This is a genomic window from Porticoccus sp. W117 (assembly GCF_030341905.1).
Lineage (GTDB): Bacteria > Pseudomonadota > Gammaproteobacteria > Pseudomonadales > Porticoccaceae > SCSIO-12696.
Map to the genome: position 1 here is coordinate 1 of NZ_JATAAF010000016.1, position 56,914 is coordinate 56,914.

The 56,914-nt window shown below is 53.1% G+C and carries 55 protein-coding genes and 7 tRNA genes (1 of these 62 cut by a window edge); 39 read left to right on the forward strand and 23 right to left on the reverse strand.

Going from position 1 to position 56,914, the window contains the following annotated elements; translation table 11 throughout:
• Positions 1-188: 188 nt before the first annotated feature.
• From QSV34_RS11155 to QSV34_RS11165, 3 genes are all read right to left on the reverse strand, one after another.
• Complete coding sequence (locus QSV34_RS11155; protein WP_289154744.1) at positions 189-347, reverse strand: PA1571 family protein; 159 nt, start codon at positions 345-347, stop codon at positions 189-191.
• 155 nt (positions 348-502) lie between these two features.
• Positions 503-1,717: a pyridoxal phosphate-dependent aminotransferase gene (locus QSV34_RS11160; protein ID WP_289154745.1), complete on the reverse strand. Its 1,215-nt coding sequence runs from the start codon at positions 1,715-1,717 to the stop codon at positions 503-505.
• Positions 1,718-1,759: 42 nt separating this feature from the next.
• Positions 1,760-1,933: a PA1571 family protein gene (locus QSV34_RS11165; protein ID WP_289154747.1), complete on the reverse strand. Its 174-nt coding sequence runs from the start codon at positions 1,931-1,933 to the stop codon at positions 1,760-1,762.
• A 151-nt stretch (positions 1,934-2,084) separates the two neighbouring features.
• Between QSV34_RS11165 and QSV34_RS11170 the strand changes: the two genes are divergently transcribed.
• From QSV34_RS11170 to QSV34_RS11210, 9 genes are all read left to right on the forward strand, one after another.
• Positions 2,085-2,837, forward strand: a complete 753-nt coding sequence (locus QSV34_RS11170; protein ID WP_289154749.1) for a DUF1499 domain-containing protein — start codon at positions 2,085-2,087, stop codon at positions 2,835-2,837.
• 396 nt (positions 2,838-3,233) lie between these two features.
• A tRNA-Glu gene (locus tag QSV34_RS11175) sits at positions 3,234-3,309 on the forward strand.
• A 1-nt stretch (position 3,310) separates the two neighbouring features.
• Positions 3,311-3,386: transfer RNA gene (locus QSV34_RS11180), tRNA-Gly, on the forward strand.
• Between the two features lie 71 nt (positions 3,387-3,457).
• Positions 3,458-3,533, forward strand: a tRNA-Glu gene (locus QSV34_RS11185).
• 1 nt (position 3,534) lies between these two features.
• Positions 3,535-3,610: transfer RNA gene (locus QSV34_RS11190), tRNA-Gly, on the forward strand.
• Positions 3,611-3,854: 244 nt separating this feature from the next.
• The gene (locus tag QSV34_RS11195; protein ID WP_289154750.1) at positions 3,855-4,808 is read left to right on the forward strand and encodes an ABC transporter ATP-binding protein; all 954 of its coding nucleotides are present in this window, start codon (positions 3,855-3,857) and stop codon (positions 4,806-4,808) included.
• Entirely contained in the window at positions 4,805-5,578 is a 774-nt protein-coding gene (locus QSV34_RS11200) for an ABC transporter permease (protein ID WP_289154752.1), read from the forward strand. The genes QSV34_RS11195 and QSV34_RS11200 overlap by 4 nt, the downstream gene beginning before the upstream one ends.
• A gap of 1 nt (position 5,579) precedes the next feature.
• Positions 5,580-6,392, forward strand: a complete 813-nt coding sequence (gene queF / locus QSV34_RS11205; RefSeq protein ID WP_289154754.1) for an NADPH-dependent 7-cyano-7-deazaguanine reductase QueF — start codon at positions 5,580-5,582, stop codon at positions 6,390-6,392.
• A 112-nt stretch (positions 6,393-6,504) separates the two neighbouring features.
• Positions 6,505-6,903 (forward strand): hypothetical protein, encoded by a 399-nt coding sequence (locus tag QSV34_RS11210; protein WP_289154756.1) that lies wholly within the window; start codon positions 6,505-6,507, stop codon positions 6,901-6,903.
• Between the two features lie 4 nt (positions 6,904-6,907).
• Here the strand turns inward: QSV34_RS11210 and QSV34_RS11215 are convergent, their stop codons facing one another.
• Both QSV34_RS11215 and QSV34_RS11220 read right to left on the reverse strand, forming a co-directional pair.
• Complete coding sequence (locus tag QSV34_RS11215) at positions 6,908-8,278, reverse strand: adenylate/guanylate cyclase domain-containing protein (protein ID WP_289154758.1); 1,371 nt, start codon at positions 8,276-8,278, stop codon at positions 6,908-6,910.
• An 83-nt stretch (positions 8,279-8,361) separates the two neighbouring features.
• Complete coding sequence (locus QSV34_RS11220; protein WP_289154760.1) at positions 8,362-9,138, reverse strand: methyltransferase domain-containing protein; 777 nt, start codon at positions 9,136-9,138, stop codon at positions 8,362-8,364.
• Between the two features lie 84 nt (positions 9,139-9,222).
• Here QSV34_RS11220 and QSV34_RS11225 point away from each other — a divergent pair.
• From QSV34_RS11225 to QSV34_RS11235, 3 genes are all read left to right on the forward strand, one after another.
• A tRNA-Arg gene (locus QSV34_RS11225) sits at positions 9,223-9,299 on the forward strand.
• A 23-nt stretch (positions 9,300-9,322) separates the two neighbouring features.
• Positions 9,323-9,877 carry a nitroreductase family protein gene (locus QSV34_RS11230; protein ID WP_289154761.1) on the forward strand — a complete coding sequence of 185 codons (555 nt, stop codon included), beginning with the start codon at positions 9,323-9,325 and terminating at the stop codon, positions 9,875-9,877.
• A 44-nt stretch (positions 9,878-9,921) separates the two neighbouring features.
• A tRNA-Ser gene (locus QSV34_RS11235) sits at positions 9,922-10,009 on the forward strand.
• A gap of 233 nt (positions 10,010-10,242) precedes the next feature.
• On the opposite strand, the gene argE is transcribed toward QSV34_RS11235, so the two are convergent.
• On the reverse strand, positions 10,243-11,382 hold the full coding sequence (gene argE, locus QSV34_RS11240; protein ID WP_289154762.1) for an acetylornithine deacetylase: 1,140 nt from the start codon (positions 11,380-11,382) through the stop codon (positions 10,243-10,245).
• 364 nt (positions 11,383-11,746) lie between these two features.
• Between argE and argC the strand changes: the two genes are divergently transcribed.
• The 5 genes from argC to argA all read left to right on the forward strand — a co-directional run bounded on the left by argC (position 11,747) and on the right by argA (position 18,298).
• A complete protein-coding gene (argC, locus tag QSV34_RS11245) occupies positions 11,747-12,772 on the forward strand; it encodes an N-acetyl-gamma-glutamyl-phosphate reductase (protein ID WP_289154763.1) in 1,026 nt (341 codons plus the stop codon).
• A complete protein-coding gene (gene argB, locus QSV34_RS11250; RefSeq protein WP_289154764.1) occupies positions 12,769-13,569 on the forward strand; it encodes an acetylglutamate kinase in 801 nt (266 codons plus the stop codon). Before argC ends, argB begins: the two co-directional genes overlap by 4 nt.
• Before the next feature lie 109 nt (positions 13,570-13,678).
• Positions 13,679-14,896 (forward strand): argininosuccinate synthase, encoded by a 1,218-nt coding sequence (locus QSV34_RS11255; protein ID WP_289154766.1) that lies wholly within the window; start codon positions 13,679-13,681, stop codon positions 14,894-14,896.
• 114 nt (positions 14,897-15,010) lie between these two features.
• Entirely contained in the window at positions 15,011-16,951 is a 1,941-nt protein-coding gene (gene argH, locus QSV34_RS11260) for an argininosuccinate lyase (RefSeq protein WP_289154768.1), read from the forward strand.
• A gap of 27 nt (positions 16,952-16,978) precedes the next feature.
• Positions 16,979-18,298 (forward strand): amino-acid N-acetyltransferase, encoded by a 1,320-nt coding sequence (argA, locus tag QSV34_RS11265; RefSeq protein WP_289154770.1) that lies wholly within the window; start codon positions 16,979-16,981, stop codon positions 18,296-18,298.
• A 114-nt stretch (positions 18,299-18,412) separates the two neighbouring features.
• Here argA and QSV34_RS11270 read toward each other — a convergent pair whose 3' ends face one another.
• The 4 genes from QSV34_RS11270 to mnmA all read right to left on the reverse strand — a co-directional run bounded on the left by QSV34_RS11270 (position 18,413) and on the right by mnmA (position 22,895).
• The gene (locus QSV34_RS11270; RefSeq protein WP_289154772.1) at positions 18,413-19,549 is read right to left on the reverse strand and encodes a cupin domain-containing protein; all 1,137 of its coding nucleotides are present in this window, start codon (positions 19,547-19,549) and stop codon (positions 18,413-18,415) included.
• A gap of 112 nt (positions 19,550-19,661) precedes the next feature.
• Positions 19,662-21,029 (reverse strand): adenylosuccinate lyase, encoded by a 1,368-nt coding sequence (gene purB / locus QSV34_RS11275; protein WP_289154774.1) that lies wholly within the window; start codon positions 21,027-21,029, stop codon positions 19,662-19,664.
• Between the two features lie 113 nt (positions 21,030-21,142).
• Complete coding sequence (hflD, locus tag QSV34_RS11280) at positions 21,143-21,769, reverse strand: high frequency lysogenization protein HflD (RefSeq protein ID WP_289154776.1); 627 nt, start codon at positions 21,767-21,769, stop codon at positions 21,143-21,145.
• Positions 21,770-21,773: 4 nt separating this feature from the next.
• Positions 21,774-22,895: a tRNA 2-thiouridine(34) synthase MnmA gene (gene mnmA, locus QSV34_RS11285; protein WP_289154778.1), complete on the reverse strand. Its 1,122-nt coding sequence runs from the start codon at positions 22,893-22,895 to the stop codon at positions 21,774-21,776.
• A gap of 186 nt (positions 22,896-23,081) precedes the next feature.
• On the opposite strand from mnmA, the gene QSV34_RS11290 reads away from it, so the two are divergent.
• The 4 genes from QSV34_RS11290 to QSV34_RS11305 are packed head-to-tail and all read left to right on the forward strand — an operon-like array spanning position 23,082 to position 26,496.
• On the forward strand, positions 23,082-24,428 hold the full coding sequence (locus QSV34_RS11290; protein ID WP_289154780.1) for a DUF2868 domain-containing protein: 1,347 nt from the start codon (positions 23,082-23,084) through the stop codon (positions 24,426-24,428).
• Positions 24,425-25,813 (forward strand): DUF3482 domain-containing protein, encoded by a 1,389-nt coding sequence (locus QSV34_RS11295; RefSeq protein ID WP_289154782.1) that lies wholly within the window; start codon positions 24,425-24,427, stop codon positions 25,811-25,813. Before QSV34_RS11290 ends, QSV34_RS11295 begins: the two co-directional genes overlap by 4 nt.
• 60 nt (positions 25,814-25,873) lie before the next feature.
• Positions 25,874-26,104 (forward strand): type II toxin-antitoxin system Phd/YefM family antitoxin, encoded by a 231-nt coding sequence (locus QSV34_RS11300; protein ID WP_289154784.1) that lies wholly within the window; start codon positions 25,874-25,876, stop codon positions 26,102-26,104.
• Positions 26,101-26,496 (forward strand): type II toxin-antitoxin system VapC family toxin, encoded by a 396-nt coding sequence (locus tag QSV34_RS11305; protein WP_289154786.1) that lies wholly within the window; start codon positions 26,101-26,103, stop codon positions 26,494-26,496. Before QSV34_RS11300 ends, QSV34_RS11305 begins: the two co-directional genes overlap by 4 nt.
• Before the next feature lie 60 nt (positions 26,497-26,556).
• Here the strand turns inward: QSV34_RS11305 and QSV34_RS11310 are convergent, their stop codons facing one another.
• The 3 genes from QSV34_RS11310 to QSV34_RS11320 all read right to left on the reverse strand — a co-directional run bounded on the left by QSV34_RS11310 (position 26,557) and on the right by QSV34_RS11320 (position 28,066).
• A complete protein-coding gene (locus tag QSV34_RS11310; protein WP_289154788.1) occupies positions 26,557-26,904 on the reverse strand; it encodes a hypothetical protein in 348 nt (115 codons plus the stop codon).
• A gap of 114 nt (positions 26,905-27,018) precedes the next feature.
• Positions 27,019-27,495, reverse strand: coding sequence for an NUDIX hydrolase (locus tag QSV34_RS11315; RefSeq protein WP_289154790.1), 477 nt, complete (start codon positions 27,493-27,495; stop codon positions 27,019-27,021).
• Positions 27,425-28,066, reverse strand: a complete 642-nt coding sequence (locus QSV34_RS11320) for a pseudouridine synthase (protein ID WP_289154792.1) — start codon at positions 28,064-28,066, stop codon at positions 27,425-27,427. The genes QSV34_RS11315 and QSV34_RS11320 overlap by 71 nt, the downstream gene beginning before the upstream one ends.
• A gap of 74 nt (positions 28,067-28,140) precedes the next feature.
• On the opposite strand from QSV34_RS11320, the gene QSV34_RS11325 reads away from it, so the two are divergent.
• The gene (locus QSV34_RS11325) at positions 28,141-29,013 is read left to right on the forward strand and encodes a hypothetical protein (protein WP_289154794.1); all 873 of its coding nucleotides are present in this window, start codon (positions 28,141-28,143) and stop codon (positions 29,011-29,013) included.
• Positions 29,014-29,020: 7 nt separating this feature from the next.
• Here QSV34_RS11325 and QSV34_RS11330 read toward each other — a convergent pair whose 3' ends face one another.
• Together QSV34_RS11330 and cspD are read right to left on the reverse strand one after the other, a co-directional pair.
• On the reverse strand, positions 29,021-31,240 hold the full coding sequence (locus QSV34_RS11330) for an NADP-dependent isocitrate dehydrogenase (RefSeq protein ID WP_289154796.1): 2,220 nt from the start codon (positions 31,238-31,240) through the stop codon (positions 29,021-29,023).
• A gap of 169 nt (positions 31,241-31,409) precedes the next feature.
• The gene (gene cspD, locus QSV34_RS11335) at positions 31,410-31,667 is read right to left on the reverse strand and encodes a cold shock domain-containing protein CspD (protein WP_289154798.1); all 258 of its coding nucleotides are present in this window, start codon (positions 31,665-31,667) and stop codon (positions 31,410-31,412) included.
• A 254-nt stretch (positions 31,668-31,921) separates the two neighbouring features.
• On the opposite strand from cspD, the gene clpS reads away from it, so the two are divergent.
• Both clpS and clpA read left to right on the forward strand, forming a co-directional pair.
• Entirely contained in the window at positions 31,922-32,287 is a 366-nt protein-coding gene (gene clpS, locus QSV34_RS11340) for an ATP-dependent Clp protease adapter ClpS (protein ID WP_289154800.1), read from the forward strand.
• Positions 32,288-32,356: 69 nt separating this feature from the next.
• Positions 32,357-34,642 (forward strand): ATP-dependent Clp protease ATP-binding subunit ClpA, encoded by a 2,286-nt coding sequence (gene clpA / locus QSV34_RS11345; RefSeq protein WP_289154801.1) that lies wholly within the window; start codon positions 32,357-32,359, stop codon positions 34,640-34,642.
• A 77-nt stretch (positions 34,643-34,719) separates the two neighbouring features.
• On the opposite strand, the gene infA is transcribed toward clpA, so the two are convergent.
• The 4 genes from infA to trxB form a co-directional block, all read right to left on the reverse strand.
• A complete protein-coding gene (gene infA, locus QSV34_RS11350; RefSeq protein WP_289154803.1) occupies positions 34,720-34,938 on the reverse strand; it encodes a translation initiation factor IF-1 in 219 nt (72 codons plus the stop codon).
• 66 nt (positions 34,939-35,004) lie between these two features.
• Positions 35,005-35,763 (reverse strand): arginyltransferase, encoded by a 759-nt coding sequence (locus tag QSV34_RS11355; RefSeq protein ID WP_289154805.1) that lies wholly within the window; start codon positions 35,761-35,763, stop codon positions 35,005-35,007.
• A gap of 41 nt (positions 35,764-35,804) precedes the next feature.
• Positions 35,805-36,482, reverse strand: coding sequence for a leucyl/phenylalanyl-tRNA--protein transferase (aat, locus tag QSV34_RS11360; RefSeq protein WP_289154807.1), 678 nt, complete (start codon positions 36,480-36,482; stop codon positions 35,805-35,807).
• Between the two features lie 42 nt (positions 36,483-36,524).
• Positions 36,525-37,469 carry a thioredoxin-disulfide reductase gene (gene trxB, locus QSV34_RS11365; RefSeq protein WP_289154809.1) on the reverse strand — a complete coding sequence of 315 codons (945 nt, stop codon included), beginning with the start codon at positions 37,467-37,469 and terminating at the stop codon, positions 36,525-36,527.
• A gap of 262 nt (positions 37,470-37,731) precedes the next feature.
• Between trxB and QSV34_RS11370 the strand changes: the two genes are divergently transcribed.
• From QSV34_RS11370 to gorA, 7 genes are all read left to right on the forward strand, one after another.
• Entirely contained in the window at positions 37,732-40,098 is a 2,367-nt protein-coding gene (locus tag QSV34_RS11370) for a DNA translocase FtsK (RefSeq protein WP_502929014.1), read from the forward strand.
• Positions 40,099-40,120: 22 nt separating this feature from the next.
• Positions 40,121-40,738, forward strand: coding sequence for an outer membrane lipoprotein periplasmic chaperone LolA (gene lolA / locus QSV34_RS11375; RefSeq protein ID WP_289154811.1), 618 nt, complete (start codon positions 40,121-40,123; stop codon positions 40,736-40,738).
• A 102-nt stretch (positions 40,739-40,840) separates the two neighbouring features.
• On the forward strand, positions 40,841-42,199 hold the full coding sequence (locus tag QSV34_RS11380; RefSeq protein WP_289154813.1) for a replication-associated recombination protein A: 1,359 nt from the start codon (positions 40,841-40,843) through the stop codon (positions 42,197-42,199).
• 1 nt (position 42,200) lies between these two features.
• Complete coding sequence (crcB, locus tag QSV34_RS11385) at positions 42,201-42,572, forward strand: fluoride efflux transporter CrcB (protein ID WP_289154815.1); 372 nt, start codon at positions 42,201-42,203, stop codon at positions 42,570-42,572.
• Between the two features lie 22 nt (positions 42,573-42,594).
• The gene (gene serS, locus QSV34_RS11390) at positions 42,595-43,878 is read left to right on the forward strand and encodes a serine--tRNA ligase (RefSeq protein ID WP_289154817.1); all 1,284 of its coding nucleotides are present in this window, start codon (positions 42,595-42,597) and stop codon (positions 43,876-43,878) included.
• Positions 43,879-43,895: 17 nt separating this feature from the next.
• The gene (gene tsaA / locus QSV34_RS11395) at positions 43,896-44,630 is read left to right on the forward strand and encodes a tRNA (N6-threonylcarbamoyladenosine(37)-N6)-methyltransferase TrmO (RefSeq protein WP_289154819.1); all 735 of its coding nucleotides are present in this window, start codon (positions 43,896-43,898) and stop codon (positions 44,628-44,630) included.
• A complete protein-coding gene (gene gorA, locus QSV34_RS11400) occupies positions 44,623-45,987 on the forward strand; it encodes a glutathione-disulfide reductase (RefSeq protein ID WP_289154821.1) in 1,365 nt (454 codons plus the stop codon). Before tsaA ends, gorA begins: the two co-directional genes overlap by 8 nt.
• A gap of 256 nt (positions 45,988-46,243) precedes the next feature.
• Here the strand turns inward: gorA and galE are convergent, their stop codons facing one another.
• On the reverse strand, positions 46,244-47,257 hold the full coding sequence (gene galE / locus QSV34_RS11405; protein ID WP_289154823.1) for a UDP-glucose 4-epimerase GalE: 1,014 nt from the start codon (positions 47,255-47,257) through the stop codon (positions 46,244-46,246).
• A 241-nt stretch (positions 47,258-47,498) separates the two neighbouring features.
• Between galE and QSV34_RS11410 the strand changes: the two genes are divergently transcribed.
• The 7 genes from QSV34_RS11410 (at position 47,499) to QSV34_RS11440 (ending at position 54,257) form a co-directional block, all read left to right on the forward strand.
• Positions 47,499-49,622, forward strand: a complete 2,124-nt coding sequence (locus tag QSV34_RS11410) for a carboxy terminal-processing peptidase (protein WP_289154825.1) — start codon at positions 47,499-47,501, stop codon at positions 49,620-49,622.
• A gap of 27 nt (positions 49,623-49,649) precedes the next feature.
• Positions 49,650-50,483 carry an exodeoxyribonuclease III gene (gene xthA, locus QSV34_RS11415; RefSeq protein WP_289154826.1) on the forward strand — a complete coding sequence of 278 codons (834 nt, stop codon included), beginning with the start codon at positions 49,650-49,652 and terminating at the stop codon, positions 50,481-50,483.
• A gap of 86 nt (positions 50,484-50,569) precedes the next feature.
• Positions 50,570-51,172 (forward strand): hypothetical protein, encoded by a 603-nt coding sequence (locus QSV34_RS11420; protein ID WP_289154828.1) that lies wholly within the window; start codon positions 50,570-50,572, stop codon positions 51,170-51,172.
• Position 51,173: 1 nt separating this feature from the next.
• Complete coding sequence (locus QSV34_RS11425) at positions 51,174-51,791, forward strand: RNA polymerase sigma factor (RefSeq protein WP_289154830.1); 618 nt, start codon at positions 51,174-51,176, stop codon at positions 51,789-51,791.
• A gap of 52 nt (positions 51,792-51,843) precedes the next feature.
• Complete coding sequence (locus tag QSV34_RS11430; RefSeq protein ID WP_289154832.1) at positions 51,844-52,191, forward strand: hypothetical protein; 348 nt, start codon at positions 51,844-51,846, stop codon at positions 52,189-52,191.
• Positions 52,192-52,196: 5 nt separating this feature from the next.
• The gene (locus QSV34_RS11435; protein ID WP_289154834.1) at positions 52,197-52,454 is read left to right on the forward strand and encodes a DUF3106 domain-containing protein; all 258 of its coding nucleotides are present in this window, start codon (positions 52,197-52,199) and stop codon (positions 52,452-52,454) included.
• Positions 52,455-52,631: 177 nt separating this feature from the next.
• Complete coding sequence (locus QSV34_RS11440; RefSeq protein WP_289154848.1) at positions 52,632-54,257, forward strand: electron transfer flavoprotein-ubiquinone oxidoreductase; 1,626 nt, start codon at positions 52,632-52,634, stop codon at positions 54,255-54,257.
• A gap of 15 nt (positions 54,258-54,272) precedes the next feature.
• On the opposite strand, the gene QSV34_RS11445 is transcribed toward QSV34_RS11440, so the two are convergent.
• The gene (locus QSV34_RS11445) at positions 54,273-54,830 is read right to left on the reverse strand and encodes a DUF1285 domain-containing protein (RefSeq protein ID WP_289154836.1); all 558 of its coding nucleotides are present in this window, start codon (positions 54,828-54,830) and stop codon (positions 54,273-54,275) included.
• An 8-nt stretch (positions 54,831-54,838) separates the two neighbouring features.
• Positions 54,839-55,498, reverse strand: a complete 660-nt coding sequence (locus tag QSV34_RS11450; RefSeq protein ID WP_289154838.1) for a TetR/AcrR family transcriptional regulator — start codon at positions 55,496-55,498, stop codon at positions 54,839-54,841.
• Between the two features lie 491 nt (positions 55,499-55,989).
• Here QSV34_RS11450 and QSV34_RS11455 point away from each other — a divergent pair.
• A tRNA-Pro gene (locus QSV34_RS11455) sits at positions 55,990-56,066 on the forward strand.
• Between the two features lie 48 nt (positions 56,067-56,114).
• On the opposite strand, the gene QSV34_RS11460 is transcribed toward QSV34_RS11455, so the two are convergent.
• Positions 56,115-56,914 carry the 3' portion of an alanine/glycine:cation symporter family protein gene (locus QSV34_RS11460; RefSeq protein ID WP_289154840.1) on the reverse strand. The gene runs 556 nt beyond the window's last position, so the window shows 800 of its 1,356 coding nt (coding positions 557-1,356); its start codon lies off the right edge, out of view; its stop codon occupies positions 56,115-56,117.

The window sequence follows — 56,914 nt, forward strand, 5'->3', positions numbered from 1 at the left end:
TCAACCTGGTCAACAACGGACAATTTAAAGGCTAACGAATAATCACGCTGAGTGCGCTTAGCTGTTGATTTCATATCACTTTCCAATTTGGTGATTGAAAAGTGTCAACGTTATTCAGGACGGGACACAGAGCACAAAAAAAGCCGCAGTTTTAGTAAAAACTGCGGCTTTCGCGTAAACCAGTGGTATCAGTCGTTGGCTGCACCCTGGTCGTCCACTACCAGCTCATGGCAGGCGCCCTGAACCATCTCTTCGGTGATTGGCACTTCACGGCCGTTTTGATCGAGGATGGCGGCGCCATTAAAGTTGGTGGCGGCTTCGCTGTTCTGATTTTGCAGGTTGGTCACGTTACTACTCCCCTTAGGTTTCCCTATCTTTGTCTTGCCTGCTGCCTGCGGCAGTCTATTTGGCATCTATTACAGTTTTGTGGATGCTCTTGATCGTTCTTCTTGTACTTTCGTGCTTTGTATTATTAGTTATGGCCCGACATGTCTCTGTCGGTTCAGGTGCGGTATTGACGCAGGTGTGCAGCCAGTTTGTCAATGGCAACCTCCAGATCTTTGACGTCCGGCAGGAAAACAATGCGGAAGTGGTCTGGTTTTGGCCAATTAAATCCGGTGCCATGCACCAGCAGAATGTGCTCCTGCTTCAGCAAGTTGAGGGCAAATTCCTCATCGTTAGTGATGTTGTAAACCGCCGGATCGATACGAGGGAACAGATACAGTGCTCCCATGGGCTTGACGCAACTGATGCCGGGTATGTCGTTGAGTTTGCGCCAGGCCAGTTCTTTCTGCTCATAAAGGCGGCCGCCAGGAACCACCAGATCCTCAATGCTCTGATAACCGCCAAGGGCGGTCTGGATGCCGTGTTGGGCGGGCATATTGGCGCAAAGGCGCATGGAGGCGAGCATTTCTATGCCGCGAAAATAGTCTTGCGCCAGGTGCTTGGCACCACTGAGAATCAGCCAACCTGCACGAAAGCCCGCCAGCCGGTGGGTTTTCGACAGGCCGTTAAAGGTGATGCAGGGGGTTTCTGTTACCAGCGACCCAAGGGGGATGTGTACGGCATCGTCGTAAATAATCTGGTCGTATATTTCATCAGCAAAAACAATCAGCTCCTGCTGCTTGGCAACCTCAACCAGCTCTCGCAAAACAGTTTCTGAATACACAGCCCCTGTGGGGTTGTTGGGGTTGATAACGACGATGCCTCTGGTGCGATCAGACGATTTACTGTGAATATCGTCAATATCCGGTTGCCAGCCATTTTCCTCATCGCACAGGTAATGCACCGCCTTGCCGCCCGCCAGGGTGATAGCTGCAGTCCACAGGGGGTAATCCGGTGCTGGCACCAGTATTTCGTCACCGTCATTCAGCAGCGCCTGCATGGCCATCACAATCATTTCGCTGACGCCATTGCCAATGACGATATCGTCTACGGTGACGTTATCGATGCCGGTCAGCTGGCAGCGTTGCATCACCGCCTTGCGGGCGCTGTACAGGCCTTTGGCATGGCCGTAGCCCTGAGCGTCGGGCAGGTTGACGATCACGTCCTGAAGGATCTCTTCCGGTGCCAGCAGGTCGAATGTCGCCGGGTTGCCGATATTGAGCTTCAGGATACGGTTGCCTTCCTCTTCCAGGCGATTGGCGTGGTCGAGAATGGGGCCGCGGATGTCATAGCAGACATTATCCAACTTGTTGGATTTGGTGATCGCTTTCATGATTAGGGGCAGGGCTTAAGTTACTGTCAATGTTGACGATATTTAGGAAGATTTGCCGGCGTCATCTTTGGCGTACTCTTGAGTAGGGTCTAGCTTGTCGCAGGCGGATTGCACCATCTCCTCGGTGATGAGTTGCTCTTTGCCACTTTCATCAACAATGGCGGCTCCGTGGAAATCCGCCTCAGGTGGTGTAGATTGTTTGTCTTTCTGTGTCATAACAAGGTGTTGTAATTTACTGGCAGAACGGCAACATAGCACGCATCGGGCTGTGGCCAAAGCAAAAATGGCAGCCAATAATCATGAATGGATTTGATATGTACCCCAAAAGTATAGAAATGGATGTAAATAACACCCAGGGTGCTTGCCCATGAGAACGCTACTTACGGCCTTGCTGGTGGGTGGCACCATATTGGTGATAGGTGGGATTGCCTGCTGCCGCTACGGTTTTACCTCCATGTTTACCGGTTTAGTGGCCACTGGCTGCGGTGTACTGTTTATCTCCCTGGCGGCGGTTCTGTCGGTGTTGACCATGTTGATGCTGTTTAAAATTCAGGCAGGGCTATTACTCTATTTCTTGTTGGGCTGTTCACCCGCCATTGCTGCGTTGGTGGTAATGGGGCCAGCCAGTTTCAAATTGCCGCTGATTCACGACATCACCACAGATACTGCCAACCCGCCGGAATTTGAGTTTGCCCGTATCGGTCGCCAGCGCCAGGACAACAGCTTGAACTACGCGGGCGCTGAAGTGGCTCGGCAGCAACAGCAGGCCTACCCGGATATCGCCCCACACACCATCGCCATACCACCTTTGGACTTGCTGCCCAAGGTTGAACAGGTGGCGGATGCCTTGGGCTGGAAGCTGATCGGCTCCGATGAACTGACCCTGCGAGTTGAAGCCCAGGATCGCTCGGCGTTGTTTGGCTTTGTGGATGATGTGGTGATTCGCTTGTCTGAGGTCGGGCAGGGCAGCCGTGTGGATGTGCGCTCAGTATCACGCCTTGGGCGCGGTGATTTTGGCGCCAATGCCGCGCGCATTCGGCGTTTTTATCGGGCACTTTGCAGTGCTCCAGAGCTGTCCTGCAGCCCGTTGCAAGGTACTGAAATTTCTCAGGGAAATTAGGGATCGTTAATAGTTATTTGGTCATTTCTGCTGGAGTTCATTTTTCGCTCCAGCACCAAAAGTAGGCGCTCTAGGCGAGGCAGAGGGAGTGCTGTGTAGTTATTCTACATAAGCGACCGATAACGCCGCTGGAGCAAAAAATGGGCCCAGCCCTTCGGGTTGATCCTGAAAAGGCGTCATTCTGCGTTATTCGTCGCTTATTTAGAGCAACTAAACCACACTCCTCATGCCTTGCCTGACGACTTTTCAGGGGCAACAGAAACGACCAAATAACTGTTAACGATCCCTGGCCAAAGCGCCCAGAAAAGTGTTGACAGTATTTCGTCGGATTCATAGAATGCGCGCCTCTTTGTTGATGACTGGCCAATTGGCTGCGTGATCAAACAAGTGTTCCGCGTCCCGTTCGTCTAGAGGCCTAGGACACCGCCCTTTCACGGCGGTAACAGGGGTTCGACTCCCCTACGGGATGCCACGCGGGAATAGCTCAGTTGGTAGAGCGCAACCTTGCCAAGGTTGAGGTCGCCGGTTCGAACCCGGTTTCCCGCTCCAACTTTCTTTTACTGAGAGAGTTGGTATGAACACTTACAAGGAGCGTATTGGCTGGCAACCGATACAACCGTGTCCCGTTCGTCTAGAGGCCTAGGACACCGCCCTTTCACGGCGGTAACAGGGGTTCGACTCCCCTACGGGATGCCACGCGGGAATAGCTCAGTTGGTAGAGCGCAACCTTGCCAAGGTTGAGGTCGCCGGTTCGAACCCGGTTTCCCGCTCCAAACAATAGAAGGCGCAGGTCATTGATCTGCGCCTTTTTTGTTGATCGCATATACTGCGCCATCTTAATCACCTGTCATCCTGAGCGGCGTAGCAGACGTGAGACAAATTGGCAGGAAAGCCAATTTGGGTGCCATGGGCAGCCATCGGCTGCGCACCAAGGAAGGTGCGCATCAATCTCACAAGCCGGATAGTACGAGATCCTCGCGGTCGCTTCGCTCCCTCAGGATGACGATATGGAAAGCTATGACCCCAGCACTAAAAATAACCAGTCTCAGCAAAACCTACGACAATGGTTTTGAAGCCCTGAAAGGCATCAGCCTGGAAGTTCAGCCCGGCGATTTCTTCGCACTGCTTGGCCCTAACGGGGCGGGCAAATCCACCTCCATTGGCATTATTTGTTCTCTGGTGCGCAAAAGCGGTGGCAGTGTTGAAATTTTCGGCCGCAACATCGATACCGACTTTTCCATCGCCAAGCAGGATTTGGGCGTAGTGCCTCAGGAATTCAACTTCAACCAGTTTGAAAAGGTTCAGGATATCCTGATTACTCAGGCGGGCTATTTTGGCCTGCCCAGAGAAGTGGCTGCCGAGCGCGCAGAAAAATATCTGCGTCTGCTGGGCCTGTGGGAAAAACGCGACAGCGTATCACGCATGCTCTCTGGTGGCATGAAGCGCCGCTTAATGATCGCTCGCGCCATGGTGCACGAACCCAAACTGTTGATTCTGGATGAGCCCACAGCAGGCGTTGATATTGAGTTGCGCCGCTCCATGTGGGAGTTTTTACGCCAGATAAACGCCGAAGGCACCACCATTATTCTCACCACTCACTACCTGGAAGAGGCGGAAAGCCTGTGCCGCAATATCGCCATCATCGATCGCGGCGAAATTGTCCAGAACACCAGCATTCGCCAACTGCTCACCCAACTTAATAAAGAAGTCTTCCTGTTGGATGTGGCCGATGAGCTGCAAGAGTGCCCACAGATTGACGGCTTTCCCACTCGCCTGGTAGTGGAAGAGGGCGGCAACAGCCTGGAAGTGGAAGTGGTGAAAGGGCAGTCTCTCAATGATGTATTTGCCGCTTTGGACAAACAGGGCATCGCTATTCAGAGCATGCGCAACAAGGCCAATCGCCTGGAAGAAATGTTTGTTTCCATGACCAACAACGACACAGAAAACGGCACAGAAGGGGGCGACTCATGACCGCTGCGCAAAAGTGGATTGCCTTTCGCACTATTCTGACCAGGGAAATCCGTCGCTTTACCCGCATCTGGCTGCAAACCCTGCTGCCTCCGGCGATCACCATTTCGTTGTATTTTATTATTTTCGGCACCCTGATCGGCCCACGCATTGGCGAAATGGCTGGCTTTAGCTACATGGAATTTGTGGTGCCGGGGCTGATTATGATGTCGGTGATCACCAACTCGTACTCCAATGTAGTGTCGTCATTTTTCAGCACCAAATACCAGCGCAGTGTGGAAGAAATGCTGGTATCGCCGGTACCCAACTACATCATTCTGTTGGGGTTCTCTCTGGGCGGTGTGGTTCGCGGGCTAATGGTAGGTACCATCGTGACTCTGCTGTCGCTGTTTTTTACCGACCTGAAAGTGACCCACCTGGGGGTAACCATCGGTATTGTGCTCTGCACATCGGTGATGTTTTCCCTGGCCGGGTTTATCAACGCGGTTTTTGCCCGCAACTTTGATGACATCTCAATCATCCCCACCTTTGTGCTGACACCACTCACTTACCTGGGCGGAGTGTTTTACTCCATCAGCCTGTTGCCGGAATTCTGGCAGGGCGTCTCCATGGCCAACCCGGTACTGTATATGGTGAACGCCTTTCGCTATGGCTTGTTGGGCGTGTCGGATATCAATGTTACCTGGGCCTTCGCCATGGTGATATTGTTTGCCGTGGCGCTGTTTGCCATCGCTTTGCATCAACTGGAAAAAGGCTCGCGGCTGAGGAGCTAAAATGAAAGACCTTCACTTGGGAAAGCACAGCGAATACCCGGATCAATACGATGCTGGTTTGCTGATACCTATCCCCCGCAAACTGGGCCGCGAAGCGTTAAAGTTAAGCGGCGAGTTACCGTTTGTGGGTGCCGACCTGTGGACTGGCTACGAGCTTTCCTGGCTCGATGCACAGGGTAAACCCCAAGTGGCGATAGCGGAATTTACCGTGCCCGCCAACAGTGAAGCGCTGATCGAATCCAAATCATTCAAGCTGTATTTAAACTCCTACAATCAGACTGCCTTTGAACGTTGGAGCGATGTCAGCCAACGCCTGGAAGACGACCTCAGCCAATGCGCCGGCGGCCCGGTATTGGTGCAACTGTACACGTTGGCGAATTATCAAAAGCAAGGCATTCAGGAGCTGCCGGGGGAATGCATTGATACGCTGGATGTAGCCATCGACTGCTACCACCCAGACCCCGCATTACTGGACGTAACCGACGGTGGCGAGGTCAGTGAAACCTTGCACAGCCACCTGCTAAAAACCAACTGCCCGGTAACTGGCCAACCAGATTGGGCCAGCGTAATGGTTCGCTATCGGGGCAGGCAGATTTCCAGAGAGGGGCTACTGAAATACATTGTGTCCTTCCGCCAGCATCAGGACTTTCACGAGCAGTGTGTGGAGCGGATGTTTAACGATATTCTCAATCGCTGCGGCCCGGAAGAACTGGATGTTTATGCGCGCTATACCCGCAGAGGTGGATTGGATATTAATCCCTGGCGGAGTACATCGACGGCGATGCCTGGGAGTTTTCGGTTGGTGAGGCAGTAATTTAACGACTCTCCGTCATCGCGAGCGCAGCGCGGCGATCTCGTGATAAAAGTGCTAAATTCGGGATGTTGCTTCGTCGCCTTTAGAATACTGTTAGGGAGATTAGTGAAGCGTGCGCAATTTACCAACCTTTTTAATCGGACTGTTTGTTAGTGTTTTTGTATTCTGGCTTTTAGCTGACTTCAATTCTGGCAACAGTGATTACACCATCGTAATCGTAGATAACAGTGGCTGCGAATCACCCAGATATATGGTGACCATTAAGAATCAATCAGTTGTTGTTGAGGGAGATCAGATTAGTTATGACAGCCTTGTTGCTCCAAATGGAGCGAAGGCTCAAATAACTGTACCTTCGTTACTTGATACTGAAGGAGTATCTATTTATAAAATAATGGCAAGCTATGCAAATTGTAATGCCATTACATCCAAAGAAAGGAGCGTAAAGCCAGGCTGGATTCTTTACGAATTTATTGACAAAAATAAAATAAAACATGAAATTCGTTCAAAATAATTACCTACAACCCCTCATTCTCCAATCGATCAATCGCCTCTTTTAGCGACTTCATAATCCGGCTTTTCTCATAGTTATTGATCTTGTCCGTATCCATATACATGGAAAAACCGTCGGCGGCGTGTTCGAAGTAGGCTTGGTCTTTGCCCAGGTTTTTGCGGGTATCGATGGCGGAGTACACTTTCACCGGCTGCTGATAGCCTTTGACGGTAATTTCCCCTTTGTCCTGGCACATCACGGTATCTTTCACCAAGGCATAGGTGGCGTGGGATACCAGAATCTCTCCCGGTTGTGCGGAAGATTCCAAACGGCTGGCGAGGTTCACTTCGGTACCCAACAGGGTGTAGTCCAGGCGGTTTTCGGTGCCGAAGTTGCCCACGGTGCAAAAGCCGGTATTGATGCCCATGCGAATTTCCATCGGCTTCTGTACCCCCTGGTTGGCCCAGCGCAGCTGCAGTTCGCGCATGTGTTTTTTCATGGCGATAGCCATGGACACGCAAGCCAGGCAGTCGTCTTTAGCTCCACGGGTGCTGGGGTCGCCAAAGAATACCATCATGCCATCGCCCATAAACTTGTCGATGGTGCCACCGAATTTGAGGGCGATGTCCGACATCTCCGTCAGGTAGTTATTCAGCAGTCCGGTTAGCGCTTCCGGCTCCATTTCTTCCGCCAGCTCACTGAAACCGCGTATGTCGGAAAAGAACACCGTCAATTTTTTGCGCTGGGTTTCCAGGCGCACTTCCTTGCCAGAGAGGATTTCTTTTCGCAGGGCAGGGGAGAGATATTTCGACAACTTGTAGGAACGCAGCTTGTTCTGCAGCAGTTCCTGCTCCACTTTTTTCAGGTGGCGCATCAGCTGGCGGGATTCAGTATGGCTGTAGGTGCCGTAGATGCACAGGTAAGCGCCCAAAGTCAGCAGGCTGGCAATGCCAGTGGTCAGGGTGATGTCCGGAGAGAAATTGGCCGGTTGCACAATCAGCAGCAGGGCAGCGCCAATCAGCAGCGAGATAAAACTTTCCAGCATTCGCACGGCGCCGCCAAGAATGGCGCTGTTGTGCAAAGTCAGCAGGGCGAACAGGGCGCCGGGCAGCAGAGAGAAGTCACTGTAGGAGATAAAAGCCCCCACAAGTATGGCGTCTACATACCCCAGCAGGTGGGAGCATTGGGCGCGCTTGTCTTCCTTTACGGCGCCGGTGATAAAGTGAGCCACCAATATGTACAACAGCACACCAACCGCCGCCAGGCTGAACGCCACGCCGGTAAACAGTTTCGGTAACAGCAAAAAGTGGCATACGGCGGACAAACCGATCAGCACCCGAAAGATGCCCTGATGGTGGTTACTGCCGGAAAATTTACTGCTGTCGGTGTCTGTCATTATTGGTATGCCATAGCAGTGTTGTGGTTATCGGCGTTATTACATCGCCTGGTGGAAAAAAAGTCCATGTTTTATCGACACTTTCATCGCTGAGGCCGACACAAAAGGTGAATATAGCGACCAAGGCCAGCGAAGGGTTCGCAATTAGAGTGGCGCAGCTCCATGCGGCGCACTTCCTCCGGCAGCAAATTACCACCGCTAGGCTGACGAACATAGTCGTGGAATACCCTGATCCCGCTTTTATAAACCACCATTAACCCCTGTTTCTGCAACCAGCCAGTGACTTCCGCCAAAGATAGAGGATTGGACGGCGTCAGGCTGTTGGGGTCGCCCGCAAAATCCTTGCTGATGGCCTTGTTGAAATTGCCGCGCATCAGGTTGTGATAAACCAGCCCGTCGCGGTTGTAGAAAGTCAGCGACAACCAGCCTTCCTCCGTCATTAGCGACCGCAAATAGGGTATGGCTTCTGCGGGCTGCGCCAGCCATTCCAGAACCGCATGGCAAATCACCAGATCGAAAGTCTTGCCAGGAAGCTGCTGGGTAAGCTGTTGCAGAGGGGATTGTAACCACTGGGTGTTATTGCTCAGCTCAGCGGATTTGGCGCTTTCCTTTGCCAAGGTGAGCATTTCAGTGGAAATATCGTTGATTGTGACATTGTGCCCTCGCTGTGCCAGCTTAATGGCCAACTGAGCAAGGCCAGCGCCGGCATCGATTACATTCGCCTGTGAGGGTAAGTGTGGAAGCACCTGTTCTGACAGGTCTCGCCAGAGCACATCCAGGCGAATTTGGCCTTTCAGGCCGCCGTAGATTTTGCGGACAAAGTGGTCGGCGATGCCGTTGAAGTTGCGGTCTTTATTCATCAACTAAATTGTCTCTTTTATATATTCAGCACCTATTACAACCTTGTAGTTTTGGCCCGCGTGGCTAGAATACAGCACTTCCAAGCCCCGATGGCACAGCTGGATAGCGCGGCCCCCTCCTAAGGGGCAGGTCAGAGGTTCGAATCCTCTTCGGGGCGCCATTTTCACAACTACAAAATTCCCAATGAACGCACTAGAAACCCTGAAAAATCGCGTCTCCACACCCCGCTTATCCGCACCCGCTCCCTCAGGCGAAATACTGACAAACATCAAACAGGCCGCCATGCGTGCCGCCGATCATCGCATGCTGCGACCATGGCGTTTTCTGGTGATTGAGGGTGGCAGCAGAAATAAATTGGGGCGGTTGTTTGCAGAAGCCAAAGCAGCCGATAGCGGCCCAATTTCTGCGGAAGAAGCCACCAATTGGGCCAACAAGACACACCGTGCCCCTATGATTATTGTCGCTATTGCCAGCTGCAAAGAGGACGAAAAAGTACCAGAGATCGAACAAATCATTTCCGCCGGTTGCTGCGTACAGAACATGCTTAATGCCGCTTTTGTCCAAGGTGTTGGTGCGGTATGGCGCACTGGCGATTTTGCCTACCATGCAACCGTACGCAAAGGTCTGGGAATTGACGACCACGAAAAAATCGTCGGCTACCTTTACCTGGGCACTCCCCAAGGCCGCCAGAAGCCAGTTCCGGAAATCGATACTGAGCAATTCTTCAGCAACTGGTAGCGTTGATTTTAAAACCGCCCTTGTGTAAAGTGCGCGACCTTCACGGTGAGGTGTCCGAGTGGCCGAAGGAGCACGCCTGGAAAGTGTGTATACGGAAACGTATCGAGGGTTCGAATCCCTCCCTCACCGCCACCCATAAAAAAACCCAAGTCCAGTGGCTTGGGTTTTTTTATGGGTGGCGGTGAGGGAAATGTGGACAAACCCTCTGGTTCGACAAAATTGCAGGACCACAATTTTGGGCGCCACAGCGAAGCGAAGGCGGTCTGTAAGACCGAGGGTCATGGATGACCCGAGTCACAAATTTGCAGGATAGAAAATTTGGGCGCCTCTGGCGGCCGAAGGCCGAGCGCCAAGGATGTGGCGAGTCAATCCCCACAACACCCCACAATCAACTGCCGCAACTTCTCTGTTGTTGGCTTTATCTCACTCATATCCAGATATTCATCCGGTTGGTGAGCCTGAGCGATAGATCCTGGCCCCATAACAATGGTTTCGCAGCCCAGTTCGCTGATAAACGGGGCTTCGGTGCAGTAGTTCACCGCTACTGCCGGTTGCCCGGAGACTTTTTCTGCGAGTTTGACCAGGCTGCTATCAGGACTGCCGGAGAACGCCGGGATGGCTTCGTGCATGTGTGTTAATTCAATCGCTCCGGGGTGACGCTCTTCAAGTGGTTTTAGAGCATCGTTTAATAGGTCATAAACGCTGGCTACAGACATACCCGGCATTGGGCGCACGTCAATTTGCAGCTCGCAACAAGCACATATACGGTTGGGGTTGTCGCCGCCGTGAATATGGCCCAGGTTGATGGTGGGGTATGGCACATCAAAAGAGGGCTGCTGATAGCGTTCTTTCATCTGTTGTTGTGTTTGCAACAGGTTGGTCATTACCTCGTTCATGATTTCCAGCGCGTTGAGCCCGTAATCCGGATTAGAGCTATGGCCACTGCGCCCGGTGACGGTGATGCTCTCTGAAAAGTGCCCTTTATGGCAATACACCGCCTGCATGGAGGTAGGCTCGCCGATAATGGCGTAATCCGGGCGGATGGTTTTCTGCGCCGCCAGCTGGCGGGCGCCGGCCATGGTGGTTTCTTCGTCGGCGGTGGCCAGTATGCGCAGAGGCTGCTGCAGCTTGCTCAAGTCCATGCCGTCAATGGCATCCAGCACAAAGGCGAAAAAGCCCTTCATATCGATGCTGCCCAGGCCGTAGAGCTTGTTGTCTGACTCTGTCAGCTTGAATGGGTCGAAATTCCAACGGCTCTCGTCGAAAGGCACGGTATCGGTATGCCCAGCCAGCAGCAGTCCACCATCGCCGCTGCCGTAACTGGCCACCAGGTTGAACTTGCCGGGAACGGATTCCAGCTCGGTGATTTCCACGGCAAAGCCGCGGTCACTGAGCCAGCCTTCCAGGTGTTGAATCACTTCCCGGTTGGAGTGGTCCCAGTGAGGGTTGCCACTGGATATACTGGGTGTGGCAATCAGGGTTTTGTAGTGTTCTAAAAATGACATAGCTGCGTATGGTTTGGTCTTCGGTATGTCATCGCGAGCGAAGCGTGGCGATCCAGTGTCTTTGAGTCGCTGGATTGCCGCGTCGCCTTGCGGCTCCTCGCAATGACGCTGCCCAAACTATTGCATAAAAGCCACTAAAACGGTATCTTGCCGCCTCTTTTCGCTAATTGCGTTTTCGTCATGATATTTTGCATGCTCAACGGCATCAATAAAGCACCACTCCTTCCGGCTATTCGACGACGTTAAGCCGCCTTTTGTCACGCTTGCTGCTTGCATATCAAGTACAATGCCCGTGGCCTTTCCTGCTGCACCATGCAGCACCCCGATAGCAATCTAAAAACTTGTATTCGCTAATGAGGCGACTGTGAAAAAATTAGCCCTGATTGGTGCCAGTGGTTACGCTGGCCTGGAATTTTGCCGTTGGGTCAGCCAACACCCCAAGCTGGAAATTGTGTCTCTGATGGTGTCCCCCCAGAGTGTTTACCTGGGTCAAACGCCGGGTCAGTTCTGCCCTGAACTGGTACATCTGCCACTGCCTGCCCTGGAAGCCAGTACTGATGAAAATATTGCACGTCTGGCCAGCGAGGTGGATGGCGTGGTGTTGGCTACCGAACATGAAGTCAGCGCCAATGTAATTGGCAAGATCGTCGATACCGGCGTTGCCATTTTTGACCTCTCCGGCGGTTATCGCCTGAAAGAGCCGGCGCTCTACGACCGCTATTACGGTTTTACTCACCCGCGTCCGGACTTGCTGCAAACAGCGGCTTACGGCCTGGCGGAGTGGAATAGCGCGGCGATTGCCGATGCCCAACTGGTGGCTGTTCCCGGCTGTTATCCCACTGCCGCCCAACTGGCCCTGAAGCCATTGTTAGCCTACTGCCAACAAACTGGTAACTCTGTTGTACAAGCGCCAGTAATCAACGCCACAAGCGGCGTCAGTGGCGCCGGCCGCAAAGCCAAGCCGGGCTCCCATTTCTGTGAGGTGAGTCTGCATCCCTACGGTATTTTCAGTCACCGTCACACCCCGGAAATTGCCCAGGGCGTGGAGCGTGACGTGGTCTTTACGCCGCACTTGGGAGCGTTTAAGCGGGGCATTCTGGAAACCATTAACGTTGCTCTGGAACAACCTGTGGATGAGGGCGCCTTGCGCAACCACTTTGCCGACACCTACAAGGATGCGCCACTGGTGAGAATGTCTCACCAGTCAGTGCCTTCCATCCAGGCGGTAGAGAAAACCCCGTTCTGTGATATTGGCGTCTACACTCAGGGCAACCAGGTGATTTTGGTGTCCGCCATCGACAACCTGGTGAAAGGCGCCGCCGGGCAAGCGCTGCAGTGCGTCAACATTCGCTTTGGCTGGCCGCAGCAAATGGGCATGGTGCCATCGTGAGCAAGCCCCTTGTTGTTAAACCCCCTGTTATTAAACCCCTGGTTATCAAAGTCGGCGGTGCGCTGCTGAACGACAAGGCTGCACAGCAGGCGTTATTCGCCCAGCTTGCGCAATTGTCTCGGCCTTGGGTATTGCTCCATGGCGGTGGTGCTCTGGTGGATCAATGGCTATCCAAATTGGGTTTTAATGTGGAGCGCCGTCGCGGTTTGCGGGTGAGCCCTGCCGAGCAGATGCCGTTTATTACCGGCGCCCTGGCTGGCTGTGCCAATACCGAACTGGTTTCCGGCGCGGTGGCCGCGAGCATTCCGGCAATTGGCCTCAGTATGGTGGACGCTGGTTGCTCAGCGTCGCTGCTGGCGGACGACCTGGGCCAGGTTGGTGAAGTCACGCATACCAACCCCGAGCCCTTGCAAAAATTATTGGCAGCAGACTTCCGCCCTCTGGTGTGCAGCATTGCCTGTGGTGCTGATGGCGCGCTGTTGAATATCAACGCAGACGATGCAGCAGTGGCCATTGCCAAGGCCATTGGCGGCGACCTGTTGTTGCTCAGCGATGTGCCTGCAGTACTGGATGGCAATCGACAGCCAATCCCCAAGTTGGACGAAGGGCAAATCGAGAGTTTGATCACCGAAGGAGTCATTGTCGACGGCATGGCAGTAAAAGTGCGTGCTGCACTGGCGGCAGCGAAAGCGGCAGGTGGAAAAGTATTGATAGCCTCCTGGCAACAGCCAGAGGCCATTGTTCAGTGGTGCGCCGGGGAATCTGTGGGCACCGAGATTAGCGAGTCGTCATCCTGAGGAGCCGAAGGCGACGTGAGGATCTCACGGCCATCGACTTGTGAGATCCTCACGGTCGCTTACGCTCCCTCAGGATGACGAAAAAGTTTGAATTTATTGAGGTAAGAAAATGACTAACATCAGCAAAAAAAGTATCAAAAAAGTTGTATTGGCATACTCCGGCGGTCTGGACACTTCCGCCATCATTCCCTGGCTGAAAGAGAACTACGGCTGTGAAGTGGTGGCCTTTGCTGCCAACGTAGGGCAGGGGGATGAAGAACTGGAAGGCCTGGAAGAAAAGGCCATCGCCTCCGGCGCCAGCAGTTGCTATATCGTCGACCTGAAAGACGAGTTTGTTGCCAACTACGTGTACCCCACCTTTAAAACCGGCGCTATCTACGAAAGCGACTACCTGCTAGGCACCAGTATTGCCCGCCCGATTATCGCCAAGGCGCAAGTAGAAGTGGCTCGCAAAGTGGGAGCCGATGCGCTGTCTCATGGTTGTACCGGCAAGGGTAACGACCAGGTGCGTTTTGAATCCTGCTTTGCCGCTCTGGCGCCAGACCTGCATGTGATCGCCCCCTGGCGGGAGTGGGATCTGACTTCCCGGGAAAGCCTGCTGGACTATCTGGAAGAGCGCAATATCCCCTGCAGCGCCTCGCTCACCAAAATCTACAGCCGCGACGCCAACGCCCTGCATATTTCCCACGAAGGTGGCGAGTTGGAAGACCCGTGGAACGCCCCCAGCGATGGCGTTTGGACCATGACGGTTTCCCCAGAACAGGCGCCGGATGAAGCGGAAATGGTTACTCTGGATATCGAAAAGGGTGAAATCACCGCCGTAGACGGCGTTGCCATGTCGCCGTTTCAGGTGCTGGAAAGCCTCAACGAGAAGGGTGCGCGACACGGCATTGGCCGCATCGATATCGTCGAAAACCGCCTGGTGGGCATGAAATCCCGCGGCTGTTACGAAACCCCAGGGGGCACTCTGTTGGTGAGCGCCTTGCGTGCTATCGACGAGTTGGTGCTGGACAAAACCTGCCGCAGCTGGAAAACCACCGTAGCCGAACAGTTTGCCCACCTGGTTTACGACGGCCGCTGGTTTACCCCGCTGAAAGACTCCCTGTACGCCGCCGCTGAAGCGCTCAATGAAGACGCTGCCGGCACCGTAGTGCTGAAGCTGTACAAAGGCCAGGTGACGGCAATTCAGAAGAAGTCCCCCAACAGCCTGTACCGGGAATCTTTTGCCACCTTTGGCGAGGACGACGTGTACGACCAGTCCCACGCGGAAGGCTTTATTCGCTTGTTTTCACTGTCCAGCCGCATTAAGGCAATGGGCGGGGAATAATGTCATCGCGAGCGTGGCGTGGCGATCCAGTGTCTTTGAAGTCGCTGGATTGCCGCAGTCGCTTCGCTCCTTCGCAATGACGGATAGGTTTAAACGAAACACCGGAGAAACACCATGTCACTATGGGGCGGCCGCTTTAAAGAAAAGGCCAGTGTGCAGTTCAAAAAATTCAACGACTCCCTGCCGGTGGATTACCGCATGGCGGTGCAGGACATTGTCGGCTCCATTGCATGGGCCGGGGCCATTCATAAAGTGGGTGTACTCAGCGACGACGAGTTGGTGAATTTGCAAAATGCACTCAATGAGCTGAAAGCCTCTGTGGAGCAAAACCCCAACCAGATACTGGAGTCCGACGCCGAGGATATTCACAGTTGGGTGGAAACCCAGCTGATTGAAAAAACCGGTGACCTGGGTAAAAAACTCCACACCGGCCGCAGCCGCAACGACCAGGTGGCCACCGATTTGAAACTGTGGTGCAAGGAAACCGGCGGCGACTTGCTGTTTGCGCTGGTGAATCTGCAACAAGCGATGATGAATCTGGCGGAGCGGGAGAAGGGCACAGTTTTGCCTGGCTACACCCACCTGCAGCGCGCCCAGCCAGTGACTTTTGGCCACTGGTGCCTGGCCTATGTGGAGATGTTTAACCGGGATATTGGCCGTCTGAAAGACGCGCTCTATCGCCTGGATGTATCGCCTCTGGGTTCCGGTGCCTTAGCGGGCACGGCATACCCAATCGACCGCAAAACCCTGGCTCACAATTTGGGTTTCCGAGCCGCCACCATGAACAGTCTGGATGCGGTATCTGATCGCGATCACGTTATCGAGCTGCTGGCCTCTGCCAGCATCTCCATGATGCACCTGTCCCGTTTTGCCGAGGATCTGATTTTCTACAACTCTGGCGAAGCGGGGTTTGTGGAAATGAGCGATCTGGTGAGCTCCGGTTCATCATTGATGCCGCAGAAGAAAAACCCCGATGCCTGCGAACTGATTCGCGGCAAAACCGGCCGTGTGGTGGGCTCCCTGGCGGGCATGCTGACCACCATGAAAGCGCTGTCACTGGCCTATAACAAAGACATGCAGGAAGACAAAGAAGGGTTGTTCGACGCTCTGGATACCTGGTTGGAGTGCATGGAAATGGCAGTGCTGGTGGCCGACGGTCTGAAAGTAAACCGCTCCCGCACCCTGGCGGCTGCCCAGCAGGGCTACGCCAACGCCACCGAATTGGCGGACTATCTGGTGAGCAAAGACATTCCTTTCCGCGAAGCCCACCATATTGTCGGCGAAGTGGTACTGGCAGCCATCGAAAAAGGTTGCCCGCTGGAAGATTTAACCCTGACCCAGCTGCAGACCTTCAGTGGCAAAATCGGTCAGGACGTCTACCAGCACCTGTCCATCGAGTCCACTCTGGACAAGCGCGAAGCATTGGGTGGTACATCCCGCTCTCAGGTTGAACAAGCCATTGCCAACATCCAGTCCGGCAATGAGGAAATCCTCAACGAGCAGGTGGCTGGGGCGCCGGGCAAACATCAGGTGAATGTTGCCTTGCAGCAAGTGAAGCAACGCCTGGACGCCCAGCGTGCTGCCGTTATGTCCGTGCGCCGGGCGCGAATGTCGGATGTGGAGAAAATCCACCAGCTGGTGGACTACTGGGCCAACGAAGGTGAAATTTTGCCTCGTACCCAGGAAAATATTATTCACGATGTGCAGAACTTTGTGGTGGCGGAAATCGGCGGCGAAGTGGTTGGCTGTGCGTCGTTGTATATTTACCAAAAAGGGCTGGCCGAAATTCGTTCGGTGGTTGTAGACAAGGAATTCCACCGTCAGGGGCAGGGCAAAGCGCTGGTGCAGTATTTGCTGGAATTTGCCAATCAGATGGAACTGAAGACCGTGATTGTGCTGACTTATATTCCCGATTACTTTTCAGCACTGGGCTTTGGACTGATTGATAAGAGCTCGCTGGCGGATAACATTATTGAAGACAGCGACCAGAGTGCCAATAAAAACCCGAACGAAGAAGTGGCCATGGAGTACATTGTTGACCGGCTGGAAAAATAAATGGCTGAACGCTAATTGGTGGGAAGTATGGACAATCAAAACTCCGATCAGGACCGGGTAAAGTGGTTTAGAAACGCCGCGCCTTACATCAACGCACACCGGGGGAAAACCTTTGTGTTGATGTTTGATGGCGAGGCGGTTCAGCATGCCAACTTTGCCAACGTCATCCACGATATTGCCTTGCTGCGCAGCCTGGGCGTCAAGCTGGTGCTGGTTCACGGCGCCCGGCAGCAAATCAGTGAACGATTGTCCCAGCTCGGTATCGACCAACATATCGAAAACGACATCCGGGTGACCGACGCCGACACCCTGGCGGTGGTAAAAGACGCCACTGGCTCGCTGCGTATTCATATCGAAGCGCTGCTGACTATGGGGCTGGCCAATTCCCCTATGCAAGGTTCAAAAATTCGCGTCAGTGCCGGCAACTTTGTGATCGCCAAACCCATGGGTGTGCGCGATGGTGTCGACTACAAATACACTGGCCTGATCCGTCGCATTGATACCAAAGGCATCAAAAAGCAGTTGGAATACGGTTCCACAGTGTTGTTGTCACCCGTTGGCTACTCCACCACCGGGGAGGTGTTTAACCTCTCTCTGGAAGATGTCGCGACCCAAACAGCAATCTCGCTGGGGGCAGACAAACTGATCGCCCTGACCAAAGGCGAAGGCCTGCTGGATGAATCTGGCGGGCTGGTAAAAAGTTGCAGTTTGAGAACTGTTAAAAAGCTGCAGGAAAACAACCCCGACTATATTCAGCGACTGCTTTTGCAGGCCATTGCCAAGTGCGCCGAAAATGGCGTGGAGCGCTGTCATTGTGTTTCCTACCAAAGCGACAGCGCTTTGCTACAGGAGCTGTTTACCCGCGACGGTGCTGGCACCCTGATTGCCAAAGATCACCGGGAGCAACTGATGTCTGCCACCATTGACGACGTTGGCGGCATTATGGAACTGATTGCGCCTCTGGAGGAGGAGGGCACTCTGGTGAAGCGCTCACGGGAGCTACTGGAAGTAGAAATCGACCGCTTCTGCGTTATCAAGAAAGAAGACGCCATCATCGCTTGTGGCGCCATGTACCCTTATCCGGAAGCCAATACCGGGGAAGTTGCCTGCCTGGTGATTCACCCGGATTATCGCGGCGGTGGTCGCGGTGAGCGCTTGATCGAAGCGCTGGAAGATAAGGCCAGAGAACAGCAGCTGGATTCGATTTTTGTGTTGACTACCGTCAGCAGCCACTGGTTTCTGGATCAGGGTTTTGTCGAGCAGCCCATTGAAAAGCTGCCTCAGGGCAAGCAGGCGATGTATAACTTTCAGCGCAACTCGAAGGTGTTTGTGAAACAGATTGCCTGACCAACCCGGTCATTGCGAGGAGCCGTCAGGCGACGCGGCAATCTCCATAGTCCCTGTGCCAACTGGACGAGATTGCCGCGGCCTACGGCCTCGCAATGACGAAGGGGCAAAGGGTCAATCCAAATACAACGCCCCATACTCCACCAACTGCTCAAGCACATTCCTGCCACCTTTATCTGCAAGGTGGTTTTGCAGTTGCTGCCAATCCAGTGCATCACCGCCACACAACAACTCCGCCAAAGACAGGCTTGTGGCTACCGCTTCTCCATCCACAAACAGCTGTGCGCTGTCGGCGCCAGTTTGAGAATAGGCAAACCGCGATGCCGGGTGGCGTTGTAGAAGGGCGCCAGAGTATAGCTGTTCGGCCCAATCCGCATCGGCACCCTGGCTGATATCCAACTCCGGGTATTTGCGCGCAGTCATATAGCGCCCCAGCCAGTTGCGCAGCAAACCTTCATCCAGCAACGCTTTCTGCAAGGTGGCTTTTAAACCTTCGATGGCAGCCGGAGATATCTCGCCGCTATTGGCTAGCGGTTCGCCGGGGTCGGTATAGCGCTGATGGTCTTTGTGGTGGGAGATGGCGTCGGTGGCCAGGTCATCAATAATTTCGCCCACACTGGGCGCGCGAAAACCAACCGAATAGGTAAGGCAGTCGTTGAGGGCGACGCCGTTGTGGCTGTATTGAGGGGGCAAGTAGAGCATATCGCCAGGTTCCAGCACCCACTCATGCTCTACTTTAAAATTTTTCAAAATGCGCAGTTTGGTATTGGCCACACGAGGGCTGTCGTCATCCGCTTTAGGCCCCACTTGCCAACGGCGCTGGCCATGGCCTTGAATCAAAAACACATCGTAAAAATCGAAGTGTGGACCGACGCTGCCACCTTGTGGTGCGTAACTCACCATCAAGTCATCCAGCCGCCAGCTGGGCAGGAATTTGAATTGTTCCAGAAACTCCTGAGCTTCCGGCACCCATTGATCGACGGCCTGTACCAGCAGTGTCCAATGAGTTTCTGGCAGCTGTGAAAAAGCGCTTTCTTCAAAAGGACCGTTGAGCAATTGCCATGGCCCTTCAGAGCCATTTTCCAGAACGATGCGGGACTCCACATCTTCCTCAAGAGCAAGGCCTGCCAACTCATCCGGCGTCAGTGGCGATTCAAAATCGGGAAACGCATTGCGCACCAGCAGCGGTTTTTGCTGCCAGTAGTCGCGCAAAAAAGTTTCGATGGAAATGGTGCCGAGGTGGGTGAGCATTGAGTATCCAGTGACCCGTCATCCTGAGCGTAGCGAAGGATCTCTTGGGTAAATTTGGCTTTGAGATTCTTCGCTGCGCTCAGAATGACAGGCTGTTCTGTAGAGAGCGGAGTTAAATATTCTGCGCCTGCGCCACCGCATTACCAATATAACTGGCCGGGGTCATGGCTCGCAGTTCGGCTTTAGCATCTTCTGGCAGCTCCAGTGACTCGATAAATTGCGCCATGGATTCTTTATTCATGGCGTTACCACGGGTAAAGGCTTTCAGCTTTTCGTAGGGTTCTTCAATGGCATAACGGCGCATTACGGTTTGAATCGGCTCCGCCAGCACTTCCCAGGCGTTATCCAGATCTTCTGCCAGGCGATCTTCGTTCAGCTGCAACTTGCTCAAGCCTTTGGCGGTGGCCGCATAGGCAATCATTGAATAGCCAAAGCCAACGCCCATATTGCGCAATACCGTGGAGTCGGTGAGGTCACGCTGCCAGCGGGAAATGGGCAGTTTGGCTGCCAGGTGATTAAACACCGCGTTGGCGATACCCAGGTTGCCCTCGGAATTTTCAAAGTCGATGGGATTCACTTTGTGAGGCATGGTGGACGAACCCACTTCACCAGCAATCACTTTCTGCTTGAAGTAACCCAGGGAAATATAACCCCACACATCCCGATCGAAGTCGATCAAAATAGTGTTAAAGCGGGCGATGACGTCGAACAGTTCGGCGATGTAGTCGTGGGGTTCGATCTGTGTGGTGTAGGGGTTCCAGGTCAGACCCAGGCTTTCGATAAAGTCCTGGGCATTCAGTGCCCAGTCGACCTGAGGGTAGGCAGACAAGTGAGCATTGTAGTTGCCCACCGCGCCGTTGATTTTGCCCAGTAATTCAACGCTTTTGATCTGCTCAATTTGGCGGAACAGGCGCGCTGCTACGTTGGCGAATTCCTTGCCCACGGTAGTGGGGGAGGCGGTTTGGCCGTGGGTACGCGACAACATGGGCACCGCGGCGTATTCGTGGGCCATATCGGCGATGGTGTCGGCAATCTGCTGCACCATCGGCACCAGCACCTGGTCGCGACCGGCGCGCAGCATCAGGGCGTGGGACAGGTTGTTGATGTCTTCCGAGGTACAGGCAAAGTGAACAAACTCGGTCACTGCGTTCAGTTCGGCGTTATCGGCAATGCGCTCTTTGATAAAGTATTCCACTGCTTTGACATCGTGGTTGGTGGTGCTTTCGATGTCTTTGATACGAGCGGCATCTGCTTCACCAAAATTATCGACGATGCTGTTGAGCAGGGCGTTGGCGTCATCGGAGAACGGCTGGACTTCTGCAACTTCCGGGTGGTTGGCCAGTTGTTGTAACCAGCGAATCTCTACCTCTACGCGGGCTTTGATCAGGCCAAATTCACTGAAAACAATGCGCAGTGCGGCGGTTTTGGAAGCGTAACGGCCGTCGATGGGGGTTACGGCAGAGAGAGTCGAGAGATCCATGGTATTCAGTCTCGTGGAGTGGTGTTGTGGAAAGGCGCGAATAATACCCGAAACAAGGCTTGAAAGCACTGGCGAACAGCCGCCAATGCTCACAAATAAAACCTATAAATAACTTAAAGTTTTGACTGTATCTTGTTGATAATTTTAATTATATCTTTGCGATATAAAATCAAGTGCCAACGAGAACCGCCCAACTGTTTCCACAAAACCGCACTGCGAACACCTGCCAACAGCAAAGCGCGAATGCGGCTGGCGATATCGTTTTGTTGCAGGTGGTTGGCGTAGCCGTTTACCTGAATGCGGTATCGCAAGGTGCTCAGGGTATTCTGGTACAGGTCAGCCAGACTGGCGATAACATTTTCGTGGGTTTCCGAAAAGTGTTGCGCCTGGTTCTTGGCCCGTTCAATGCCGCTGCTGATGGTTTGCAGCATGGTGCGGTCACGCATCAAACGCCCCTGCAGATGAGCTACACCCACCGCATAACGCAGGGCATCGGAGGCATTGCCATTGCGCTGCAAAGTGAGTTGCGCGTGCAGGGTTTCAATACCCAGCCGCAACTGCCCGGCACCGCCGTACACCGCTTCGGTATTTTCCGGGTTCTGTTCAAAAATGGAGTGAATGCAGGTAGCAAAATCATCGCTGGTTGCGCGGCCATGGCGGGCCAGCTGCTCCACCAAATGGCAAGCCTGGAACAACCCGGCCAGGGCAATCACCTGTTCTACATTGGGTTTGCTAAACATGGTTTTATACGTTGTCCCTAAACTCGCTCTCTTGTATCACCTCTCTTGTGTCAATAATGCCACCGCCCAGGCAGCGCTCGCCGCGATACAGCACTAAAGATTGCCCAGGTGTAACGGCCCGTTGAGGCTCATCAAACAATACCTGGCAGCCATTTTCAGTAAGGGTGACAGTGCAATCCTGGTCCGGTTGCCGGTAGCGGGTTTTCGCCTGGCAGCGAAATTGCTGTTCAGCGGGCTCGCCATTGATCCAGTTGAGTTGGCTGGCATGCAGGCTGTTGTGGAACAGCAGCGGGTGGTCACTGCCTTGTACGGCGATCAGCACATTGCGTTCAAGGTCTTTTTCGGCAACGTACCAGGGGGCTTCAGTGCCATCTTTGGTGCCGCCAATCCCCAAGCCCTGACGCTGGCCCATGGTGTGATACATCAGGCCGCTGTGCTGGCCGATGACCTTGCCATCCGGGTCTTCGATATTGCCGGGCTGGGCGGGCAGGTACTGCTCCAGAAAATCCTTGAAGCGGCGCTCGCCGATAAAGCAAATGCCAGTGCTGTCTTTCTTGTTGTGGGTGATCAGGTTGTGCTGCTCGGCCAGGGCGCGAACCTCCGGCTTGTCCAGCTCGCCCACGGGGAACAGGGTTTTGGCAAAAGCGTCTTCACCCACCGCGTACAGGAAGTAACTCTGGTCCTTGTTGTTATCCAGACCTTTCAGCAATTGGGTGTGGCCGTCGCGATCCGCGCGGCGCACGTAGTGGCCAGTAGCAATCAGGTCGGCGCCGAGAATCTGGGCGTATTCCAGAAATACTTTGAACTTGATTTCCCGGTTACAGAGGATGTCCGGGTTAGGGGTGCGCCCCGCTTTGTACTCTGCCAGAAAGTACTCAAACACATTGTCCCAGTACTCCGCGGCAAAATTTACCGTGTGCAACGGCATGCCCAGCCGGTCGCACACCGCCTGAGCGTCAGCCAGGTCCGCTTTGGCCGTACAGTATTCGCTGCCGTCGTCCTCATCCCAGTTTTTCATAAACAAACCCTCCACCTCATAACCTTGCTGTTGCAGCAGCAGGGCAGAGACAGAGGAATCGACACCGCCGGACATGCCGACAATGACTTTGGTGTTTGATAAGGACATAGTGAACAGCGGTTGTGACAAAGGCGGCGATTCTAACAGGGAGTAGAGATTGGGGCGAGTTTAGACTTTGCTCTTGTAGGTCGGGCTTTAGCCCGACGACGGTTGTATTTAAATAATCGGTGTGTCGACCTACAAGCAACCACACCAGCATACATCCTGTTACCATGGCGGCAAAAGCAATAAGGATTGAGCACTCTCTTGCCCGACTATCGTTTGCCTGAGAAACGTTTGCCCGACAACCGTTCCCGGATTCCTTACTTTTCTGGCCTTCCACTGTCTCGGCGGGTACTTGTGTGGCTGTTGTTTCGCCACAGTCTGGATGACTCACAATGGCAAGCCAGAGTCTGCCAACAGTTTCACAACCAAAACCCTGAGCCCGATGCGGCGCTGCAATGGTGGCTGCAACAACAACCGGGTTATGAATTGACAGCAACTCGCTTGCCGATGCTACTGCTTGCTGCCGTTATGGGCGCTCTGGTTGTTGTGGGTGCCTGCAGTTATTCCGGCGCTGCGCCAATCAATTTGTGGTTACTGCTGGGCCTGTTTGCCTTTTTACCTTTGTTGATGACCGTTCTCGCCTGCTGGGGATGGCGCAACGCCCGGCAGTCATCCGGGACACTACCGGTTATGGCTCACTTGATGTTTCGCCCGCTGCTATCACACACCAGTGGATGGAGTGCCAGTTTGATCAAACCCTTCCTGTTATGGCGTATGCAGTGGCTTGCGGTGGCTTTCCAGTTGGGGGTTGTTGTCGGCTTTCTGCTTTTAGCGCTGTTTCAGGATCTGGCCTTTGCCTGGTCATCCACGCTGGTGGAGCGGGGTGGCTGGATGGATGACTTTCTGGTGTTGTTAAGCACCCCCTGGAACTGGTTTCTGCCAGCGCCCAGTGAGGCGCTGCTCACCCACAGCCATTTTTACCGAGGCAGCGAGGGCTTTGATGCTGAGCTGTTACGCCAATGGTGGTCTTATATCGCCATGGCCATGATTACCTATGGCTTGTTACCACGTGTGTTTTTGGCGTTATGGATGAGGCAGACATTGACGAAACAGGTAAACAGAGAAATGCACAACAGTGGCGACCTCGAGCGTTTTTGGCGAGCACTGAAAACCTCAGCTGACGCGCCGAATGCTACTCTGGAATTGGAGAGAAAGCCGCTACTGACAGCGGCAGAATGGAGCGACAGTCACATACAGCTAGCCTGGCAATGGCAGCCGGAGAGCAGCACTGTTGAGGCGGTACTGGGGCTGCAAAACTGGCAACAGGAAAAACAATGGCTGCAAGAGCAGGCTGCCCACTGGGAACAACCCGTGACACTGTTGGTGACCAGTAAACAAGTGCCAACTGCTGAACTGGCGGATGTGGCGGACGCGATACGAGCAACCAACTCAAATCTGGCGATAGAGCTTTGGCTGCTTTCTGACGGCCAGGAAATATCGGAAGGTGCACGTAAATCCTGGCAGTTATTTGCGCGTAATCACGGGCTGGCTTTCGCTGAAAAGGAAAGTGCTGAAAGAGAAGGGGGCGAGCCATGAACAACTGCCCACGATTTGCGGTTGTCGGCCACCCAAACAAGGGCAAGTCGAGCATTGTTGCTACCATGGTGCACAGCAGTGATATCGCTATCTCTGAACTTTCTGGCACCACGGTTTCCACAGAATCCTATTCTTACACCCTGGATGGTGAGCCCCTTTATACCCTGTTTGATACCCCCGGATTTCAGCGTCCGCGGCAATTGCTTGAATGGCTACAAAACCAGAATACCGATGCATCCAATCGCTTGCTAGCCGTTGAAAATTTTCTCAATGAGCATAATCAGGTAAAGGAAGGCGACCGCTTTTGTGATGAAGTGGAATTGCTAAAGCCCATTATTCATGACGGCGCAGGCATTATTTATGTGGTGGACGGCTCGGTACCTTACTCGCCGGAGTACGAGGCGGAAATGTCGGTTTTGCAGTGGACCGGCCAACCCCGTATGGCGCTGATAAATCCCATCGGCGGTGAACAGTTTGTAGAACAATGGCGTCAGGCATTGGGGCAGTATTTTAGTCTCGTCAAGGTATTTAACCCGGTGAGCGATGGCGCCGATAAACAGCTGGCTATTTTGCGCGCCTTTGCAGAGTTAAATGACAACTGGCGTCAGCAACTGCTGGATGCTGTGAGCGCCATCGAAGTGCGCAATCGCAAGACCAAAGAGCAAGCGGCCGAACTGATTGCCGAAGCGCTGGCTCATATGCTGGCGGAAAAAGTCAGTAAACCACTTCCCGCGGACGGCTTGCAAAAAGCCACTGAAACCTGGGTCAGCAAAGAATACAAATCGCGCCTGCAACGCAAAGAACGCCAACTGCGAGAGTCCATCCTGGCGTTGTACCAGCACTACGGATTAGATATACAAGAAGCGGATTTACAGCTGGATTATCCAGACTTGTTCGATCGGGACTATTGGTACTTGTTTGGCATGAGCCGCAAAAAACTGGTGGCCTTGGCGAGTGCATCCGGCGCTGCGGCAGGCGCACTGGTCGACGCTGGTGTCGGCGGTTCATCATTGATGGCTGGGGCTATGATCGGCGGCCTCGGTGCGGGTATTACCTCTCTGTACTTCAGCCATAAACCAGATCAGCTTTCCATTAAGGGGCTGCCGCTGGCAGGCAAACAGCTTACTGCGGGACCGGTAAAAAACTTGTCTTTTGCGTTTGTGTTGTTGGGCAGGGCAGTACGTTACCAGCGGGCTGTCGCTGCACGGGCACACGGTGATCGCCGGCCGTTGCTATTGGCTGAGGAAAAAAGGGATAGCTGGCTTGAGGCGCTGGATCATAGCCAGCAGGTGAAATTAACCGGTTTATTGAAAAATGGGCATAAGGGATTAGGGGAGAAACATCGCCAGTTTTTGCAGGGGCTAATAAGCAGGATATTGCTTTAATCGCTGCTTTCAGGCAGGATTGTACAAATGATTTGTACATTACTTTTTGAGGCGATCAAAATGCAAACTGTAAATATCAGCGATTTCAGAGCTAACCTTCTGAAATACTTGGAAATAGCCAACTCCGGCAAGCACATTTCAGTCACTTCCAATGGCAAGTTACTGGCAACCATTACGCCTCCAGAAAATCAAAAAGAACAGGCAAAAAAACAACTGCAAGCCATTGCGGAAAAAGCCGCTGTTTACGACGTAACTACACCTACAGATTGTGAGTGGGATGCATCGTCGTGATTCTACTGGATACCTGCGCAATTATTTGGGATGCACTGGAACCAAAAAATCTTTCTCGTAAAGCGGCAGAGGCAATTGACAACGCGGACAAACATCATGCCCTGATAGTTTCCGACATTTCCATTTGGGAAATTTCGATGCTCATCAAAAAAGGCAGGTTAGAGATCGAAACTACAGCTGCCAATTTTTTGAATTTATTTCTTCAATCTCGAAATATATCCGTTCGATCCATTTCGCCTGAAATTGCCGAGCTATCGGTTAACTTAGGTACAGAAATAAATAATGATCCAGCCGACAGGATTATCGCTGCCACTTCAATTATTCATAATGCTCGTTTGGTGACAGCAGATAACAACTTAAGAAATAGCGAAATAGTAGATACTGTATGGTAGATGCTCACAGCAGAAACTAAAAAGCGCTTTCTTGCAAGTAGAGCACTTTGAAGTTAACTATTATTTGGCACCGAGCTTTTTGGATATAACATATACTTCCACACCACTCATAGAACACTCTTCATGTGAAGCATTATTATTAGTAATCACTGTAATAGTCTTGCCATTTTTTTCGAAGAACGTCACTTCGTGAATTTGGGTGAATAGGCCCGGTTCAATTTCTTGTGAAGAAAGCCTCTTAACCGAGGTGAGCGAAAAATCGATATCATCGTTTTTTGCTAGCCCTTCGTTCTTTAAATGCACAAACGCCATAGCAGCTGGCCATCGGTCCTTTCCAGCACAGTCCGGGTGGTTTGTTTCAGCTATCGCAAAGACAGAAAATAGTATTAGAAAAATAAATCGAATCATGACCAAACTCTTGCAGTTTCATATTTGGGCTACAGGCGCCATCAAACTTGCTACGCCTTATGGTGCCACCGCACAGAACAAAGTAGACAAAACGTTAAAGTTTTCCGAACCACTCTATTCTGACAAAGTCGCCAACGATAACGAATAAACCCGATTATCACGATAATTCTCCAATGCCTGCAATACCAACGGACTGCGCATCAACTCCCGCCTTTCCAGCAGTTCTTCATAACTCAACCAAACCGCCTCTTCAATATCCGCATCCAGCACATAATCTGGATCAAAACGCTTTGCTTTGCCCGCAAAACAAACCCGGTAGTAAGTAACTCCATTGCCGGGAGCCTTGTAGGTGGTTATGCCCATAAAACCAGTCAGTTCAACATGCCAGCCGGTTTCTTCCAGGGTTTCTCGCCTAGCGGCGGCGGTTAATTCTTCGCCGGGCTCCACATGCCCCGCAGGCTGGTTGTAGACCAGCTTGCCGTTGTCGTATTCGCTGACGCACAGGTATGTGCCGTCTTTCTCAACGACGGTGGCGACGGTTAGATGAATTTGGTCTGGGGCGTTTTGATCGAGTATTGTCTGTCCGGCCATGACGGCGTTCCTGTGGAGCAGTAGAAGGCAAGTGTACCTGTTCTGTACGGCTTTGCCCCGGCTGTAAATCGTCCAGTGACCAACTGCCAATGGCCATCCGCACCAATCTCAAAGTCGGGAAACCCACTGCCGCCGTCATGCGGCGAACCTGACGATTACGACCTTCAGTAATGATCAACTCTATCCAACTGGTGGGGATATTCTGGCGAAAGCGCACCGGCGGGTTGCGGGGCCACAGCGGCGGCTCGTCAATGCGCTTGGCTTTGGCGGGTTTGGTCGGGCCATCCTTTAACTCAATACCAGCGCGCAAGGCCTGCAATGCTTCTGCGGAGATATTTCCTTCCACTTGCACCCAGTAGGTTTTTGGCAATTTGTATTTTGGGTGGGCAATGCGGGCCTGCAGGTCGCCGTTATCGGTCAGTAACACCAAGCCTTCGGAATCGTGATCCAGACGGCCTGCGGGGTAGATACCGGGCGTGTCGATAAAGTTAGCGAGGGTAGGGCGCTGATCAATGGCTTTGAATTGGCAGAGAACGCCATAGGGCTTGTTGAGAAAATGAAGTGTCGACATTGTAAATTTTGCAAAGCCCTAATAGGTAGTTATGCTTGGCCAGACGGCGGTAATCGGATAACAAGGAGTTGCCAGTGCGAATAACTATTATAGCTTTACTGACTTTTGCCGTAAGCCTGATGGCAGAGACACTTGATGCAGAAATTCTTATCGAAGAAGAAACGAAAGTCGAGGGGCCAGGCTCGGACGAGCCAATGATAATAAAATCGCGGATCTATGTGAGCGCTGACAAGGTTATGGTGGATCGGCGCATTAATGCGCTCGAGCCTGAATACGCCATGAGCTACGATCATCAGCTCGACACCCTCACCGTGATCAATCATCGTAAAAAAATATTCGACCGGATAAGCCGAAAAGAAATGATCTCCAGACTGGAAAGCTTGATGATGATTTTTTCTCAGGCTTTACTTTCTATGCCCCCAGAAGACAGAAAAAGAGCCATGGAATACGCTGGTTTAAACCCTCAAGACACAAAACCTGAAAAATTTGTTTCTACGGGAGAATTCGATTATAGAAACGGATACCAATGTGCTCGGTACGATTTCCTTTACGGCGATGTAAAGGTCCGCGAATACTGTGTAACTGGCTGGGAGTATATTGACCCATCAGGTCAGGCCCAAAGCGTGATGGAAGGGTTGGGGCGTTTTATTACGGATATGAAGCGGCCAGCGGAATTCAACGTTATGAAGTACAGCGAGTTTGAGCTGCGTTCATACATACGCTGGCCTTTTGCAGCACTGAAAGAGCTGGATGGTTTTCCCATTGCGAGAAAAACTATCGGAGGGAAGGCCTCGAACATCAGTGAGGTCGTTTTAATTTCAAGCGTGCAACTGAACGAAGATTTTTTTCAACCGCCCAGTGGCTACCAGCAGAAAGAAATTTTTTTGGCCGATAAAGCTAAAGAAAAAAGTGCCGGAGCCAGTCGACCTGACTCCAGCAGTAAATGACCTTCGCTTAAACCAATGCGGCCAGCGCGGCGTTAAAGGTTGCGCTGGGGCGCATGGCTTCGGCAGCCAATTGCGGATTGGGCTGGTAATAACCACCGATATTCATGGCGGGGCCTTGAGCGTCGTTCAGCTCGCCTACGATGGTGGCTTCGCCGTCACTCAGTGCTTTTGCCAGAGGGGCAAACAGGGCTTGTAACTCTTGATCATCGCTCTGTGCGGCGAGCGCTTCGGCCCAGTACAAGGTCAGGTAGAAGTGACTGCCGCGGTTGTCCAGTTCACCCACTTTACGGGACGGTGACTTGTTGGTATCCAGGAACTTGCCGTTGGCCACATTGAGGGCAGCGGCCAAGACGTTGGCTTTTTTATTGCCGGTTTTAAACGCTAGGTCTTCCAAGGAAACCGCAAGGGCCAGGAATTCCCCCAGAGAATCCCAACGCAGGTGATTCTCTTTCTCGAACTGCTGCACGTGCTTGGGGGCAGAGCCGCCAGCACCTGTTTCAAACAGGCCGCCACCGGCCAACAGAGGCACAATGGAGAGCATTTTGGCGCTGGTGCCCAGTTCCAGAATAGGGAATAGGTCGGTGAGGTAGTCACGCAGCACGTTGCCGGTTACCGAGATGGTGTCTTTGCCGTCTTTAATGCGTTGCAGAGCGTGGCGAGTGGCATCCACTGGCGACAAAATCTGGATGTCCAGACCATCGGTATCGTGCTCTGGCAAGTAGGCGTTAACTTTCTCGATCAAGCTGCGGTCGTGAGCACGTTCGCTGCTGAGCCAGAAAATGGCCGGGTTGCCGGTAGCGCGAGCGCGATTAACCGCCAGTTTTACCCAGTCTTTGATGGGGGCGTCTTTGGTTTGGCACATGCGCCAGATATCGCCGGCTTCCACGTCGTGAGACATCAGCACTTGTCCGGCGGCATCCACCACGCGGATAACGCCATTGTCAGCGGCTTTAAAGGTTTTGTCGTGAGAGCCGTATTCTTCCGCTTTCTGCGCCATCAGGCCCACGTTGGACACATTGCCCATGGTGGTGACATCAAAGGCGCCGTTTTCTTTACAAAACTGAATAGTCTCCTGGTAAACACCGGCGTAGCAGCGATCGGGAATTACTGCTTTGGCGTCGCGCAGCTGGCCGTCCGGCCCCCACATCTGCCCAGAGGAGCGAATCATGGCGGGCATGGAGGCATCGATAATTACATCGCTAGGTACGTGCAGGTTGGTAATGCCGCGGTCGGAATCCACCATCGCCATGGCCGGGCGCTCGGCGTACAGCGCCTGAATATCTGCTTCCACGGCAGCTTTTTGATCGGCGGGAAGGTCAGCGATTTTGGCGTACACATCACCCAAACCGTTGCTGGGGTCAACGCCAATTTCCTCAAACAGAGCGGCGTATTTTTCAAACACTTCTTTGTAGAACACGGTGACGCACTCGCCAAACATAATGGGGTCGGAAACCTTCATCATGGTGGCTTTCAGGTGCAGGGAGAACAGCACGTCGTCAGCTTTGGCGGCGTCGATTTCGGTTGCGAAGAACTCACGCAGGGCTTTGCTGCTCATACGAGCGGAATCGATCACTTCGCCAGCTTGCAGGCTGGTTTTCTCTTTGAGTACGGTTACCGCACCATTTGCGGCGACAAATTCAATTTTTACATCGCCGGCTTGCGCCATGGTGACGGATTGTTCGCTGGAGTAAAAATCACCATCGCTCATGTGGGCGACATGAGATTTTGAATCGCTGCTCCAGGCACCCATGGAGTGGGGGTTCTTCTTGGCATAGTCTTTTACCGGTGCGGCCACGCGACGGTCGGAGTTACCTTCCCGCAATACCGGGTTTACTGCGCTGCCCAATACTTTGGCGTAACGATCACGAATCGCCTGCTCGGCGTCGTTTTGCGGTTCTTCCGGGAAATCTGGCAGGTCATAGCCATGTTGTTGCAGCTCTTTGATAGCAGCCACTAACTGAGGAATGGAAGCACTGATATTGGGCAACTTGATGATGTTGGCATCGGGGGTTTTTGCCAGTTCGCCCAGCTCGCTCAGGGCGTCGGCTTGGCGTTGCTGCTCACTGAGGTTTTCAGGGAAGTTGGCAATAATGCGCCCCGCCAGAGAAATGTCACGAGTTTCAACGGTAATATCGGCAGACTTGGCGAACGCCTGAACAATGGGCAACAGGGAGTAAGTTGCCAGGGCAGGGGCTTCATCGGTTTGGGTGTAGATAATTCTGGACATGCTCTGTAACTTCCTATGAGTAGCGGCCTATGATGGTAGTAACTTTTCGGGCGCGAAGTATACCAGCCCCCGGCACTATGGAATAGCAAGACAAAAGTCATGGGAGCACTAAGGCAGCTGGCTATGAGTAAAGCCCGGATTACACAAATTAAGGAAAAGCCTGGTGACTTTAGAACTGTTGCAGTTCTGCCTCAGGTTGTAGGGCAGGGGTAGGGTTATCGCCGTCAGCAGAGCGGATGTTGGCTGCGTGTAAGCCTTTGCTGCCTTCTGTGACATCAAAGCTGACTCGCTGCCCGGCCTTGAGCGTTTTATAGCCTTCCATGTCTATGGCGGAGTAATGGGCGAAAATGTCGCCTTCCCCTTCTTCCGGCAGAATAAAGCCGTAACCTTTTGCGTTATTAAACCACTTGACGGTTCCCACGGGCATGGCAGAAGTCCCCCCTTCGGACCTGCAGATCGGGTGGCGAATGGCCTGTTTTGCGGACTATTAATACCACCCGTTTGTATAAAAAATATACAGCCCCATTTTTTATAGGGATTTAACCCCCAAGTCAAGGTGGAAAAAAGCGTGAAATTCGCTTCAAAAGTGATGATTTAGAGTTAAACTACCGTTAATAGTTGTAAATATTTTGTATATCGGCGATCGCTGTACAAATGACCCAAAGTGACCCACATTCTGCAATGAACGAGATTGTTAAAGCATCCGGTGATGACGACTTTCACACCGGCAATAATAGCCATGCGGTTGTTGAGCAGGTGCGGCCAAGGCTGCGTAAACCGCCCATGTACCGGGTCGTTATGCTCAATGATGACTTCACCCCAATGGAGTTTGTGGTTGAGGTGCTGGAAAGTTACTTCGCGATGAATCGCGAACAAGCCACGCGGGTTATGCTGCGTGTGCACACGGAAGGAAAAGCAGTTTGCGGTCTTTACACCCGTGATATTGCGGAAACTAAAGCCAATCAAGTGAATCAATATGCTAGAGAGTGTGATCATCCGCTGTTGTGTGAGGTGGAGCCCTCAGAGGGGGATGATGACCGCGACTAGGACTATTGATGGTAATTGGTACAACGGCACGTTTGATGTTGTACCCCTGTTTACTGAGGAGGCCTTGCCATGTTGAGTCGAGACCTGGAAGTAACGTTAAATCTGGCGTTTAAAGGCGCCAGCTCAAGACGGCATGAGTTTATGACCGTCGAACACCTATTGCTGGCCCTGCTGGACAACGAGTCGGCGGCGACCGTACTCAAAGCCTGCGGTGCTGAACTCAATGATCTGCGTCGCGACCTGGATGAGTTTATCGAATCCACCACCCCCCTGATTCCCGTCGCCGACGCTGAGCGCGACACCCAACCCACACTTGGTTTCCAGCGCGTATTGCAGCGGGCCGTATTCCACGTACAGTCTTCCGGCAAAAAAGAGGTGAAGGGCGAAAACGTTCTGGTCGCCATCTTCAGTGAGCAGGAAAGTCAGGCGGTCTACTTCCTGAGACTGCAAAACATCGCCCGGGTGGATGTGGTCAACTACATTTCCCACGGCATTTCCAAAGTAGCAGAACAACCAGAACAGCACGACAACGAACCCCAGGAAGGCGACGAACCCAGCGAAACTGAAGCTCCGGGCAAAAGTCTTCTGGAACAGTTTGCCACCAACCTCAATCGTGAGGCAGAGCAGGGAAAAATCGACCCATTAGTGGGACGCGAGTTTGAAGTAGAGCGGGTGTGCCAGATCCTGGCGCGACGCCGCAAGAATAACCCACTGCTGGTCGGTGAGTCCGGTGTCGGCAAAACCGCCATCGCTGAAGGCCTGGCCAAGCATATTGTCGAAGGTAATGTGCCAGAGGTGCTGGAAGAAAGCACAGTCTACTCTCTGGATTTGGGCGCACTGCTGGCAGGCACCAAATACCGGGGCGATTTTGAAAAACGCTTTAAAGGTGTATTGGCCGAGCTGGACAAGTTGCCGCACTCAGTACTTTTTATCGATGAGATTCACACTATTATTGGCGCCGGTGCCGCCTCCGGTGGTGTCATGGATGCCTCCAATCTGCTCAAGCCGTTGTTGGGCTCTGGCAAGATTCGCTGCATAGGCTCCACCACCTTTCAGGAATACCGCGGCATATTTGAAAAAGACCGTGCCCTGGCGCGCCGCTTCCAGAAGATTGATGTGCCGGAACCCAGTGTTGAAGAAACTTTCGACATTCTCAAAGGGTTAAAGGAACGCTTTGAGGAGCACCACAACCTGCGCTTTACCCAAGGCGCGTTGCGAACCGCCGCAGAGCTGTCCGCCCGCCACATTACCGACCGCTTCCTGCCAGACAAAGCCATTGACGTGATTGACGAGGCCGGCGCCTACCAGCGTCTGCAACCGCTCAACAAGCGCAAGAAAGTGGTGGGGGTTGTGGATGTAGAGCGCATCGTCGCCAAGATCGCCCGCATTCCCGCCAAGAGCGTTACTGCGAGCGACAAAGAGCGCCTGCGCAGCCTGTCGGAACAACTTAAGTTGGTTGTATTTGGTCAAGACCAAGCGATCGATGCGCTGTCTACCTCTATCAAGCTGGCCCGTGCCGGTTTGCGCGATGGCGACAAGCCCATTGGCTCCTTCCTGTTTGCTGGCCCCACCGGCGTCGGTAAAACCGAAGTCAGTAAACAACTGGCTGAGGTGATGGGTATCGAGCTGATCCGCTTTGATATGTCGGAATATATGGAACGCCACACAGTTTCCCGACTGATCGGTGCACCTCCCGGTTATGTGGGTTTCGATCAGGGCGGGCTGTTGACCGATGCGGTCACCAAGCATCCACACTCAGTGGTGCTGTTGGATGAAATCGAAAAAGCCCACCCGGATGTCTTTAACATCCTGTTGCAAGTAATGGATCACGGTACTCTTACCGACAACAACGGCCGCAAGGCGGATTTCCGCAATGTGATTTTGATCATGACCACCAACGCCGGCGCCGAAGAAATGAGCCGTGCGTCCATCGGCTTTACCAATCAAGACCACAGTAGTGACGGCATGGAGGTGATTAAAAAGGCCTTTACCCCGGAGTTCCGCAACCGCCTGGATGCCATTATCCAGTTCCAGGCACTGCAACTAGATGTGGTCAAAGTGGTGGTGGACAAATTCCTCACCGAGCTACAGGCACAGTTGGATGACAAAAAAGTCGTCCTCGATGTAGACCCCGCTGTGGTTGCCTGGCTTGCCGAAAACGGTTATGACGAGCGCATGGGCGCAAGGCCGATGGCGCGTTTGATTCAGGAAGAACTGAAAAAACCGCTGGCGGAGCAGGTGCTGTTTGGCGATTTGTCCGACAAAGGCGGCACGGTCAGTGTGTCGGTAGAGAATGACAAACTGGCGTTTGAGTTTGTCAGTGCCGCAGTGGAGAAGGCGGCAGAGGTAGATTGACTACCATCCTCCGATTCCCGCGCAACAAAAAAGGCCAGCTTCCTGAGAAGCTGGCCTTTTGCTATCTGCTGCCGAAATCAGCGGGCGCGGTAGGTAATGCGGCCCTTGCTGAGATCGTAGGGAGTCAGCTCTACCTTCACTTTGTCACCGGTGAGAATGCGGATGTAGTGCTTGCGCATTTTGCCGGAAATGTGAGCAATAACCACGTGGCCATTTTCCAGCTTTACCCGGAAGGTGGTGTTGGGAAGGGTGTCGATAATTTCGCCTTCCAGCTCAATGACATCTTCTTTTGCCATGCTAGTGCCGCACTCCAATAAGTTGCAATTTTTTAAAGGCGGCAATTCTGCCTGAAAAGCCCGTCATTAGCCACTACTTTTCTCGCTTTGATCGCCCTTCAAATCACTGTAGGCCTGCCAGTTGCCATTACTGAGAATTTCGATGGGTTTAAAGCGGGTTTTGTAGCGCATTTTCTGACAATTGGCGATCCAGTAGCCCAGATACACATAGGGCAAATCGAGGCGGCGAGCTTCGCTGATCGCAGTAAGAATAGCCATTGTTCCCAGGCTGCGGCGGGATTCCGCCGGATCGTAGTAGGTGTATATGGCGGAGATGCCGTGGTCCAGCACATCCACCAAGCTGCAAGCCACCAGGCGGCCACGGTGACGGAACTCAATGTAGCGGGTAAATTCAAACGGCGAGGCAATAAAGTCGTCGTACTGGCTGCGGGTAGGCGGGTACATATCACCATCGGCGTGGCGGCGGCAAATGTAATCGCTGTAGAGCACAAAGTGCTCGTTGTTATCGATGGTTTTTTGCAGGGATATTTCCAGATCACTGTTATCGCGGATGCAACGTCGTTGCTGGCGGTTTGGCTGGAAGGCTGCCACCGGGATGCGGGATGGCTGGCAGGCGCTGCAACTCTGGCAGTGAGGGATGTACAAATATTTGCCGCTGCGGCGAAAACCGCTGTCCGTAAGGCGGTCGTACACCGGGGCACTGAGTGGCATTGACGGGTCCACAAAGGCGGTGGTTGCGCTGCGGTTTTTCAGGTAACTGCAGGGGTGAGGTTCGGTCAGGAATAACCGAATAGTAGATACATCTGGTGAAATATCTCGCGACATAAATGCCTCAGAATGGCGCCTTTAAACAATACTACTACAAGTTAAGAGGGCCAGCTGAGCGCTTCGGTTCCGAATTTTTGCAGTTGGGCGAGAAACTCCCGGCGGGGAATTTCCACAGCCCCCAAAGAGGAGAGGTGCGGGTTGGGCAATTGGCAGTCCACCAGTTTGAGTCCGCCCACTTGTTTACACAGCGCCAGCAGTGCCAATTTGGAGCTGTTGCTAACGGTGCTGAACATGGATTCTCCGCAAAACACCGACCCCACAGCTATGCCATACAAACCACCGACAAGCCGGTCTTTATGCCAGATTTCCACGGAGTGGGCGTGTCCTTGACGGTGCAACTCACAGTATGCGTTGAGCATTTCGTCCGTAATCCAGGTGCCACCGCCATCCACACGGGGAGTGTTCTGACAATGGCCTATGACTTCGGCAAAATCCCGATTAAAGCTCACTTCGTAGCGTTGTTGCCGATAGAGTTTTGCCAGGCTTTTGGAGATATGAAGATCACCGGGATAGATCACGGCTCTCGGTTCCGGGCTCCACCACAGCAGTGGCTCGCCCTCGCTGTACCAGGGGAATATACCCTGACGATAAGCGTCTAGCAGAGTTTTCGGATTAAGGTTTCCGCCAACGGCCAACAAACCATTGGGATTCGTCAATGCGCTCTGTGGCGGAGGGAATACTGGCTGGTGGCTGTCGAGAAGGGTCAGTTCGGTCATATTGAACTGACCCTGTCATTCTCAATGACAAAAGACCTGGAATTAAAGCGACAAGAACTTCTCTGCATCCAGTGCCGCCATGCAACCTGAGCCGGCAGAGGTCACTGCCTGACGGTAGATGTGATCCGCCACATCGCCAGCGGCAAACACACCGGGAATGGTAGTTTGCGTGGCGTTGCCTTCAGAGCCACCCTGTACTTTCAAGTAGCCATCTTTCATGTCCAATTGGTCGACAAACAGATCGGTATTGGGCTTGTGGCCAATGGCAATAAACACACCACTCACATCCAGCTCTTTGGTGGCACCATCTTCCGTGCTTTTCAGACGCAAGCCGGTTACCCCGGCATCGTCACCGAGTACTTCATCCAGCGTGTGGTTCCACTCAATATTGATGTTGCCGTTTTCGACTTTTTCGAACAGGTGATCCTGAAGGATTTTCTCGGAACGCAGGCTGTCGCGACGGTGCACCAGTGTCACTTCGCTACAGATGTTGGACAGGTACATTGCCTCTTCAACCGCGGTATTGCCGCCGCCGATGACCGCCACTTTCTGATCCCGGTAAAAGAATCCATCACAGGTAGCACAGGCGCTGACGCCTTTACCCATATAGGCTTCTTCGGAAGGCAACCCAAGGTATTGCGCAGAAGCACCGGTGCAGATAATCACCGAGTCACAGGTGTAGGTTTCATTGCCCACCAGTTTGAAAGGGCGCTGACTCAAATCCACGCTTTCGATATGGTCGAACAGAACCTGAGTGTTAAAACGCTCGGCGTGCTGCTGCATACGCACCATCAAATCCGGCCCCTGAACACCTTCCGGGTCACCGGGCCAGTTATCGACGTCAGTGGTGGTGGTCAGCTGACCGCCTTGCTGAATACCGGTAATAACCACCGGGTTAAGGTTGGCTCGAGCGGCGTACACGGCAGCGGTGTAGCCCGCAGGGCCAGAGCCGAGAATAATCAGGCGGTGGTGCTGTACTTCAGACATCAATATCTTCCTATCTCTGGTGTAGGTTGGCTGACAACAGTGCTTCTTAAGGGCCTTTTTTTGAAAAAAGTCCCGCTTGCTGCCTTAGAGGCGGGTTATGATACTTAATACTGCAGGGGGAACCAATAGAATTGACCAATAGCGGCTATTCGGAGCGTCAATCAACGCTTACAATTGGCCCACCATTTGTAGATAATCACCACCAATTTTTATAACAATGACAACGGCTTGGGAAAGCTTGTTGAAAGGGTAGTTAAGTAACTTGAGCAAATCTCGTAATTCCAAAAGCGCAGCATCGCAAGAGCCTGCTGCCACCGGCCGTTTTGAATTGATTCTCAGGGAAGGTGCCCTGATCGGCTGGCTGGTGGTGTGCATTTACCTGCTGATTGCATTGTTCAGCTTTTCTGCCAACGATCCTGGCTTCTCCCATACCGGCAGCCGCGATATGGTCAGCAACGCCGCAGGCCCCACCGGCGCCTGGCTGGCGGATGTGTTGTTCTGGCTGTTTGGCATCATGGCTTATATGTTTCCGCTACTGCTGATCTGGCGCGCCTGGCGGGTATTCCGCAGCAAGCGCGACGATCAACAACCGCCTTTTGACTGGCTCACCTTCGCCCAGCGTTGTCTGGGCTTAGTGTTGGTTATGCTCAGTGCCACCGCGCTTACCGACCTCCACTATGGCACCGTTAGCTCGACATTGCCGGAAGGGCTGGGTGGCGTGATGGGTGCAGGAGTTGCTCAAGTGGCCGTATCTGCATTCAGTGTGGTGGGCAGTACTCTGGTGTTACTGGCGGTGGCGCTGTTTGGATTGACGATTTTTGCGGATATTTCCTGGCTGGCACTGATCGATGGCTTGGGGCGCATCAGCCTGCTCAGCTACGACTGGCTGCGCAGCCGCGTGGTGGAAATGCGCAACAATCGCCAGGAGGCTCGTCAGGCGTCGGAAGCCCAGCAGGCACGTAAAGAAAAAGTCGCCAAAAAGGTAAAAGCTGCGGAGAAGCGTATTCCCCCCAGCATCCAGATGCCCGCATCACCTGCCAAAACCGCTACCAGCAAGCGCGCAGTGAAAGAAAAGCAAACAACCCTGTTTGAAGAACCTCTCACCGGCACATTGCCCGCCATTGGGTTATTGGATTTGGCTGACGATAATTCTGGCAAAGGGTTTTCCAAAGAATCCCTGGAGGCCATGTCCCGGCTGCTGGAGCTGAAACTGCAAGATTTCGGCATTTCTGCGGAAGTGGTGGAGGTGATGCCTGGCCCAGTGATCACCCGCTTTGAAATTCAGCCCGCACCAGGGGTAAAAGCCAGCCGCATCACCAACCTGGCCAAAGACCTGGCTCGCTCTCTGGCGGTAGTCAGTGTGCGAGTGGTGGAAGTTATACCCGGCAAGTCCGTAATGGGCATTGAAATCCCCAACGAGCACCGGGAGATGGTGCGCCTTTCGGAAGTGGTTTCCTCCGAAGTGTACGAAGACGCCAAATCGCCGCTCACGTTAGCCCTTGGCAACGACATTTCCGGCGTGCCCACAGTAGCCGATCTGGCAAAAATGCCCCACCTGTTAGTAGCGGGCACTACAGGCTCCGGTAAGTCCGTGGGCATCAATGCCATGTTGTTGAGCCTGCTGTTCAAATCCTCTCCGGAAGAAGTGCGGCTGATACTGGTGGACCCGAAGATGTTGGAGCTGTCGGTGTACGACGGCATCCCTCATTTGCTGACTCCAGTAATTACCGATATGAAAGACGCCGCCAACGGCCTGCGTTGGTGCGTGGGAGAGATGGAGCGCCGCTACAAATTGATGGCGGCCATGGGTGTGCGCAACATTTCCGGCTTTAACAAAAAAGTGAAAGACGCCGCCGCAGCTGGTGAACCCATTGCCGACCCGCTTTGGCAGCCTGATCCTTACGCATCGGCCTTTGAGGAGGACATCCCTCAAGAAGCACCCAGCCTGGAAGCACTGCCTTATATCGTCGTAGTAATCGACGAGTTTGCCGACATGATGATGATTGTCGGCAAGAAAGTAGAACAATTGATTGCTCGAATTGCCCAGAAAGCGCGGGCAGCAGGCATTCACCTGATTCTCGCCACCCAGCGGCCTTCTGTGGATGTGATTACCGGCCTGATCAAAGCCAACGTTCCCAGCCGTATTGCGTTCCAGGTATCGTCGAAAATTGACTCTCGCACCATTCTCGATCAGGGCGGTGCTGAACAGCTGCTCGGCCACGGCGATATGCTCTACCTGCCACCGGGCAGTGGCGTGCCAGTGCGGGTACACGGTGCTTTTGTGGATGACCACGAAGTGCACAAAGTGGTTGCAGACTGGAAGCGACGCGGCGAGCCAGAGTATCTGGACGAGATTCTCGACGAAGGCGTCACCAATACCATTGCCGTTCCCGGCTTTGCCACGGAAGGGGAGGGCGACGGCAACGACGAAACCGACGCGCTGTACGACGAGGCAGTCAATTTTGTGCTGGAAAGCCGCAAAGCCTCGATTTCAGCGGTACAGCGCAAACTGCGAATTGGCTACAACCGTGCCGCACGCCTGATTGAAACCATGGAAGCCGCCGGAGTGGTCAGCGCTATGGGCAGCAACGGCAGTCGGGAAGTGCTGGCACCTGGCGGTCGCGATTAACGGACGATAATAAGGAAAATTGATGAGACTACTGACTGTTGCTATTTGCTGTTTTTTCAGCGCAGTTGCCATTGCCGGCGGGCAGCCCGCCGCAGAACGCCTGCAAGCATTACTGAGCCCCATCGAAAGCATGCAGGGCGATTTTCAGCAAAGCCAATACGATCAGGCTGGCGAACGTTTGCAAGAGTTGGATCAAAATGGGCAACTGCAGATTACCCGCAGCGGAAAAATCCGCTGGATCGTAGACGGCGATTACGGCCAGCAGTTGGTCAGTGATGGCACCACCCTTTGGTTGTTCGACCCGGATCTGGAACAGGTCACTATCCAAGCCGTGAATAATGACGCCAGTGCCACCCCGGCATTGTTGCTGATGGGCAACTTCGAAAAGCTCCACGCTAGTTACCGGATTCAGCAGGGCGCGGATGACAATGCCTTCACTCTATACCCACGACAGCCAGAAAGCCTTTATCAGCACATCAACATTCGCTTTAGCGATGGCGTGCCGGCCGCTCTTGAAATAACCGACAATCTGGGAGAGCGCACCGAGATTACTTTCCAGCAAGTAACTGTTAATCCTGATCTGGACGATAATCAGTTTGTGTTTGCCGTTCCTGAAGGGGTGGATGTTATTTACAACTGAGCAAACACCGTCGTCGCGAGCGAAGCGTGGCGACCCAGTGTCTTTATTAAAGTCACTGGATTGCCGCGTCGCCTGCGGCTCCTCGCAATGACAAGACATTCTATGACCCAATCCCTATTCCAACAAACTGTCTATCAACCCCTGGCCGCCCGTATGCGCCCGCGAACCCTGGGTGAATATGTGGGCCAGTCGCACATACTCGGTGACGGCAAACCACTGCGTGACGCCATCGAGGCAGGCATGCTGCACTCCATGGTGTTCTGGGGGCCGCCGGGGGTGGGCAAAACCACTCTGGCTAAAATCATTGCCCACAGCGCCGATGCCCATTTTGAAAGTATTTCTGCGGTGCTGTCCGGGGTAAAAGATATCCGCGCCGCCATCGATCGTGCTAAAGAAGAACGGGATGTCCGTGGGCGTAAAACCATTCTGTTTGTGGATGAAGTGCACCGCTTTAACAAGTCCCAGCAAGATGCTTTCCTACCTTTTGTGGAAGACGGCACCGTGGTATTGATTGGTGCCACCACCGAAAACCCTTCCTTCGAACTCAACAACGCACTGCTGTCCCGTTGCCGTGTTTATGTACTGCGCAGCCTCAGCGAAGAAGAATTAAAAGACGTGGTCAACGGTGCCCTCAATTCTGAACGAGCGGAGTTGCCCAGTGACTTGAGCCTCGCCGATGACGCCATGAATGCCCTGGTTGCCGCCGCCGATGGCGACGCCCGCACCGCTCTCAACCTGCTGGAAATCGCCAGCGATTTGGTGGGGGAGAGCGGCCGCATTGAACTGGAAAGCGTACAAGAAGTATTGGTAGCGGATACCCGCCGCTTTGATAAAGGCGGCGAGAATTTTTACGACCAGATTTCTGCCATGCACAAATCCGTACGCGGTTCATCCCCAGATGCAGCCCTCTATTGGCTGGCGCGTATGCTGGATGGTGGTTGCGACCCGCTGTATATCGCCCGCCGGGTGGTGCGCATGGCCAGTGAAGATATCGGCAACGCCGATCCCAGAGCATTACGCCTGTCATTGGATGCCTGGGAAACCCAGGAGCGTTTAGGCAGCCCGGAAGGGGAGTTGGCCATCGCCCAGGCGCTGGTGTATCTCGCAGCAGCGCCAAAAAGCAATGCCGTTTACACCGCCTTTAAACAGGCCATGAGGGATGTGAAAGAACAGCCCAGCCTCGAAGTGCCGTTGCACCTGCGCAATGCGCCCACCAAGTTGATGAAAGAACTGGATTACGGCCGCGAATATCGCTACGCCCACGACGAGCCCAATGGCTACGCTGCCGGCGAATGTTATTTGCCAGAGGAACTGAAAAGCGTGCGCTACTACCATCCAGTACCCCGTGGCCTGGAGCAAAAAATTGCTGAAAAACTGGAACACTTAAGAAAGCTGGATAACGCCAGCGGTGATCAACGCTATTCGTCATCGGATTCAAAACCGAAAGGGGAAGGGCAGTAATATGCAATGGCTGGCAGTGGCTTTAGGTGGTGCCCTGGGGGCAGTTTGTCGCTTTGGCGTAAACACATTGGTGTTCCCGTTACTGGGTGGACGCTTCCCGCTGGGTACATTGCTGGTAAACCTTTCCGGCTCTTTTTTAATGGGGATTCTCTATGTGCTGGTGGTGGACAAAGGTGTATTGCCCGGCGAATGGCGCAACCTGTTAATGGTGGGTTTTCTCGGCGCATTCACTACTTTTTCAGCGTTCTCGCTTGACGCCCTGGCTTTGTGGCAGAATGGCCACCCGGCGCTGTCCCTCGGCTACATTGTCACTAGTGTGGTCGGCTGCCTGCTGGCAACTTTATCGGCCATTTGGCTGGCGCGATTGTTTTAATTGACTATAAAGATATTTACCTATGCTCGATGCCAAACTGATCCGCTCAGATATTGATGCGGTTGCCGCTGCACTTGAAAAGCGTGGCTTTGTTCTTGACCGTGAAAAATTCCAAAACCTGGAAAGCAAAAGCCGTGAGTTACAGGCCAGCTCTCAGGCTCTACAGGCAGAGCGTAAAAACCTGTCCAAATCCATCGGCCAGGCCATCAAGAATGGTGGCGATGTAGATGCGCTGAAAGCCCAGGTGGCCAGCTTGGGTGAGCAGTTTGATGCCGCCAAACAAGAACTGGATACTGTGCAGGCAGAGTTTCAGAACATGCTGCTGAGCATACCCAACATGCCCCATGAATCTGTTCCCGCTGGCACCAGCGAAGAAGACAATGTGGAAATTCGCCGCTGGGGCGAGCCAGGCACCTTTGAATTTGAGGTAAAAGACCACGTCGACCTGGGCGCTGCTCTTGGCGGTATGGATTTCGAAACAGCCGCCAAAATTTCAGGCTCTCGTTTCGCCACCATGAACGGCCCGGTAGCCAAACTGCACCGGGCGCTGACTCAATTTATGCTGGATACACACACCAGTGAACACGGTTATACAGAGACCTATGTACCTTATATCGTTAACAAAGATTCCTTATACGGTACCGGTCAGCTGCCCAAATTTGAGGAAGACCTGTTCAAACTCACCGACGAACGCGAGTTCTACCTTATCCCCACTGCAGAGGTCCCAGTTACCAATATTGCGCGGGACGAAATACTGGACGCAGAGCAACTGCCTATAAAACTAACCGCCCACACTCCTTGCTTCCGCAGTGAAGCGGGCAGCTACGGTCGAGATACCCGCGGCATGATCCGGCAGCACCAGTTCGAGAAAGTAGAAATGGTGCAATTCGTTAAACCAGAAGATTCCTGGCAAGCGCTGGATGAGCTGACCCGTTGTGCGGAAGTGATTCTGGAAAAACTGCAGCTGCCATACCGCACGCTGGTGCTTTGTGGTGGCGATACTGGTTTCTCTGCCGCCAAAACCTATGACATTGAAGTCTGGCTGCCGTCGCAAAACACTTACCGGGAAATTTCTTCCTGCAGTAATTTCTGCGATTTCCAGGCAAGGCGCATGAAAGCCCGCTGGCGCAATCCGGAAACCGGCAAGCCAGAATTGCTGCACACCCTTAATGGCTCCGGCCTGGCCGTAGGGCGTACTTTGGTAGCGGTACTGGAAAACTACCAACAAGCGGATGGCAGTGTGGTTATTCCAGAAGCGCTGCGCTCTTATATGGGTGGCCTGGATACCATACGGCCAGCAGAGTAGTGCGGTAACAGAGACTTTTGAGCACCCAGCATTTCGACATTATTGGCACCGTACACTCTCCCTATAAAGAGAAGTTTGCGGTGCCGCGCCAGCCCGGTCTGGTACCCGCCGCCAAGGGGCGCATTGAATTGCTGCCGCCCTACAACGATGCGGACAGTGTTCGTGACCTCAGCCAATTCAGCCATATCTGGGTGCTGTTTGTGTTTCACGGCACTCAGGAGCAAGGCTGGAAACCACTGGTAAGGCCTCCGCGTCTTGGCGGTAACCAGAAAACCGGTGTATTTGCCACACGCTCTACATTTCGCCCCAACCCCATTGGCATGTCCGTGGTGGCACTGGATGAAGTGGAGGAGGAGGGCCGTCGTATCTGGCTGAATATCAGCGGCCTCGATTTGATTGACCAGACACCGGTTCTGGACATCAAGCCCTACCTGCCATACTGCGACAGCTTGCCTGACGCCAGCTCCGGCTTTGCCAACAACAAGCCAGAAACAAAGGTCTCTGTAGAGTTTTCTCGCCAGGCAGAACAACAGCTTCGATTTGCCGCGGAAAAAATTCCCGATTTGAGGGAATTAATTTGTCAGGTGTTGTCTCAAGACCCTCGGCCAGCCTACCGCCGCCATAAAAAATCGGATAACACACGTTACGGCGTCAGGCTGTACAACTTCAATATTGTCTGGATTGTGCAAAGCAGCAATGACTTCCAGGTAGTGAGCATAGAAAAGGAAAATAAAGGGAAATCCCATGATTGACAGCAACTACGACTATGACCTGTTTGTAATTGGTGCCGGATCTGGTGGCGTGCGAGCCGCCCGCATGTCTGCCCAATATGGCGCCAAAGTAGCCATTGCCGAACAGCAATATCTGGGCGGTACCTGCGTCAATGTGGGTTGTGTACCCAAAAAACTGTTTGTGTACGCCTCTGAATTTTCCGAAGAATTTCATGCCGCCAAAGGCTTTGGCTGGGATATCGAACAGCAGCCCAAGCACCAGTGGCAGCGCCTGATTGCCAACAAAAATGCCGAAATAGGGCGCCTCAATGGAATTTACGGCAACTTACTGGATGGCTCCGGCGTCACTCTGTACGAGAGCAAAGCCACCATAACCGGGCCAAACGAGGTCTCGGTGGATGGCCAGAAAGTCACCGCAGAGCGCATTTTAATCGCCACCGGCGGCTACCCGTTTGTACCGGATATTCCCGGTAAGGAGCTGGCTATTACCTCCAACGAGGCTTTCTATCTGGAAGACCTGCCAGAGAAAATTATCCTTGTTGGTGGTGGCTATATTGCCGTGGAGTTTGCAGGAATATTCAATGGCTTAGGCGTGGAAACTCATCTAATTTATAGGGGGGCAATGTTCCTACGTGGGTTTGATAATGATATTCGCGAAGCCCTGGCTGTTGAAATGAAAAACAAGGGCGTTCACCTGCATTTCAACACCAATATCGAGGCGCTGAAAAGCACAGAAAGAGGCCAAATCGAAGCGACTTTGACAGATGGGAGTACGCTGACTGTTGGCCAGGCTATGTACGCCACAGGCCGCAAAGCCAATTTGAAGGGTCTTGGGCTTGAAAATACCGCCGTGGAAGTGCGCAATAACGGCTCAATCATCGTCAACAACGACTTTCAAACAGCAGAGCCAGGCGTATACGCCATTGGTGATGTAATCGACCGCGTTGCACTAACGCCCGTTGCTATCACCGAGGCCATGTCGTTATCCGCCGCTTTGTACAAAAACGAGCATAACCCGGTGGATTACAGCAACATCCCAACCGCCGTATTCAGCCAGCCTAATATAGGCACCGTCGGCCTGAGCGAAGAACAAGCCAGGGAGCAATATGGCGATGTGCGCATTTACAAAAGCCAATTCCGCGCCATGAAACAAACATTGGGCGGTGGCAACGACAAAGTGCTGATGAAGCTGATCGTCGATAACACCAGCGACAAGGTGATTGGCTGCCATATGTTGGGCGACCACGCCGGTGAGATTATTCAGGGAATCGGCATCGCCATTAAGGCCGGCGCCACTAAGGCAGACTTCGACAATACTGTGGGCATTCACCCGACGGCGGCTGAGGAGTTTGTGACGATGAGGGAGCCTGTCAGTTAGATTGTCTGCAAAAAAAGACAAAGCCCGGTTATGCATTTGTGTAACCGGGCTTTTTTGTGCTCCTCGATGATGCTGCTGAAGGTAGGGCGATTGAACATAACCTACATTATGCGCCAAACAAATTTTGCAGCCCTTTGGCATTATATTTAATTTCGCATAATGTATATTATGTTAAATAAATAAGTCAAAATAAAACCCTATAACCGAATATAGGGTTTTTGATGTTTTTGCTTAGAGGGTAAAACTTCCTCCCTGCTTACCTGTAGCCATCAGGATTGCCAGACTGCCAGCGCCAGGCATCAGCCGCCATTTCAGCAACTGTACGCTGTGCTCGCCAACCAAGTTCTTTTTCTGCCTTGTCAGTTGCCGCCCAACACTCAGCGATATCACCGGCACGGCGTGGGGCCATCTGGTATGGCACTTCCCTGCCGCTGGCTTTTTCAAAAGCGCCCACCATTTCCAGTACACTGCTGCCGCAACCGGTCCCCAAATTGTAGGTATGGACTCCGGCTGTGCCGGTGAGTTTTTCCAGGGCCGCCACATGTCCGTCCGCCAAATCCATAACGTGAATGTAATCGCGCACGCCGGTGCCGTCCGGGGTTGGGTAATCATTGCCAAATACCGACAATTGCTCGCGCTTGCCTACGGCAACCTGTGAGATATAAGGCATCAGGTTATTGGGAATATCCCTGGGATCTTCGCCAATAGTGCCGGATGGGTGGGCGCCTACCGGGTTGAAATAGCGCAGCAGGGTTACGCTCCAATCCTTATCTGCCGCTTGCAAATCACCTAAACAGCACTCAACGATGTATTTGCTTCTCCCATAGGGGTTGCTGGTCGCGCCAACCGGGAATGATTCTGTAATAGGCACCGAGGCAGGGTCACCGTAAACCGTTGCCGATGAGCTAAAGATAATGTTTTTGACGCCCGCTTTTTGCATGCTGCGAGTCAGCACCAGCGAGCCATTAACGTTGTTGTCGTAGTATTCCAGTGGTTTTTCGACAGACTCCGCTACTGCTTTCAAGCCAGCAAAATGGATCACTGCTACAGGTTTTTCGGCAGCAAACACCTCGTCAAGGAAGTTTTGGTCACGAATATCACCCTCGTGGAAGGTGGGCTTGCGACCTGCCAGGACAGCTACCCTGCCCAGAACTTCCAGCTTGGCATTGCAAAGGTTGTCGACAATAACCGGCTCGTAGCCTTTTGCCAGCAGCTGAACACAGGTATGGCTGCCGATATAACCCAGTCCGCCAGTGACTAGAATCTTCATATTTTTATATTTCCTTACAATTACTTACGGCAAGTATTTAATGTTTATTATAGAAATTTTTGCGCTGTAGGCATGGGGTATTTCACCAGTGGCCTTTAAACGCTGACCAAATCACTTTGCATCTGCATGAGTCTGTGTAAAAAAGTGTAACCGCTCTAGGGGATATTTTCGCCACTGGTGGTAAACTCCGAGCAAAGTCCCTTGTCTCATAAAGGGTAAATAATACAGGTTGTCTATGCTTATGCTGAAAATCTACAGAGCCCCCCTGCTACTTTCACTGCTGTTTGCCGGAAGTGTAACTGCAAACGCCGCAACACTGAGTACGCTCGAGCCAGAAAAGAAACACGGCAAACTGATAAAAGAGATGTTGTCGGCACTGGTATCCGGGCACTACCAAAAACGCACTATCAACGACGGATTTTCTGCAGAGCTTTACGACACTTATCTGGATGCTTTGGATGCTGGCAAAAGCCACTTCTTGCAGTCTGATATAGACACCTTCGCACACTGGCGCCTGGCTCTGGACGATGCCCTTAAGCAAGGCCGCCTGGAGTTTGGTTACGCAGCTTACAATCGCTTGCAAGCCATTCGCTTGCAGCATCTGGAACATAATATCGCATTGCTGGAAAGCGATTATCAGTTCAATCTGGACGATGATGAGTCCCTGCCCCGCAACCACAAAGAAAGAGATTGGCTGCGATCCGATAAAGAACGTCAGGAGCTGTGGCGTAAAAGTATTGAAGCGGAACTGGTGCAAAAACTTCTGGCGGGCGAAAACCTGGAAAAAGCCCGTGAACAGCTGGTAAAACGTTATAAAAACCAACTGAAGCTGATTCTGCAAACAGAATCCCGGGATGTATTCAGCGCTTACGCCGGCATTACGGCAACCCTTTTCGATCCCCACACCAATTATTTCTCCCCCAGCAACAGCGATAGCTTCAACATCAACATGTCACTGTCGCTTGAGGGAATTGGCGCTGTTTTGCAGCGCAGTGATGACTACATAGAAGTTGTGCGAATTGTCCCCGGCGGCCCCGCCGACAAACAGGGCGAGTTGCAAGTGGGCGACAAGATTGTCGCCATCAAAAATCCCGGGGATCAGGAACACACCAACCTGGTGGGCTGGCGTTTGGATGACGCAGTAAACTTGATTCGCGGCCCTAAAAGCAGCATTGCCTCCCTTCAGGTTTTACCGGGCAAGGCAGAAGCCTCCGGGTTGATGAAAACCATCGACATCACCCGCGACAAGGTAAAACTGGAAGATCAGGCCGCCCAAAAGCAGATCGTAGACGTTCCTGTTGGCAACGCAAACTATCGGGTCGGCGTTATTGATATTCCTACTTTCTATCTGGATTTTGAGGCCCTGCGCAGAAACGACCGCAATTACCGCAGCACCACCAAAGACGTGTCTCGTTTAATGGGCGAGCTGCTCAACGATGACGGTGTAGATGGCATTATTCTGGATCTGCGCGGCAATGGTGGCGGCTCTCTGCTGGAGGCTACTCACCTGAGCGACATGTTTATTAACCCCGGCCCGGTGGTGCAAATTCGTTCCAGCAACGGGCAGATAGACCGCACCCAGCGCTCACGGCGCCCGGCGGCCTACAAAGGGCCTCTGGTTGTGTTGATTGATCGCCTGAGCGCTTCCGCATCGGAAATCTTTGCCGGCGCCATTCAGGATTACGGCCGCGGCATTATTGTTGGCAGCCAGAGTTTTGGTAAAGGCACCGTTCAAACCCTGCAACCTCTTGGCAAAGGGCAGTTGAAGCTGACAGAACACAAGTTTTACCGGGTTTCCGGCGACAGCACCCAAAGCCGCGGCGTTGTTCCAGATATTAACTTCCCCAGCGATGCCGACCCGGAAAGAATCGGTGAAAGCAGCAATGAAAACGCCCTGCCCTGGGATCGCATCCGCGCCGCACCTTACCGACAGTTTGGCGACCTTGCCGACAACCTCGTTTTGCTGGAACAAAATCATCAGCGCAGGGCCGCTCAAGACCCAGACTTTACCTACGTGGTTGAAGTGGCTGAACTGGGGCGACGCTTTGGTGCAGAAAATGAACTTCCATTGAGCCTCAACCTGAAACAGAGGAAGGCCAATCTGGAACAGCGGCAACAATTGCAGTTAAACCTGGAAAATCAACGCCGCACAGCCAAGGGGCAAGAACCTTACGAAAACTATGAGGCCTACGAAGTAGCCGTTGAAGAGACCGACCTGGAAACTCTGCCACTGGCAGAAAAAGACCCCTTGCTTATGGAGGCAAGCCGAATTGTTGCCGACATGGTATTGCTCGAGCAAAACCCCAGACGTTTTGCCCGACAGCTGCAGAAAAGCGAACTCAATAACAACCTTAGCCATCAATAATTTCAACTACTAAAGTCTCAACCACGAATGAGCCAGACCAGCATCAAGTGCGTTTCCTTTAACGTTAACGGGCTTCGCGCCCGTTTACACCAATTACAGGCAGTAATTGACAGCCACCAACCTGAAGTCATCGGCTTGCAGGAAACCAAAGTACACGATGATGAATTCCCTCTGGATGCCGTGCAATCCATGGGCTATCACGTCACCTACCACGGCCAGAAAGGCCATTACGGGGTTGCCCTGCTATGCAAGTACCCTCCCCTTGAGACCAGCAAGGGCTTTCCAGGAGATGATGAAGATGCCCAGCGACGCCTGGTAAGCGCCACACTGGAACTGCACAACGGCACCCGCCTGCAAGTTATCAATGGCTACTTTCCCCAGGGAGAGAATCGCGAACACCCACTCAAGTACCCGGCAAAAAAAGCCTTTTACGCCAATTTACTTGAGCTGTTGAACAACAGCTGCAACCCGGCGGACCAACTGCTGATTATGGGTGATATGAACATCTCCCCTTCTGACTTTGATATCGGCATCGGCGAAGACAACCGCAAGCGTTGGCTGCGCAGCGGCAAATGTTCATTCTTGCCCGAGGAGCGGGAATGGTATCAGGCGCTTTATGATTGGGGTTTGGCCGACTGCTACCGCAAACACTACCCCGACAGCCAGCAACACTACAGCTGGTTCGACTACCGCAGCCGCGGTTTTGAACGCGATCCCAAACGCGGCCTGCGCATCGACCATCTGCTGGCCACCCAGCCCCTGCTGCAAAGCTGCAGCGCAGCTGGCATTGACTATCAGATTCGAGCCATGGAAAAACCCTCTGATCATGCGCCAGTGTGGGCTCAATTCGAGCTGCCTTAACTATCACCTGAGGTGTCAACCACCGCATATGCCCCGCGTTTTCCTTTGCACGCCTGCGCTATTCACTTGGCAACGAGGAAAATACAATGAAAGCTCTAGGATTAACCACTGCACTGCTACTGGTACTTGCTACAGCACCTGCCTCCGCCGACAGCCGCACGTACGAGCTACAGAGCCCCTCAGATGAATTCGCCAATTACCAGGGCGATTACTTGCTGGCCCATGGAGGTGATCGCCACTATCGCACCCATAAACACCGCAAGCACAGAAAGTATCGCAGGCATCACCGCAAACACCATCGCAACCATTACCGCGATCGCGGCCATCGCGACTACGATTACCACCTGGATTTCCACATTTATCCGTACTATCGCTCAGACCGCCACTATCGCCACCACAAGCGCAATTATCGTCGCCACTACCGCAACCACAGGCGTCACCATCGGTACCGTGACTACCGTTGCGACTACCGCAACGATGGTTTGAAGTGGCTCGCTGGCGCGGTGGTTGCCAGCGAGTTGTTGCATTACGCCTTCGACAATCCCCAGGATGAATGGCACTATAGCGACCATCGTGAATACCGGGCTGATAACTGGGCTGACTCGAATTATCAGGAGCACACCCCTGCCCCTCGGGGTGATCACGAACAACACTATCGCAGCTACCATGCAGCAAGGTATGGCGGCTGATATGACCACAGCAAGCAGCTATGCGGTTGGCATTGCCAGCACCGCTCAGGAAATGGAGGTTGCGCTGGATAACCGCACACTGAATGACTTTCTTCGCTCTGTAGAAAAGCGTGGCTTCCGTATGGCGCAAGTTGCGGTGGGCAACCGGGAAGATGCCCTGGATATATTGCAAGACACCATGAGCAAGCTGGCACAACTGTACGGGGATCGTACCTGGGACGATTGGCGCCCCCTGTTCTACCGAATTTTGCGCAGCCGCATCAACGACTTCCACCGCCGCAGAGCGGTGCAGAATCGTTACCGCACCTGGATAGAACGCCTTAAGCCAGCTTCTATTGAGCCCCAGGATCAAGCAGCAGACCCCTATGAATATGTGTCTGCAGCCGAGCACGTAAATCCGGATGCGGAGCTGGAAAGTGACCAGCGTATCGCCCGCCTGGAAGAAGCACTGCAGGAACTGCCTCGCCGCCAACGGGAAGCCTTTATGTTGCGTTGCTGGGAGGGCTTAAGCACCGCTGAAACAGCCAGCGCCATGCAATGTAGTGAAGGCAGCGTAAAGACCCATTACTTTCGAGCGCTGCAGGCGTTACGAGGCAAGTTAGGGGAGTATTGGCGCTAGCAAGCCAATAAAGTAATTGAGTAGAGTTATTTTTATGAATGAGGTGTCGGAAATGAAACAGTCCGAGCAACTGGAACAGCAACTACGGCAAACATTGCGGGAATCTGAGAATAATCTTTCAGATAACCTGCAATCCCGGCTGTCCAATATTCGCCAAGCGGCCTTAAGCGATCCCGAACCCGCCAAATCACAAACCATGCTTACCTGGCCGGGCTTTGCCGTTGGTATGGCCACCGTGGTAGTGGTGGCAATGTTGTTCGCACCGATGTTTAATAGCACCAACAGCTCAACATTTACCAACACTGCAGCGATGGCCATGGTGGAACAGGAAATCGAGAACGACCTGGAATTCTACCAATGGCTTTTAGAAACCGATGCCATCGAGGGGCTTCACGAGTAACAACCATGAAACGATCCGTTTTTCCTCTGGCTCTTGCCCTATTCCTGTGTGCTGGTCTGCCAATAGACAGCCACGCTGGCGATAAAGATAAACAGAAAGAACACAAAAAAGAAAAACCCCGCGAAGATTACAAATTTCTCTCTCCAAAGCAGCGAGAAAAAATCCGCCATGTGCGCGACCGTTACCAGGAACTGCCGCCTCAGCAAAAGCGTCAGCTGCGGGAAAAATGGCAAAAAGACAAGCGTGAAAAGCAGAAGAAATAAAGACTTACATCGCTTTTCACCCTCCCCCTGATTTTTTCACAGCGCCATTGTCATAGTTCTATGACACTTCCTCGATTCTCGGGGTAAAATGCCTTTTTGTTGAAAACCTTTTTTGAAAACTTTTATTCAAAAGACTGTTGTTAAAAACTTCGGGAGATTGATGTGCAGCGAGAATCCATGGAATACGACGTTGTGGTGGTCGGCGCTGGTCCGGCTGGTCTGTCTGCCGCTTGCCGTCTTAAGCAACTATCCCCTGAAACCTCGATCTGTGTTGTGGAGAAAGGCTCCGAGGTAGGCGCCCATATTCTTTCCGGCGCTGTCTTTGAGCCAAAAGCACTCAACGAGCTGTTCCCGGATTGGCAAGAACGCGGAGCCCCACTGCATACCGAAGTGAGCGGAGACGACATTCTGCTACTCTCAGATGCTGAGAAATCCCGCAAAATCCCCGGCTTTTTTGCCCCCAAAACCATGCACAACAATGGCAACTACATCATCAGCCTGGGCAACCTGTGTCGCTGGCTGGCGCAACAGGCGGAGTCGCTTGGTGTGGAGATTTTCCCCGGCTTTACCGCATCCGAACTGGTGTTCGATGACAATGGCGCGGTGAAAGGCATCGCTACTGGCGATATGGGCTTGTCCGCCGACGGCAGCCAAAAAGACAGTTACATGCCCGGCATGGAATTACACGGCAAATACACCCTGTTTGCGGAAGGTTGTCGCGGCCATTTGGGCAAACAACTGATTGCCAGATACGAGCTGGATAAAGACAAAGAATCACAGCACTATGGCTTGGGAATCAAAGAGTTGTGGTCAATACCTAAAGAAAAACATAAACAAGGCTTGGTGGTTCACAGCGCTGGATGGCCGCTCTCGGAAAGCGATTCACGAGGCGGCGGGTTCCTCTATCACCTGGAAGACAACCAAGTGGCAGTGGGCTTGATTACCGACCTTTCCTACCACAACCCCCACGTCAGCCCTTTTGACGAATTCCAACGCTACAAGCACCACCCTGCCATTGCCCAATACCTTGAGGGCGGCGAGCGCATTTCCTACGGCGCCAGAGCCCTGGTAAAAGGCGGCTTGCAAGCACAACCCAAAATGACATTCCCCGGTGGCCTGTTGATAGGTGATGACGCCGGCACACTCAATTTTGCCAAGATCAAGGGGACTCATACGGCCATGAAAAGCGGTATGGTCGCGGCGGAGTGTATTACCGAAGCCCTTGCCAACAATCAAAGTGGTGACGATTTAACGGCTTTTGAAACGGCCTACCAAAACAGCTGGGCCTGGAAAGAGCTACACACACAGCGCAACTTTGGCCCCGCTCAACACCGCTGGGGCAATGTGCTCGGTTCCGCCTACGCCTTTGTGGATATTAATATCTTCAATGGCAGCCTGCCCTGGACCCTGTCCGATCCAAAACCGGATTGGGACACATTAAAACCCGGCAGTGACTGCCAACCTATCAGCTACCCCAAGCCCGATGGCAAGCTGAGTTTTGACAAGCCCTCCTCGGTGTTCCTGTCAAACACCAACCACGAAGAAGACCAGCCCTGCCACCTGAAACTGGCAGACAGCGCCATTCCCCTGAGCCATAACCTGCCCATATTTGACGAACCCGCCCAACGCTACTGCCCAGCCGGGGTGTATGAAGTTGTAGAAGGCGATGGTGGTGACAAGCAGTTCCAGATCAACAGTCAAAACTGCGTGCACTGCAAAACCTGTGATATCAAAGATCCCAGCCAGAACATCACCTGGGTGGTACCTGAAGGTGGCGGCGGGCCTAACTATCCGAATATGTGACACGCCGCCAAGCTGTCATTCCAAAGGAAAAAACTGACCGAGGCTGACTACCCCGTGGCAGGATCGCCCGTCGCACTCACCGGCCTGTGCCCAATCCGCTAGCTGGTAGTAAACCGTGCGGCTCAGCAGCCCAGGCAAATTACTGCGTACGCGAATATATGGGAGCAGCTCTTCCCCGCTCTGTGATGGCTCCATCCAGATAGGGTTTTCAGGCCCAGCCACCACATGATCGCCGGTGTTGGCAGTAAAGTAGAGCGCTTCGCCGCCCGCCTCTTGTTTGCGCTCAACTTCAACCAAAAGAAATGGCGCACACTCCACGCGTATGCGCAGTTTTTCCACGGGCGTTACCAGATAGTAGTCATCCCCTTCCCGTTTCAGCACAGTGGAAAACAGCTTTACCAGTTCCGGGCGTCGTATTGCACTGCCTTCGTGCAGCCAGGTACCGTCCCGTTGAATGAGCAAATCCATATCGCCGCAGAACGACGGGTTCCATTTGTCCACTGGTGGCAGCGAGGCGTTGGCTTTTTGTTGTTCGGCAAGAAGGGTGGCAAACAGCGAAGAAACTTTTGTCACAACCAGCGTCAGCTGCGCAGCTGCCCCCGGTTGCCCATGGTGACACCAATATCGGTGATGTAGTCCAGCAGCTTTTGCTTGTCGCGAATATTGAGAAAATCCAGCGTCTGATTGAAAAACAGATCCACAGCACCCTGAGCCAGAGCCCAACAAGCCAGGTAATGGTGATGTGGGGGCACATCTTCCAGGCGCCCTTCGCTGATCAGTTCCGCCACCATGTTGTTCAGGTGCTCCATATTGGCATGGCGCAGCTTGTGCAACTTTTTCAACATAGCCGCCATTTCAGGCTCCGCTTCCAGGCGTACTTCCAGTTGTTGCACCAGACGGTCGAGAGCAGGATTGCCCAAACGGGAGCGGAAGTAGGCGGTGGCGGCAGCGCCAGGTTCACCGTTGCGGGCCCGTGCTATGCCGTCGTTCAGGTTGACGCTCAAGCGGCTCTCATAATCCATGACAATGCGCATCAGGATTTCGTTTTTGGTCATGAAGTGTTTGTACACTGTGCCCTTGCCAATACCCGCCATACGGGCGATATCGAACACGGTAACGCGGTCCACGCCTTTATCCAGCAGCAATTCCAGAGCGGCTTCGACGATTTTTTCTTCACGCGCCATAAAGTGACGCTTTTTCTCGCGAATCTTTTCGGTACTGGCGCTGTCGCTTGCTTTCATAACAAATTGCCGGGAAATCGCTGTGCAGGGACACCCTTTAAGCATAGGCATCTAACTGGCGAAGAACAAATAAAATCTGGTAACAATTGATACAAGTGTAGTGTATCGAATAGATTGTGGTTTAAACGAGTCGGAAAGCGGCCATATGCGCGACGCATTTTTGCAGTCATAGCCAGCCTATTTCAAACTGTCCTATGTTAAGAAAGTGCAACACAGCAGATGGCCGCTTTCCGGCTCGCCCGAAGGGAAGCCCCCAGAACGCCCACAGCGGTGTTGCTGTTTTTGACAAGGTACCTACATTGCCTGCAAACAGCGCCTAGCTGTGAACATTCTGGGGGCTTTTTAAATCCATAATCTATTCAATACACTACACTGCCAAAAAAGTCGTTTTATAGGGCACACACGCACTTCACAGCGCTGACAGAGGGAAATTTACAAGCCAATAAACGGTGCTATAATGCCGCCGTTTTCGGGTTCGGCACCCGAATTATCGGAGTGTAGCGCAGCCTGGTAGCGCACCTCGTTCGGGACGAGGGGGTCGGAGGTTCGAATCCTCTCACTCCGACCAGACAAACCCCTGTATGTGCAAATACAGGGGTTTTTTATTGTCCTCAGCTCACGGTTTAGGGCTGGCGAGGCCATCCTTTGTAAAGTACTCACTCGCCAATTTAAAAATCAACGGGCTTAGCAGCAGCAATGCGATCAGATTAGGAAACGCCATCAGGCCATTGAACACGCCGGTCAGCTTCCACACCGTACTCAGTTCCATAAGCGCACCCAGTGGAATCACCGCCACCCAGTACAACTGAAACCAGATAATGGATTTTGGACCAAACAGGTATTCCACACAGCGCTCAGAGTAATAAGCCCAACCCAGCATGGTGGTAAAAGCGAACAGCAGCAGCCCGCAGGTGAGGATATAAGCTCCGCCTGGAAGATTGTTGGAAAATGCCAGGCTGGTCATTACCGCACCCTCGGTGCCACTGGTCCACACACCGGAAACAATCAACACCAGCCCGGTTATGGTGCACACCACCAGAGTATCGATAAACGTACCCAGCATGGCGATAATTCCCTGCCTAACCGGGTCGTCGGTTTTAGCCGCTGCGTGCGCAATGGGCGCGCTGCCCTGCCCCGCCTCATTGGATAACAGGCCACGCTCTACGCCGTACTGCACGGCGATCTTGGTAGCTGCCCCGGCAAAACCGCCCGCAGCGGCGGTAGGCGCAAAGGCACTTTCAAACACCAGCACAATGGCAGCGGGGATTTCAGGGGCGTGCATCACCAGGATAATGAGCCCTGCGGCAACATAAGTCACCGCCATAAAGGGCACCAGCGCTCCCGCCACATGGGCAATACGTTTCACGCCGCCAATAATGACCATGCTAACCAGCAGCACCAATACAGTGGCGGTAA

Excerpts from the sequence above, each read along its gene's own strand:
- QSV34_RS11295 (WP_289154782.1), top strand. The coding sequence starts at position 24,425 with ATGAACAACTGCCCACGATTTGCGGTTGTCGGCCACCCAAACAAGGGC.
- trxB (WP_289154809.1), bottom strand. The coding sequence starts at position 37,469 with ATGTCTGAAGTACAGCACCACCGCCTGATTATTCTCGGCTCTGGCCCT.
- argA (WP_289154770.1), top strand. The coding sequence starts at position 16,979 with ATGGACAATCAAAACTCCGATCAGGACCGGGTAAAGTGGTTTAGAAAC.
- QSV34_RS11320 (WP_289154792.1), bottom strand. The coding sequence starts at position 28,066 with ATGTCGACACTTCATTTTCTCAACAAGCCCTATGGCGTTCTCTGCCAA.
- serS (WP_289154817.1), top strand. The coding sequence starts at position 42,595 with ATGCTCGATGCCAAACTGATCCGCTCAGATATTGATGCGGTTGCCGCT.
- crcB (WP_289154815.1), top strand. The coding sequence starts at position 42,201 with ATGCAATGGCTGGCAGTGGCTTTAGGTGGTGCCCTGGGGGCAGTTTGT.
- QSV34_RS11330 (WP_289154796.1), bottom strand. The coding sequence starts at position 31,240 with ATGTCCAGAATTATCTACACCCAAACCGATGAAGCCCCTGCCCTGGCA.
- cspD (WP_289154798.1), bottom strand. The coding sequence starts at position 31,667 with ATGCCCGTGGGAACCGTCAAGTGGTTTAATAACGCAAAAGGTTACGGC.
- aat (WP_289154807.1), bottom strand. The coding sequence starts at position 36,482 with ATGACCGAACTGACCCTTCTCGACAGCCACCAGCCAGTATTCCCTCCG.
- xthA (WP_289154826.1), top strand. The coding sequence starts at position 49,650 with ATGAGCCAGACCAGCATCAAGTGCGTTTCCTTTAACGTTAACGGGCTT.
- QSV34_RS11410 (WP_289154825.1), top strand. The coding sequence starts at position 47,499 with ATGCTGAAAATCTACAGAGCCCCCCTGCTACTTTCACTGCTGTTTGCC.
- QSV34_RS11310 (WP_289154788.1), bottom strand. The coding sequence starts at position 26,904 with ATGATTCGATTTATTTTTCTAATACTATTTTCTGTCTTTGCGATAGCT.
- QSV34_RS11380 (WP_289154813.1), top strand. The coding sequence starts at position 40,841 with ATGACCCAATCCCTATTCCAACAAACTGTCTATCAACCCCTGGCCGCC.
- QSV34_RS11315 (WP_289154790.1), bottom strand. The coding sequence starts at position 27,495 with ATGGCCGGACAGACAATACTCGATCAAAACGCCCCAGACCAAATTCAT.
- QSV34_RS11270 (WP_289154772.1), bottom strand. The coding sequence starts at position 19,549 with ATGCTCACCCACCTCGGCACCATTTCCATCGAAACTTTTTTGCGCGAC.
- clpA (WP_289154801.1), top strand. The coding sequence starts at position 32,357 with ATGTTGAGTCGAGACCTGGAAGTAACGTTAAATCTGGCGTTTAAAGGC.
- QSV34_RS11355 (WP_289154805.1), bottom strand. The coding sequence starts at position 35,763 with ATGTCGCGAGATATTTCACCAGATGTATCTACTATTCGGTTATTCCTG.
- QSV34_RS11425 (WP_289154830.1), top strand. The coding sequence starts at position 51,174 with ATGACCACAGCAAGCAGCTATGCGGTTGGCATTGCCAGCACCGCTCAG.
- QSV34_RS11420 (WP_289154828.1), top strand. The coding sequence starts at position 50,570 with ATGAAAGCTCTAGGATTAACCACTGCACTGCTACTGGTACTTGCTACA.
- QSV34_RS11255 (WP_289154766.1), top strand. The coding sequence starts at position 13,679 with ATGACTAACATCAGCAAAAAAAGTATCAAAAAAGTTGTATTGGCATAC.
- gorA (WP_289154821.1), top strand. The coding sequence starts at position 44,623 with ATGATTGACAGCAACTACGACTATGACCTGTTTGTAATTGGTGCCGGA.
- lolA (WP_289154811.1), top strand. The coding sequence starts at position 40,121 with ATGAGACTACTGACTGTTGCTATTTGCTGTTTTTTCAGCGCAGTTGCC.
- hflD (WP_289154776.1), bottom strand. The coding sequence starts at position 21,769 with ATGTTTAGCAAACCCAATGTAGAACAGGTGATTGCCCTGGCCGGGTTG.
- QSV34_RS11200 (WP_289154752.1), top strand. The coding sequence starts at position 4,805 with ATGACCGCTGCGCAAAAGTGGATTGCCTTTCGCACTATTCTGACCAGG.
- QSV34_RS11300 (WP_289154784.1), top strand. The coding sequence starts at position 25,874 with ATGCAAACTGTAAATATCAGCGATTTCAGAGCTAACCTTCTGAAATAC.
- queF (WP_289154754.1), top strand. The coding sequence starts at position 5,580 with ATGAAAGACCTTCACTTGGGAAAGCACAGCGAATACCCGGATCAATAC.
- QSV34_RS11440 (WP_289154848.1), top strand. The coding sequence starts at position 52,632 with ATGGAATACGACGTTGTGGTGGTCGGCGCTGGTCCGGCTGGTCTGTCT.
- QSV34_RS11165 (WP_289154747.1), bottom strand. The coding sequence starts at position 1,933 with ATGACACAGAAAGACAAACAATCTACACCACCTGAGGCGGATTTCCAC.
- clpS (WP_289154800.1), top strand. The coding sequence starts at position 31,922 with ATGAACGAGATTGTTAAAGCATCCGGTGATGACGACTTTCACACCGGC.
- QSV34_RS11450 (WP_289154838.1), bottom strand. The coding sequence starts at position 55,498 with ATGAAAGCAAGCGACAGCGCCAGTACCGAAAAGATTCGCGAGAAAAAG.
- argE (WP_289154762.1), bottom strand. The coding sequence starts at position 11,382 with ATGTCATTTTTAGAACACTACAAAACCCTGATTGCCACACCCAGTATA.
- QSV34_RS11170 (WP_289154749.1), top strand. The coding sequence starts at position 2,085 with ATGAGAACGCTACTTACGGCCTTGCTGGTGGGTGGCACCATATTGGTG.
- argH (WP_289154768.1), top strand. The coding sequence starts at position 15,011 with ATGTCACTATGGGGCGGCCGCTTTAAAGAAAAGGCCAGTGTGCAGTTC.
- QSV34_RS11220 (WP_289154760.1), bottom strand. The coding sequence starts at position 9,138 with ATGAATAAAGACCGCAACTTCAACGGCATCGCCGACCACTTTGTCCGC.
- QSV34_RS11160 (WP_289154745.1), bottom strand. The coding sequence starts at position 1,717 with ATGAAAGCGATCACCAAATCCAACAAGTTGGATAATGTCTGCTATGAC.
- QSV34_RS11195 (WP_289154750.1), top strand. The coding sequence starts at position 3,855 with ATGACCCCAGCACTAAAAATAACCAGTCTCAGCAAAACCTACGACAAT.
- QSV34_RS11215 (WP_289154758.1), bottom strand. The coding sequence starts at position 8,278 with ATGACAGACACCGACAGCAGTAAATTTTCCGGCAGTAACCACCATCAG.
- mnmA (WP_289154778.1), bottom strand. The coding sequence starts at position 22,895 with ATGTCCTTATCAAACACCAAAGTCATTGTCGGCATGTCCGGCGGTGTC.
- purB (WP_289154774.1), bottom strand. The coding sequence starts at position 21,029 with ATGGATCTCTCGACTCTCTCTGCCGTAACCCCCATCGACGGCCGTTAC.
- QSV34_RS11230 (WP_289154761.1), top strand. The coding sequence starts at position 9,323 with ATGAACGCACTAGAAACCCTGAAAAATCGCGTCTCCACACCCCGCTTA.
- infA (WP_289154803.1), bottom strand. The coding sequence starts at position 34,938 with ATGGCAAAAGAAGATGTCATTGAGCTGGAAGGCGAAATTATCGACACC.
- QSV34_RS11435 (WP_289154834.1), top strand. The coding sequence starts at position 52,197 with ATGAAACGATCCGTTTTTCCTCTGGCTCTTGCCCTATTCCTGTGTGCT.
- QSV34_RS11430 (WP_289154832.1), top strand. The coding sequence starts at position 51,844 with ATGAAACAGTCCGAGCAACTGGAACAGCAACTACGGCAAACATTGCGG.
- galE (WP_289154823.1), bottom strand. The coding sequence starts at position 47,257 with ATGAAGATTCTAGTCACTGGCGGACTGGGTTATATCGGCAGCCATACC.